Origin of the sequence: Streptomyces sp. CBMA291 (genome assembly GCF_014596525.1) — a bacterium.
Taxonomy (GTDB): Bacteria; Actinomycetota; Actinomycetes; order Streptomycetales; family Streptomycetaceae; genus Streptomyces.
In genome coordinates this window covers 1-57671 of sequence record NZ_MSJP01000097.1, presented here as the reverse complement: position 1 = coordinate 57671, position 57671 = coordinate 1, and the positions used below count along the sequence as shown (strand labels likewise).

The following is a 57671-nucleotide window of genomic DNA, read 5'->3' as shown; positions in this document are numbered from 1 at the left end:
GCGCGCGACATCATCCTGGAGCTGAAGACCGTCGCGGACGTGGCGCTCGTCGGCTACCCCAGCGCCGGAAAGTCCTCGCTGATCTCGGTGCTCTCCGCCGCCAAGCCGAAGATCGCGGACTACCCGTTCACCACGCTCGTCCCGAACCTGGGCGTCGTCACCGCCGGTTCCACGGTCTACACGATCGCCGACGTGCCGGGGCTCATCCCGGGCGCCAGCCAGGGCCGCGGCCTGGGCCTCGAATTCCTCCGCCATGTGGAGCGCTGCTCGGTCCTCGTGCACGTCCTGGACACGGCGACGCTGGAGTCGGACCGCGACCCGGTCACCGACCTCGACATCATCGAGGAGGAGCTGCGGCAGTACGGCGGTCTTGAGGACCGGCCGAGGATCGTCGTCCTCAACAAGGTCGACATCCCCGACGGCCAGGACCTCGCGGACATGATCCGCCCGGACCTCGAAGCACGCGGCTACCAGGTCTTCGAGGCCTCCGCCGTGGCGCGGCTCGGCCTCAAGGAGCTGTCCTTCGCCCTCGCCGGGATCGTCGCCGAGGCGCGCGCGGCCAAGCCGGTGGAGGAGGCGACCCGGGTCGTCATCCGCCCGAAGGCCGTCGACGACGCGGGCTTCACGGTCACGTACGACGAGGCCGAGGACGTCTACCGGGTGCGCGGCGAGAAGCCGGAGCGCTGGGTCCGCCAGACCGACTTCAGCAACGACGAGGCCGTGGGCTACCTGGCCGACCGCCTCAACCGCCTCGGCGTCGAGGACCGGCTGATGAAGGCGGGCGCCCGCGCGGGCGACGGCGTGGCGATCGGCGCCGACGACAACGCGGTCGTCTTCGACTGGGAGCCCACGATGATGGCGGGCGCCGAAATGCTCGGCCGCCGAGGCGAGGACCACCGCCTCGAAGCCCCCCGCCCCGCCGCCCAGCGTCGTCGCGACCGGGACGCGGAGCGGGACGAGGCGCAGCGGGAGTACGACGAGTTCGACCCGTTCTAGGGGGGACGCGGGGCCGCCGGGCGGAGCCGGGGCGCAGCCTCCCGAAGCCGGTGAGGCACCCCCGGGGCCGAGCCGTGCGAGGGGGGGCGGTCGAGGGGTTCTGCCCACCGCCTGGAGGCCCCCCGCCCCGCCGCCCAGCGTCGTCGCGACCGGGATGCGGAGCGGGACGAGGCGCAGCGGGAGTACGACGAGTTCGACCCGTTCCAGAGGGGACGCGGGGCCGCCGGGCGGAGCGGGAGGGCGACGGTTCGTCCCGTGCCCGAGCGGCCCGCAGGCCCGTCGGACGGCGCCGATGCGCGTTCGGCAGGTCCGTATCGTGCACGGTGGCGGCCGGGTGCCCGAGTGGGTGTCCGGCCGTCGGTGTGTGTGCGGTACGGGTCCCGACCGGCCCGGATTCCGGTTGAGGGGCCCGCGTAGGATTCTCGGATGAGCGAGAGTTCCCGGCCGCAGGCGGTCGCGCGGGTCAGTGTCGTCGTCATCGCGTACAACGACGCGGCGCACGTCGCCGACGCCGTCCGTTCCGCTCTCGCGCAGGGCGAGGCCGTCGGCGAGGTCGTCGTCGTCGACGACGCGTCCGGGGACGCGACCCCCGAGGTGCTGGCCGGTTTCGCCGCCGAGCCGCGGGTCCGCCCGCTGGTCAGGACCGAGAACAGCGGCGGCTGCGGCACCCCCCGCAACGACGGCGTCGCCGCCGCCGTCCACCCGTACGTCCTCTTCCTGGACAGCGACGACCTGCTGATGCCCGGGGCCGTCGACGGGCTGCTGGCCGTCGCCGAGGCCGAGCGCGCGGATGTCGTCGCCGGGGTCTGCGTCCGGCGTGAGCTGCCGGAGGGGCGCGAGACCGTCTGGGCCCCCACGCTGTACGACGTGACGCGGGGCGCCACGCTTCCCGGCACCGTCATCGACGGCATCGCGGCGCACCCCGAGTTCGTCCTCGACACCCTCTCCGTCAACAAGCTCTACCGCCGCGACTTCCTCGACCGGCACGCGATCCGCTTCCCCGACGGCGCCTTCCACTACGAGGACTTCGTCTTCAGCGCCCGGGTGCAGGCCGCCGTCCCCCGGCTCGCCGTCACCGACGTGCCCGTCTACGTCTGGCATGTACGCCGTCAGGCCGCGACCCTGTCGATCTCGCTGCGCCGCGCCTCCCTGGCGAACTGGGAGCACCGGATCGCCGCCCACGCCGCCGTCGTCGACGTCTTCCGCGCGGCGGGCCACCCCGCGCTCGCCCGTGCGGCGCAGGCGAAGTTCCTCGACTACGACCTCCCCATGTATCTGCGCGAGCTGCCCCAGCGCACCGCCGACTACCGGGCGGGCTGGTGGACGGCGACCCGCACCCACCTCCTCGGTTTCGAGGACGCCGCCGTCGCCGCCGCCCAGGCACCGTCCCGCTGGCTGCACTCCGCCTTCGCGGCCCTGGCCGCCGTACCGGAAGGCCCCGAGCTGACCCGGTTCGTCGAGCTGGCCGCGCCCCTGCCCCGACTCGTGCCGCCGTACCCGCGCGCCGGGGACGGCACGCCGGTGCTGGCCGCCGCCCCCGCCGACGTACCCCTGGCGGGTCTCGCGGAGCTGGCCCCCGGTGAACTGCCGGTGGCCGTGGACGGCGAGGTGGCCGTGGGCGCGTCGACCCGGCTGACCGTCACCGTGCACGACCTGTACGGGCGTGTCGCGGCCCTCGCGCCGCTCTCCGTCGGCGTGTCGTTCACCGAGCGGGTCTCCGCCGCCGAGCTGTCGGCCGAGGCGCCGCTGCTCCGCGCGGACGAGGGCTGGACGGCGACCGTGTCGGTGCCGACGTCGAAGCTGCTGCGCGCGGGGCGGCTCGCCTCCTGGTCGCTGCGGGCCGAGGTGCGCTACGCGGACGGGTCGACGGGAACGGTCGAGGTCAGGGCTCCGGGCGGGTTCACGGGCCGGCGCGGCATGGTTCTCGGGCGGCTGGGCCGGGTGCTCCTGGTGCAGGTGGTCGCCTCGGCGCGGCGCGGTCTCGTGCTCCGTTTCGCGGGGGGTGCGACCGGCGCGCGGCAGGTGGTGTCGGGGCGCTTCCGGAGGCTTCTTGCGTTCCGGTGAACATCACCGAAGGTACGCGAGAGCAGGTATGGAACAATTCATCCGGCCGGGTAGTCTTCCGGTCGTCGGGTGGCGCTCCTCATGCAGGTGGCGGCACCCACACCTGTGAAAGCCGTAAAGCGCCATTGACCCTGGCGCAGCCGGTGTACCGCCGGCCGGGACGCGTGCCAGACGTTGCCGCCCCGCACCTGTGAGAGGACTTGGATGCCGACTAGCGACGTCCCTGATGTGAGCGTCGTCATCATCGTCTACAACGATGAGGAACGGCTCCCGCGAGCGGTCCGGTCGGTGCTCGACCAGACCCTGAACAACCTCGAAGTGATCATCGCCGACGACTGCTCGACCGATGACACCGAGCGCGTCGCGCGTTCCCTTGAGGCCTCCGACCCCCGTGTCCGCTATGTGCGCCTCGAACAGAACAGCGGCGGGTGCAGCGCGCCCCGCAACCGGGGCATCGCGGTGGCCCGCGCCCCGTACGTCATGTTCCTGGACAGCGACGACGAGCTGCCCCGGCACGCCTGCAAGAGCCTGCTCCTGGTCGCCGAGGAGACCGGCGTCGACTTCGTCACCGGAGAGGTGACGCGCCTCTTCGAGGAGTCGAACACCACCGGTCTCTGGTACCCGCACCTCTTCACCGAGAAGCGGGTCGTCGAGGGCATCGCCGAGAGTCCCGAGTACTTCTTCGACCACCTGTCGACGAACAAGCTCTACCGGACCGCCTTCATCCGCGACAACGGTCTGGCCTTCCCCGAGGGCATCCACTACGAGGACCAGCTGTTCTCCGCGCAGGCGTTCTCGCTCGCGGAGTCCTTCGCCGTCGTCCCGTGGTCGGTCTACGTCTGGCGTCTGGCGCCGGAGAGCGTCTCCATCTCCTCCAGCCGCCACAAGATCCAGAACGTGGCGGACCGCATCGGCGTCGCCCGGCTCATCGACACCTGGTTCGAGGAGAACGGGCGCGCGGAGCTGCGCGCGGAGAAGGACTACAAGTTCCTCCGCCACGACTTCCGCCTCTACCTGGGCGACCTGCCCTTCCGTGACCTGGAGTGGACCGCCGAGTTCGCCGAGGTCGTCAACCCGTACCTCGAAGAGATCGCCGACGAGACCTACGAGCGCCTCTCCCGCGAGGAGCGCGTCTGCATCCACCTGCTGCGCACCGGGCGCCTCGAAGAGCTGCTCGTCGCCGCCCGCCAGCTCGGCCGGCCGCAGCTCGCGCCGCGCTTCGCGACGGAGGAGGGGGACGTCACCTACTGGGGCGCCGTCGCCCCCGCCGACGACCGGAGCCGCGCCGAGCTGGACATCAGCGAGTGGCACCTGCGCGATCAGGTCCTGGCCACCGGACGGCTGCGGCACGAGCTGACCTCCGTGACGATGCGCGGCCCGGTCGTGCACCTGGAGATCCGTACGTACGACCCGGCGGGTCTGATCACCGAGGGCACCGAAGCCTCCGTGAAGCTCGCCGCGCACAAGGTCCCGCTGTCGGTGCCGCTGACGCTGCGCCCGGACGGCGAGGGGCAGTACGTCTCCAAGGCCGAGCTTGACCTGCGCAAGGTGCCGGTCGGCAAGGTCGGCGTGGCGACCCGTCGCCACCCGGTCGTCTCCCTGGAGCGGGACGGCTCCCGCCGTACGGACATACTGCTCGCCCGGCACGACCAGCCGGACTTCCGCGCCACCGTCACCTACCACACCTTCGGCATCCACCACCTGCGCGTCCGGGCGGAGCAGAAGGGCGCGGGCCGCCTTGAGGTCACCTGGGAGCGGTCCGGCGTCCTGAAGTCGCTCGAACCGTTCGGCCCCTACGCCCGCAAGGCCAAGGGCAAGGTCGGCAAGGTCCGCAAGATCCTCGTGGGCAACGAGGGCAAGGCCACCGCGTACGACGCCGTGTCCAAGCTCCCGCGCAAGCGCAGCCTCGCCGTCTTCGAGGCGATGGAGGGCCGCGGCTACGCGGACAGCCCGCGCTACATCTACGAGGAGCTGAAGCGCCGCAACCTCCCGATCGACGTGATCTGGTCGTACTCGGGCAACCGCGCGTCCTTCCCCGACGACGTCACCCTCGTCAAGCGCGGCAGCTTCGCCTACGGGCGGGCGCTGGCGCGGGCGACCTACTGGGTCGACTCGCACAACCTGCCGTATCTGTACCCGAAGCCCAAGGGCACCCGGTACCTCCAGACCTGGCACGGCCAGACCTTCAAGGCGATGGGCTTCGACGTGCCGTCGCTGCGCGGCGCGTCGGACATCGAGAAGGCGCGGTTCCGCGCGGCCGTGGGCCGCTGGGACGCGCTGGTCTGCCCGAGCGCCGAGTTCGAGCGGACCTTCGTCCCCGCCTTCGAGGTGTCGGCCGATCTGATCCGCTCCGGCTACCCGCGCAACGACGTGCTCGTCCGCTGGGCCGAGCCCGAGCAGCAGGCCCGTGCGGCCGAGGTCCGCGAGGCGCTGCACATCCCGGAGGGCAAGAAGGTCCTGCTCTACGCCCCGACCTTCCGGGACGCGGCCCGCCGCACCGGGCAGTCGGTCCGCGTGGACCTGGCGGAGCTGGCCACGCAGCTCTCCGACGAGTGGGTCGTCGTCGTGCGGACGCACCCGTACGACCGGTTCTCCATCGCCCCCGAGCTGGGTCACTTCCTGCGCGACGGCTCCGCCTTCGCCGACATCAACGATGTGATGCTGGCCTCGGACGCGGTCCTCACGGACTACTCGTCGCTGATGTTCGACTACGCCAACACGGGCCGTCCGATCCTGCTCTACACGGACGACTACGAGTCGTACAAGGGCGGCGACCGCGGCACGTACTACGACCTGGAGGACATCGCTCCGGGGCCGATGCTGACGACCACCGAGGACCTCGCCGCAGCCGTGCGGGACCTGGAGGGCGTCAAGGAGCGGCACGCCCAGCGGTACGCGCGCTTCCAGGAAATGTTCTGCTCGTACGAGACCGGCCACGCGAGCAAGCTGGTGGTCGACGCTTTTTTCGAAGGCGGCACCCATGACTGAGGCCTCCCCCGTCCGCAACGTGTTCTTCGTCGGCATCGACGTCGACTCGATGGGCGGATCCCAGCGGGTGCTGCACACCCTCGCCCAGGGCATGGGGGAGCGCGGTCACCGTGTCGAGCTGATCGGCATCCGGCCCAGCCTCGAACCGTTCCCGTACAACGAGACGCGCTCCTACCGGCACTCGACGCTCTACCCGGCGCCCACCGCGCCCAAGCCGCCCGTGCGTACGGTCGGCGACCGGCTCAGCCTGGCGCGGCGCGCCGACACCCGGCGCGCGCGGACCGAGCGCGACCAGGCGCGGGCCGAGTTCGAGCGCAAGCTCGCCGAGGTCGAGGACGGCTACATCGTCTTCGGCTCGCCGTGGGCGGTGGACTGGGTCATGCCGCTGAAGTGGCGGCACCTCAAGGGCATAGGGCAGTACCACGAGTCCTTCGCGCAGGCGAAGCGCAGCGCCAACCTGGGGCTGATCCGGCGGCACTACCCGAGGCTGGAACAGACCCTGGTGCTCTCCGAGGGCGACGCGGTCGAGTTCGTGAACCAGCGCGTGCCGAACGTGCGGGTCATGCCGAACCCGCTGCCGTTCTACCCGGACGAGCGGGCTCCGCTCGACACCCGGAAGATCGGCGCGGTCGGCCGGCTCGACCCGATCAAGCGGTACGACCGGCTGATCGAGGCCTTCGCGCAGGCGCACAAGGGCCGGGACGGCTGGGAGCTGCACCTCTTCGGCGAGGGCCCGCTGGAGAGCCAGCTGCGGATGGCGGCCGAGGACCTCGGCGTCGCCGAGCAGGTCGTCTTCCGGGGCACCGCGCGGGACATGGCCGCCGCCTACCGCGAGCTGTCGATCGTCGCGATCAGCAGTGAGCGCGAGGGCCGCCCGATGGCGCTCGCCGAGGCCGCCGCCTGCGGTGTGCCGTGCGTCAGCTTCGACGTCTCCGGCGGTGTCCGCGAGCTGGTCGACGACGGCGTCACCGGCACCCTGGTGCCCCCGGCCGACGTGCCGGGGCTCGCCACCGCGCTCGGCGAGCTGATGGACGACGCGGACATGCGCCGCCGGTACGGCGCCGCAGGCCGTGAGCACGTGGCCCACCTCGCGCTGCCGCACGTCCTCGACCAGTGGGAAGCGGCGTTCACCGAGATCGAGCGCTAGGTCGTCCGAGGCGTACGAGGAGCCCCGCCGGGACCGTCTCCCGGCGGGGCTTCCGCGTGCCCGGGGGCTGCACCGGGGCTCCACGGGGGCCCTATGGGGGCCGGGGGAGTGGTCGGACGGCGTGGCTACACTGTCGGAATGACCTGGCTCATCACCGGCGGCGCCGGTTACATCGGTTCCCACGTCGTCAAAGCAATGACCGAGGGCGGCGAGCGCGTCGTCGTGGTCGACGACCTCAGCACGGGCAACCCGGCGCGCGTCCCCGAGGGCGTCACCCTGGAGGAGGGCTCGGTCCTCGACCGCGCGTTCCTCGACCGCGTCCTGCGCGAGCACCAGGTCGAGGGCATCGTGCACCTGGCCGCCAAGAAGCAGGTCGGCGAGTCGGTCGAGAAGCCGCTGTACTACTACCGTGAGAACGTCACGGGGCTCCAGACCATCCTCGAAGCGGCGGCCGGCGCCGGGGTGAAGAGCTTCCTCTTCTCCTCCTCCGCCTCCGTCTACGGCATGCCCGACGTGGACCTCGTCACCGAGGACACCGAGTGCCTGCCGCTGAGCCCGTACGGCGAGACCAAGCTCGTCGGCGAGTGGATGGCGCGCGCCGTCGGCCAGGCCCACGGTCTGTCGACCGCCTGTCTGCGCTACTTCAACGTGGCGGGCGCTGCGGCCCCCGAGCTGGCCGACACCGGGGTCTTCAACCTGGTGCCGATGGTCTTCGAGCGGCTCGACGCGGGCGAGTCCCCGCGTATCTTCGGCGACGACTACCCGACGCCGGACGGCACCTGCATCCGTGACTACATCCACGTCGCCGACATCGCGGACGCGCACCTGGCGGCGGCCCGCGCGCTCGCGGCGGCGGGCGAGGCCGGCGAGACGGCCACGCTGACCCTCAACATCGGGCGCGGCGAGGGCGTGTCGGTGCGCGAGATGGTCGACCTGATCAACGAGGTCACCGGACACAGCGCCGAGCCCGTGGTGACCCCGCGCCGGCCGGGCGACCCGGCCCGGGTGGTCGCCTCGGCGGAGCGTATCGAGTCGGAGCTGGGCTGGAAGGCCAAGCACGACGTCCGCTCCATGATCAGCTCCGCCTGGGAGGGCTGGAGCGCCAACCGCGTGACGGTCTGACGCACGGACCACCGACGGCGGGGCGCCCGGGACCGAAGGGTCCGGGGCACCCCGCCGTCGCGCGTCCGGCGCGTCCGGCGCGGCGGGGCGCGTACGGGTGTCGGGCGCGGTGTCCGTGCGGTGTGCGCGCGGGGGCGTCCGGTGTAGTCGTCCGCGCGGGGGCGTCCGCCTCCGCGCGCCGTCGCGTGCCCGCGCGTCCGGCTGGCTGCCCGGTCCTCTCCGTCTTGCCGGGCCTCTCGGGCCCTCCTGGTTCTCTCGGGCCTCCTGGTTCTCTCGGGCCTCCTGGTTCTCTCGGGCCTCCTGGTTCTCCCGGGCCTCCTGGTTCTCCCGGGCCTCCCGGGACCCTCGGGCCTCCCTGGACTCTCGGTTCTCCCGGGCCTCCCCGGACTCTCTGTCCTCCTGGTTCTCCCGGGCCTCACGGGCGGTGGATCCGGTCCACCCGGTAGTACCTGGCCGCGCACTGCGCCGCCCAGTCGCGCTCGTACGAGGGGGCGAAGAGCGGTTCGCTGAGCCCGCCGATCAGGTACGGGCGGTACGCGACCTCCCGGGCGCCCGCCGCCACCTCCGTCCGGATGCGGGCGTCCTGCCGGTCCCAGGCCACACCCCGCACCACCGTCACCGTGGTCAACGCGTACACCGGCCGCACCAGGGCCGCCGCCCCGCCGACGGCGACCGCACCCGCCGCCACGAGCGCAGCCGCCCGCGCGGCGGGACGGCCCGGCGCCAGGAGCCGGAGCCCGAGGACGTACCCGCCCCACGCCCCGTACGCGCAGAGGGTCAGCAGCAGCGGCAGCAGGAAGCTGGTCCAGGCGCGCCCGTAGGTCCAGCCCGCGTCCCCGTATCCGCTGCGCAGCCCGACGATGACGGCGAGCGAGGCGAGGGCGATCAGCGGCAGGGGGAGCAGCACCGCCACCAGGAACAGACGGCGGGGCGGGCGGTTCCAGGCGGGGTGACGGGGGTCGGTCCCGGGCCGCCGGGTATCGGTCCCGGGACCGCGGGGGGCGACCTCGGACCTGCGGGGATCGGCCCCGGACCTGCTGGGGCCGGTCCCGGGCCGGTGGGGACTGGTTCCGGAGCGTTGGGGACCGGTTTCGGGCCGGTGGGGACCGGTTCCGGCGTGGCGGGGCGCGGTGACGGCGAGGGCCAGGCCGATGAGCGCGCCGACGCCCACCGCCCCCAGATACGCACCCTGCCCGGCGATCGTCCCCCAGAGCCGCCACCAGTCGCCGAAGGTCTCCGCCAGTTCCGTCGCCGAGAGGGGGTTCCCCGGGTGCCGGGAGCGGCGCCATCGGGCGCCGGGGGAGGTGTAGAGGATGACGAGGCCGATGGCGAGGCCGAGGCAGGCGGCCGCGCACCAGGTGCTCGTGTACCGGTCCCTGGCCCAGCCGAACCGGGGCAGGCAGAGGACGCCGACGGCGCTCGCGAGGACCCCGGCGACCAGGCTGAACGGTTCGCTCAGCATCCCGGAGGCCACCCCGACCAGGAGCGCGGACCCGGCGGCGGCGGTCCTGGCCCACCGCAGCTCGCTGCGGGCGGCGGCGACGGCGCCGAGCACGGTCCAGAGGCCGATCACACCGGGCAGGGTGTGGGAGATGGTGGCCGGGGTCCAGAGCAGCACCTGATAGGTGCGGGTACCGGCGAAGAAGAGCAGCGCCGGGAGGAGCGCGGCGGCGGCCACGAGCAGGACGGCGGGCGGACGGCTCGGGCGCAGGACCGCCCGCCCGAGCAGGAACAGGCCCGTGCCCAGCGCGAGGACCAGGAAGGCGGGCAGCAGCTTCGGCCCCCGCATGCCGTCGGAGTAGAGCAGACCGGTCAGGAAGGCGTTGGTGACCCGTCCGTTCTGGGTCCGGTAGAAGTCCCCGGTGATGCCGAGGACGCCCAGGTCACGGACCTTCCACAGCGCACACCAGTCGTCCGACGTGGGGCGGACGTGGAGGCCGAGGAAGGCGCCGACGGAGAGCAGCGCCCCGGCTCCGGCGGCGACGAGGAGCCCGACCGGGGGGAGCGCGCGCCGCAGCCCGTCGGTGTCGTCGTCCGGGGCCGTTCCGCCGCCGCCTGCTCCGCCGTCGTCCGCCGTCGTCCTGTCACCACGGTCCGAGAGGGTCGTCCTGCTCACCGGTCATCGCTCCACGAGGGCTCTACGGGTGACAAATAGGTATAAATGCCACGTATATCAATATCTTCCTTGCATGCTTTCCTGCATGGACGACATGCCGACCGGGGGTGGCCACCCCACCGACGCCGGGCGGTCACCACCGCTCCGTACCCTGGCCGCGCTGCTCGAAGGAGAGTCCGGTGACGGTCCCTCAGGACGTACTCTCGCCCAATCCTCTGGAGTGACCGTTCCATGACCAGGCTCTCCGTCGTCGTCCCCTGCTTCAACGAGGAGGACGTCGTCGAACGCTTCGACGCGCGGATGCGGCAGGTGCTCGACACCCTCCCCGTCGGCTACGAGATCTGCTACGTCGACGACGGCAGTTCCGACGGAACGCTGGCCAGACTCCGGGCGATCGCCGCCCGGTACCCGCACCGCACCCAGTACGCCTCCTTCAGTCGCAACTTCGGCAAGGAAGCCGCCATGCTCGCCGGACTGCGCAAGTCCACCGGCGACGCCGTGGTCATCATGGACGCCGACCTCCAGCACCCGCCCGAACTCCTCGGACGCATGCTCGACCTGCACCACCAGGGGCACGACCAGGTCATGGCCCGGCGTACCCGCGAGGGCGACAAGAAGATCCGCTCCGTCCTCAGCCGGGTGTACTACCGGGCCGTCAACCGCTGGGTCGACGTCGAACTCGCCGACGGCGTCGGCGACTTCCGGCTGCTCTCCCGGCCCGCCGTGGACGCGCTGCTCTCCCTCCCCGAGTACAACCGCTTCTCCAAGGGCCTGTTCTCCTGGATCGGCTTCTCCACCGTCACCTTCGACTACCGCAACGCCGCACGCGAGGGCGGCGAGACCAAGTGGCGGTTCAGCTCCCTGGTCAACTACGGCATGGACGGGCTGATCTCCTTCAACAACCGCCCCCTGCGCATCGCCCTCTGGCTCGGCATGATGCTCACCGGACTCGCCGCCGTGTACGCCGTCTGGGTGACAGCCGCCGCCCTCACCCAGGGCGTCACCGCCCCCGGATACGTCACCCTGGTCGCGATCATCGTGGGCCTCGGGGGCGTCCAGATGGTCATGCTCGGACTCATCGGGGAGTACATCGGGCGCATCTACTACGAGACCAAACGCCGCCCGCACTTCCTCGTCAAGGAGACGCACCGCTCCTTCGGACGCGGCGCCGCCGAACGCGCCACCGGTCCCGGACGGGCCCGGCTCGCGACGGCGGAGGGCGAGCGCTGATGCCCACAGGACCCGGCCCCACCCCGACAGGACCCGGCCCCACCCCGACCGGAAGCGACCGCACACCCACCGGAACCGGCCATACCCGGACCGGAAGCGAAGGCGTACCCACGGGAACCGGCCATACCTCCACCGGGGCCGACACCGCGCCGGCCGTCCCGCGCCGTCGCCTCCGGCTCGCCGAGATATTCCGCTTCGCCCTGGTCGGCGGGGTCAACACCCTCACCTTCTTCGGCTGTTACCTGCTGCTCCATCCCCTGATGCCGTACTTCGCCGCGTATACCCTCGCCTTCCTCCTCAGCATGGTCGGCTCCTTCTTCCTCAACACCTACTTCACCTACCGCACCCGCCCCACCTGGAAGAAGTTCGCCCTCTTCCCGCTCACCAACGTCACCAACTACCTGGTGCAGAGCGTCGGTCTGTACGCCCTCGTCAGCTGGGCCGGAATGGACGACCGGATCGCGCCACTCGTCGCCGCCGTCGTCGCCATCCCGTTCACCTACGTGATCTCCCAGCGCATCCTGGTGCCCCGTGCCGCCGCCGGGAACACCGCCGACTCGGGTCCAGGAAGCGAAACGGACGAGCGGCAGCCCTCCCGGCTCGCGTAGATTGCCTGGCAGCCGCGGCCCGAGCCGGCCGCGCGCAGGACAGCCGAGTGAGGACGACGCAGGTGGCGACGGACGTGACGACACAGGTGAGCACCGAGGAGACGACCGGGGCGGGGCTCGCGCGACCGTATGTGACGGAGGCCCGCAGGATCGTCGTCAAGGTCGGCTCCTCCTCGCTCACCACCGCCTCCGGAGGGCTCGACGCCGACCGCGTCGACGCCCTCGTCGACGTCCTCGCCAAGGTCCGCAGCGGCGGTGAGAGGGAGATCGTCCTCGTCTCCTCCGGCGCCATCGCCGCCGGTCTCGCCCCCCTCGGCCTCACCCGCAGACCCAAGGACCTCGCCCGCCAGCAGGCCGCGGCCAGCGTCGGCCAGGGCCTTCTCGTCGCCCGCTACACCGCCTCCTTCGCCCGCTACGGCGTCCGCGTCGGCCAGGTCCTCCTCACCACCGACGACACCAGCCGCCGCGCCCACTACCGCAACGCCTACCGCACCCTCGACCAGCTCCTGGCCATGGGCGCGCTCCCCGTCGTCAACGAGAACGACACCGTCGCCACCGACGAGATCCGCTTCGGCGACAACGACCGGCTCGCCGCGCTCGTCGCCCACCTCGTCCGCGCCGACCTCCTCGTCCTCCTCTCCGACGTCGACGGCCTCTACGACGGCGACCCCGCCAAGCCCGGCACCACCCGGATCGCCCGGGTCACGGGCCCCGAGGACATCGCCCACGTCGAGATCGGCACGGCCGGAAAGGCGGGCGTGGGCACCGGAGGCATGGTCACCAAGGTCGAGGCCGCCCGGATCGCCGCCGCCGCGGGCATCCCCGTCGTCCTCACCTCCGCCAGCCGCGCCGCCGACGCCCTCGCCGGACGCGACACCGGCACCTACTTCCACCGCACCGGCCGCCGCTCCGCCGACCGCCTCCTCTGGCTCGCCCACGCCTCCACCCCCCAGGGCTCCCTCACCCTCGACGACGGAGCCGTCCACGCCGTCGTCGAAGGCAAGAAGTCCCTGCTCGCGGCAGGTGTCTCGGGCGTCGAGGGCGACTTCGTGGCCGGTGACCCGGTCGAGCTGCGCGACCTCGACGGCCGGGCCGTCGCCCGCGGCCTGGTCAACTTCGACGCCAAGGAACTGCCCCGGATGCTCGGCCGCTCCACCCACGCCCTCGCGGCGGAACTCGGCCCGGAGTACGAACGCGAGGTCGTCCACCGCGACGATCTGGTCGTCATCCACTGACTCGTACGCCCCACCCGAAACGGCTGAAAGTGCGGCCATCCGGAAGGGACGTTCATCAAAACCGCCCCATGTGCGCCCTCGGACTGGTCAACTTTGTCCCGGGGGTACCGAGCAAGGCGGGGACAGCACCACACGCATCACACAGGAGGCCGCCGGTGAGACGAGCGCGCCCAGCGGGGGCATCGCCCCGCGGGACTGCGGAACGCGCCCTGACCAGTGTCGAGGCCGGAGCCGACTTCGACGGGTCACGGGACAGTTCACGGGACAGTTCCGGGGACGTGAGGACCGAATCCGGCATGGAGACACGCCGGACACCCGGTCCACGCGGGGCCTGGGAGGCCCGTGAGGCACGGGAGACGGACGCCGCGGAGGAGCGGCCCGTGTCCAAGCTCTGGCACATCACCCTCAGCGTGTCCGGGGTGGAGTCACCGCTGAAGGAGGTGCGCCGCGGCCTCGAACAACTGGCCAACGACCACCCCTTCCTGCTGACCAGCCGCTACGCCAACGACCACGCCGAGATCCGGTACTGGGAGGAGGCCCGCGATCTGCACGACGCGGCGGCCGTCGCCCTGCGCCTGTGGGGTGAGCACCGACAGACCGCGAAGCTGCCGCCGTGGGAGATCGTCGGCCTTGAGGTCATCGACCGCGAGACCTACCACCAGCGCATCGCGGAGGGCTACGGCCCACCGCCCGCCGCCCCGGTCGGCGTCCACCCGTACTGACCGGCGCCCGGACCCCGGGACGGCCGCCGTCCCCGCGGGCCGACGGCACGTCTCGCAGTGCGGGATACGTGAGGGATGTCCGCAGGGCTGCCAGTACCCTGCGGACATGACCTCGCTCACGCCCCTCGACAACCTGTCCCCGGTCACCCGGGCCGCCTACCGGGCCCGGGGAGCCGCCGCCGAAATCGCGCCACTCCCGCGCGCGGCCAAGGACGACGCCCTGCTGGCGATCGCGGACGCCCTGGAAGTGCGCACCGCCGAGATCGTCGAGGCCAACGCCGAGGACATCGCCAAGGCCCGCGAGGCGGGGACCAGCGAGGCGATCATCGACCGGCTGACCCTCACCCCCGAGCGGGTCCGGGCCATCGCCGCCGACGTACGCCATGTCGCCGCGCTCCCCGACCCGGTCGGCGAGGTCGTCCGGGGCTCCACCCTCCCCAACGGCATCGACCTGCGCCAGATCCGCGTCCCGCTCGGCGTCGTCGGCATCATCTACGAGGCCCGCCCCAACGTCACCGTCGACGCCGCGGCCCTCTGCCTCAAGTCCGGCAACGCCGTCCTGCTGCGCGGCTCCTCCTCCGCCTACGCCTCCAACAGCGCCCTGGTCCGGGTCCTGCGCGACGCCATCGGCGGCGCCGGACTGCCCGCCGACGCCATCCAGCTCGTCCCCGGCGAGTCCCGCGAATCCGTCCGCGAACTGATGCGCGCCCGGGGCCTCGTGGACGTCCTCATCCCGCGCGGCGGCGCCTCCCTCATCCGGACGGTCGTCGAGGAGTCCACCGTCCCCGTCATCGAGACCGGCACCGGCAACTGCCATGTCTACGTGGACGCCCAGACCGACCTGGACATGGCCGTCGACATCCTTGTCAACTCCAAGGCCCACCGGGTCAGCGTCTGCAACGCGGCGGAGACCCTCCTCGTCCACCGGGACGTCGCCGAGGCCTTCCTGCCCCGCGCCCTCGACGCCCTCGCCGAGGCCGGCGTCACCGTCCACGCCGACGAGCGGGTCCTCGCCCTCGCCGAGGGCTCCAAGGCCACCGTCGTCCCGGCCACCGCCGAGGACTGGGAGACCGAGTACCTCTCCTACGACATCGCCGCCGCCGTCGTCGACTCCCTCGACAAGGCCGTCGAGCACATCCGCATGTGGTCCTCCGGCCACACCGAGGCCATCGTCACCACCTCGCAGGCGGCGGCCCGCCGCTTCACCCAGCTGGTCGACTCGACCACGGTCGCCGTGAACGCCTCCACCCGCTTCACGGACGGCGGACAGTTCGGCTTCGGCGCCGAGATCGGCATCTCCACCCAGAAGCTGCACGCCCGGGGCCCGATGGGCCTTCCCGAGCTGACCTCGACCAAGTACATCGTCACCGGCGACGGTCACATCCGGTAATCACCTCCTTTCGGTACGGGCGGGGAGAGTTCGCACTCTCCCTGCCCAAAACCACCTTTCGGGTCTACTCTGAATCCGTGCCGGACGACGTGGGGGGAAAGCCGTTCCAGGACGGCGGGGACCCCGATGACGCTGCCGACCGCGGAGGCGCCGACGAGGTCTGCGCCGACGTGGTCTTCGACGAGGACTTCGTACGGGCCGCCGCCTTCCACGAGCCGACCGCCGTGGAACGGCTGCTCGCCGCCGCCCAGGCCCGAGCCGAGGCCGAGTCCGCCCGAGCCCGCGCCGGCGCCGGCGGAGTCGACGACGACCCCTACGGGGACTACCCCGAGCCCCCCGGCCTCACCTACGAGCCCGACGACATCGGCGACGACGCCAGCCCCTACGGCCGCCACGGCGGCGCCCTGCGCCCCTACCGGGGCAGCGCCCGCTGGCACCGGCCCGTCGCCTGGCTGCTCGCCCTCGTCATGGGCGTCGGCATGGTCGCCCTCGCCTTCAGTGCTGTCTACCGGGGCGCGGCGGCCAACCGTCAGGACCAGGTCCCGCCGCCCGCCACCACCGGAGTCGACGCGCCGCAACCGGACTCCGCGCCGGGCACCGTCCAGGTCCCGGTAGCCGTCCCGGCACCCGCCGGACGCTCCACGTCCCCCGGATAGCCGCTCGGTACCCACCGGACCCGAGCCGCCGAAACCGGCACGCCCGACGGCCTTGACGGCGGAATTCTTCCGAACTTGTCGTGTACCTGGGCGTTTATGAAAGCCCCCGCCGACCTACCCTGAAGGTATGGCAGGCCGTGGCGACCCGCCCGAGGGGACACCCGAGGGGATCCCCGGCGGTGGCGAGGACGAGTTTCGGTCCGTCGTCTTCGACGAGGCGTTCGTCCGCGCTGCCCACCTCCAGGAACTCTCGGCCAGCGAGCGCATGGGCGAACACACCCGGGCCGTCCGCAGCCGCCCCTCCGCGTGGGAGAGCCGCAGCAGCTCCCGCCAGGCCATCCTGCTCGTCCTGCTGATCCTCCTCGCCTTCGGCACCGCCATCTACCTGGGCGTCCGCAACCCCTACCAACCGCCCGCCGACCAGCGCGCCGAGCCCCTGCGGACCACCGTGGTCCCCCTCTCACCCCAGGGCCCGGTCACCGGCGGCACCCCCGAGGCCCTCTTCGACCACAGCCCGGTGGCCGAATACCGCGTCGGCGCCGCCGGGATCAGCCTGCCCGCCGTCGGACGCACCTCCCACTTCGCCGAGAGCCAGGTCGTCACAGCCCTCGGCATCGCCAAGGACTATCTGGTGGCCTCCGCCCTGGAGCCCGACGTCCTCTCCGGCGTGACCGTACGGCCGCCGCGCCTGCTGCTCGACCCGGACCAGCTGGACCAGTTCGACCGGAGCGTCGAGGCACCCGCAGACGACGGTCGGCACGCCCCCGCGGCCTGGCTGGTCCGCTTCGACCCCCGACGGGTCGCCGTCGCGGACCCGGCCACCCGGGTCAAGGGCACCCTGCGCTACGAGGAGACCGGCACCGACACCCTGGACGTCACCGCCGACCACACGTACACCTACGCCCTCCGCCCGGCCGGCCAGGGCCCGGGATACGGCCTCCGCCCGGAGGGCCGGGCCCCGGGACCGGCCGACGCGTCCCTCTTCACCGTCCACCGGGTCGTGCACTTCCGCTTCGACCGCGACGACCTGCGCATGCACCGGGCCGAGCTGCTGACCAGCACGGTCGAGGCGGGCCCCCAGGCGTGTGGCCCGGACACCTCAGGCGACCTGCGACCGCTCCTTGCGGGCGAGCGGGCCCCCGGCGGCGATCGCCCGGCGCTCACCGACCCGTACGCCACGGCCCGGCCCGCCGCCCCGTTCCTCTGCGGAGCCCTGTCCCCGAAGGCCGAGCCCACGCCGTAGTAGCCCTGGCCTTCGCAGCCACCCTGGCTCCGTAGCCGCCGTAGTCGTGGCCGCCGTAGTCGTCGTGGCCACCCCTGCCGCCGTGGCCGCCGTAGTCGTCGTTGCCGCTGCGGCGGTGCTGGCCCGCCCGGCCGTCCTAGCCCCGGGAGTCCCCGCTCTCCCCGGTCTCCCCGCTCTGGCCGCCCCTGCCGTCCTGGTCGCCCTTCTCGCTCTTTCCGCCTTCGGAGGCCTTGTCGCCCGGAGTGCCCTCGTGGCCCGGGGTCTCCGTGTCGCCGGGGGCGGTCTTCCCGCTCGGGGAGTCCTTCGTGCCCTGGCCGCCGCCGAAGGCGTTGCGGAGCCGGCCGCCCAGATCGCCCGCCAGGTCACCGGCGCCGCCTGCTATGTCCCCGACCAGCTTCAGGAGGGGATCCTTGCTGGTCCGCACCGTGTCGGCGTAGTGCCCGGCCGACTCGCGGAAGGCGTCCGTGACGGAGGTGTCCTTGTCCTCCGTGCGCTTCGGGTAGTGCCCGTCCATGATCCGCTGGAAGTCGCGGCCCTCCGCCCACTTCTTCAGCTCCGCCGCCCGGACGGTGGTGAAGGGGTGCGAACGGGGCAGCACATTGAGGATCTTCAGGACCGAGTCCCGCAGGTCACCGGCCTTCTCGTACTCCTCGGCCTGCGCGAGGAACGCGTCCACGTTCATCTCGTGGAGGTGGTTGCCGCCCGCGATCTTCATCAGCCCGCGCATCGACGCCCGTACGTCCTGACCGACGAGGAGTCCGGCCCGGTCCGCGGAGAGTTCGGACTTGCGGAACCACTCGCGCAGCGCCGTCACGATCGCCGTGATCGCCACGTTCCCCAGCGGGATCCAGGCGACCTTGAGCGCGAGCCCGGTGAGGAAGAGCAGCACCGTGCGGTACACGGAGTGCCCGGAGAGGGCGTGACCGACCTCGTGCCCGACGACCGCCCGCATCTCCTCCTCGTCGAGCAGCTCCACCAGACCGGTGGTGACCACGATGATCGGCTCGTCGAGACCGATGCACATCGCGTTGGGCTTCGGATCCTGCGTCACGTACATCGCCGGGACCTTCTCCAGGTCCAGGATGTAACAGGCGTCCCGCAGCATGTCGTTGAGGTGCCCGAACTGGGCGTCGCTCACCCGGACGGAGTCCGAGAGGAAGAGCAGTCGCAGGCTGCGCTCGGGCAGGAGCCCGCTGAGCGCCTTGAAGACCGTGTCGAAGCCGCTCAGCTTGCGCAGCGCCACCAGCGCCGAGCGGTCGGCCGGATGCTCGTAGGTCCGCGAGGAGATGCCGGGGAACCGCTTCCGCTGCCTGCTCGGCACGTTCCCCAGGTCGTTCTCGGTCATGGATGCCCCCTGTTCGTACGAGTCGGTGCTCGTCCCCCTGACGGAACCCACCCTAGGCGCTGGCGCTACCGTGTGCCCGGGGCCCTGTGGATAACTTCGGGCACCACGGACGAACGAGGAGTACGACCGCCATGCCGGACACCGCCGACGCCGCAGCCCTCCTGCTCGCGGACGCCGCACAGCAGGGGCCGGGCGACACGCTCCGCATCGTGCTGCTCGTCTCCATCGTGGGCGGCGCGCTGCTCGCCTGGTTCCTCCTCCGGGGCTACCGGAGCGGCTCGGACGAGACCGACGGGCCCTCCGGCGGCGCCGAAGGCAACACGGAGCGCGACGCCAACGCCTGAGTCGGCGTGAGCCTCCACGGACCGCCCGCATACGATGTGCGCGAAGTCTCCGCTCCCATCCCCGATCGATAGGTCTGTCGAAGATGAGCCTCCACAGCACCGCCGCCAACCTGGTCTCTCTCGCCGAGGGCGCCGAGCACGGCGGCAACCACGAAAGCCTCAGCCCCTACCTCACCGGCTTCGGCGCGTTCGGCGCCCTTCTGCTGCTGCTGTGGATCACCACTCGTTTCAACCGCGACCGCTGAACCGGAGACCCTGATCCGGCGCCCGCCGCCGTGCCAGTAGGCTCTGCACGCATGGGAGAGCAGGAAGTGCCTACTGGCGCGCGCGGGAAGCGTCGACTCGGCGTGATGGGCGGGACCTTCGACCCGATCCACCACGGCCACCTGGTGGCGGCCAGCGAGGTCGCCGCCTTGTTCGATCTGGACGAGGTGGTGTTCGTACCGACGGGGCAGCCATGGCAGAAGAGTGACAAGACCGTGTCGGCGGCGGAGGACCGCTACCTGATGACGGTCATCGCCACCGCCTCCAACCCGCAGTTCTCGGTCAGCCGGATCGACATCGACCGCGGCGGCGCCACCTACACCATCGACACCCTCCGGGACCTGCGCTCCCTCAACAGCGACTCCGACCTCTTCTTCATCACCGGGGCCGACGCGCTGTCGCAGATCCTCACCTGGCGCGACGCCGAGGAGTTGTTCTCGCTCGCCCACTTCATCGGCGTCACCCGGCCGGGCCACGACCTCACCGACGACGGACTGCCCAAGGGCGGCGTCTCCCTGGTCGAGGTGCCCGCGCTCGCCATCTCCTCCACCGACTGCCGGGCACGGGTCGCCGAGGGCGATCCCGTCTGGTACCTGGTCCCGGACGGCGTGGTGCGCTACATCGACAAGCGCCAGTTGTACCGCGGCGAGTGAACTTCCGGGAGGGGCACCCGTGAACGACCAGCAACACCCGTACGACCCGTACTACCCACAGCCGCAGATCATCGGCTACGACGAGTACGGCCAGCCGGTGTACCAGCAGCCACAGGCACCCCAGCAGGCCCCCGGGCAGCACTACGACCCGTACGGAGCACAGCAGCAGGCCCAGCCGCAACAGCAGCCGTCGTACGGCTACGACCCCTACGCCCAGCAGCAGCCCTCCTACGACCCGTACGGACAGCAGGGCTACGCCTACCCCGGCTACGACGACGGACAGCAGTGGGCCGCGCCGACGGAGCCCGCCCCGGCCCCCGCGCAGAACCCCGTCCCGGCCCCCGCCCAGGACCCCGTCCCCGCGCCCGCGCCGATGCGGACACCGCAGGCCCCGCCCGTCGAGGCCCAGGCCGGATTCCCCGGGCAGCGGCCGCCCGCGTCCGAGCGGCCCGCCCCGGCCCGTCCCGGCGACGCCGACGGAGCCTCGGACGGCCGGGACTACCGCACCGAGCAGTTCTCGTTCATCGAGGAGCCCGACGAGGACTCCGAGGACGTCATCGACTGGCTCAAGTTCACCGAGAGCCGCTCGGAGCGCCGCGAGGAGGCCCGGCGCCGGGGCCGCCACCGGATCGTCGCCCTGGTCGTCGTCCTCGTGCTCGCCGTCGCGGGCGGGATCGGCTACCTCTGGTCCGCCGGTCTCCTCCCCGGCTCGTCCGACGACGACGCCAAGGGCGCGACCGCCGCCACCGGCCCGCAGAAGCGCGACATGATCGTCGTCCACCTCCACGACATCAAGAACAACCGGACCTCCACCGCCCTGCTCGTCGACAACACCACCACCCGCCAGGGCACCACCGTCCTGCTCCCCAACTCCGTCGTCGTCGCCGACGACGAGGGCGCGGCGACCACCCTCGGCAAATCGGTCGAGGACGACGGCGCCGGCGGGACCAGGGAGGCCATCGACAACCTCCTCGGCACCGGCATCACCGGCACCTGGCGCCTGGACACCCCGTACCTGGAGAACCTCGTCGAGACCGTCGGCGGCATCGAGACGGACACCGACGCGCAGGTCCCCGACACCGGGAAGGCCGCCGAGCCGCTCGTCCGGAAGGGCGAGAAGCAGACACTCGACGGCCGCGCCGCCGTCGCCTACGCCACCTACCGGGGCCCCGGCGAGGCCGAGGACAAGCAGCTCCAGCGCTTCGGCCAGGTCGTCTACGCCACCCTGCGGAAGTTCTCCTCCGACCCCGAGGCCGCCACGGTCACCATCCAGACCCTCCAGCAGATCCTCGACCCCTCGCTCCCCGAGAAGGACCTGGGCGCGTCCCTGGCCAAGCTCGCCGAGCACGCCAAGCTCGGCGACTACAAGACGACCGTCCTCCCGGTGGCCCAGGACGGCACGCTGACCGAGGGCGCGGGCGAGTCCCTGGTGAAGGACGTCCTGGGCGGCAAGGTCACCGCGCCCAGGACCGACGACGTGCCCCGGGTCTCGGTCCGAGACGGCTCCGGGAAGAAGGCGACCGAGGCGGCCCGGGTCGTCCTGATCAACGGCGGCTTCTCCTTCGTGGGCGGCACGGAGACGACGACCCAGGAGAAGTCGCAGGTCGTGTACGCCGACGAGGCCCAGAAGGCGACGGCGGCCGAGGTCGCCAAGACGCTGGGCCTGCCGGCCGAATCCGTCACCAAGGGCAAGCCCTCAGGAGCGGCGGCGGTCACCGTCGTCCTGGGCAAGGACTACAAGGTCCCGGGAGCCCGCTAGTCGGTGCCTTCCGGACCGGACAGGACCCCGGCTTCCCGGGTCCCGGCACGGTCCGGAAGGCCAGGCCCCGGCCCGCTCCCGGCTCCGGCGGGCGCGGGCCGGGGCCTGCCCGGGGACCGCTCGGGAAAACGTTGGCGGGGTCGTCGGCGGTCCGTGAGACCCTGGAGGAGTACTTGACCGCCGACGAAAGCCTGCTTGTGACCGCCACGGATCGTTCCATCGAGCTTGTCAACGCTGCCGCCCAGGCGGCCGCCGACCGACTCGCGCACGACATCATCGCGTACGACGTCAGCGACGTGCTGTCGATCACCGACGCCTTCCTGCTCGCCTCCGCGCCCAACGACCGCCAGGTCAAGTCGATCGTCGACGAGATCGAGGAGCGCCTGAACAAGGACCTCGGCGCCAAGCCGGTCCGCCGCGAGGGCGACCGGGACGCCCGCTGGATCCTGCTGGACTACGTCGACATCGTCGTCCACGTCCAGCACAGCGAGGAGCGCGTCTTCTACGCGCTTGAGCGCCTGTGGAAGGACTGCCCCGAGCTGCCCCTCCCCGAGGACGCGCGGAAGACCCACGGCAAGGGCGCCGAGCACGCCGCCCTGACCGGTGTCGACCTCTCCGACCACGCCGCCGGGCTGCCCGACGCGGTGGACGGTGAGCTGAGCTGAGCACCACCGGGGGCGGCAGGGGCCGCCGCATCGTCCTCTGGCGGCACGGCCAGACCTCGTGGAACCTGGAGCGCCGATTCCAGGGCTCGACCGACATCGAGCTGACGGAGACCGGCGTCGCCCAGGCGCGCCGGGCCGCCCGGCTGCTCGCCGCGCTGAAGCCGGACGCCATCGTGGCCTCCGACCTGAAGCGGGCCGCCGCCACCGCCGCCGAGCTGGCGGCGCTCACCGGCCACACCGTCGCCCACGACGCCGCACTGCGCGAGACGTACGCGGGGGTGTGGCAGGGGCTGACCCACGAGGAGATCGTGGCGCGGTACGGCGAGCAGTACGCCGCCTGGAAGCGCGGCGAGCCCGTGCGCAGGGGCGGCGGCGAACTGGAGACCGAGGTGGCCGACCGGGCCGCCCCGGTGGTCCTTGAGCACGCCGACAAGCTCCCCGAGGGCGGCACGCTCGTCGTGGTCAGCCACGGCGGCGCCATCCGCACCACCATCGGCCGCCTGCTGGGTCTTGAGGCCCGTCACTGGGAGAGCCTGGGCGGTCTCTCGAACTGCTGTTGGTCCGTCCTCGGCGAGGGCGTCCGCGGCTGGCGCCTGTCCGAGCACAACGCCGGCACGCTGCCCGAGCCGGTCCTCGGCGACGACGCCTGAGCCCCTCGGGGGGCCTGCCGGACCCGGATTTCACTTTCCGGCAGGTCACAGGCTAGAGTTCTTCTTGTTCGCAGCGCAGAGCGCGAAGAACACGAGGGGCTATAGCTCAGTTGGTAGAGCGCCTGCATGGCATGCAGGAGGTCAGGAGTTCAATTCTCCTTAGCTCCACAGTCACCGAATCCCGTCCCCATCTGGGGGCGGGATTCGTCGTTTCCTCACCCGTTCGGAGGTGGCGAAGCGCCGTCCGCCGCCCTCCCCGCTCGGGATCCGTACCCGCCGCACCCCGCCCTCCCGTCGCGGCCGACGGCCGCCACGCCGAGCACACCGGACCCCTTGCTGGCTCATGGCAGAATCGGACGGCCGGAGGGGGAAGAGATTCCGGACGGGAGGGTGACCCAAGTGCTCGGTGACAACGGCGGGGTGTCCTATGGGTGCGCGGCCCGCGGTCACGGCTGGAGCTGACTGATGGGTGCACACAGGCGGAAGTGCGACTGGTGCGGCAGCGGTACGCCCATCGTGCGCGACATGGACCCCGTCAACCCCGGCTTCCAGTACTGGTGCGAGGAGTGCGCGCGGGCGCTGATCATAAAAGGCGACCCCATCGAGACGTACCGCGAACTCGAAGGGGAGCCGATCTACGGCCGGCTCCTCGACGAGCACTGCACCCTCAAGCGCTTCTACTCCTTCGCCACGGCCTGACGGGTCCGGCCGGTCTGGTGGGGCCGAACGGCCTCTCGGAGCCGACCGGGCTGCCGAAGCGGGCCGGTCTCCCGAAGCCTGCCGGTCGGGCGGGCCTGGCGTCGCAGTGTCAGCGCGTACCCCGCGAGCAGTGCCGTCGCCGTCAGCGGATAGACGGCGGAGAGCAGCATCTGTCCGGCGTTCTGGTCCAGTTCGGGCCGGCCCGGGTCGTGCGGGACCCACCACAGCGCGAACGAGGCGAAGACCAGGGCCACCGTCCCTGTCACCGGCCACGCGCGCGTGGAGCGGTCCGCGAGCAGGATCAGCAGGGGCACGCACCAGACCCAGTGGTGGGACCAGGAGATCGGGCTGATCATCAGTGCGGTGAACGCGCAGACGACGACCGCCACCGCCTTGTCGCCGCGCACCGCGGCACGCACCGCGAGGACCATCGCCACGCCGCCGAGGAGCGCCGCGGCCACCGTCCACCACATGCCCGGGTCGTCGGTGTGCATCAGCCGGGCCAGCACCCCGCGGATCGACTGGTTGGCGGTCTCCTCGGCGAAGCCGACCCGCCCGGTCTCGAACAGGGTCTCCGTCCAGAACCGCTTGGAGTCCGCGGGCAGCACGAGGGCCACGGCGAGCGTCGTCACGAGGAACACCCCGGTCGCCGTCACGGCCGTGCGCAGCCACTGGTTCCAGCCCCGGTCCCGCCGCCACAGCAGAAGCCCGGCGACGAGCAGCAGGACCACGAAGAGCCCCGGCGTGAGCTTCACCGCCGTCGCGAGCCCCGTGCCGAGCCCGGCCCAGCGGCTGCCCTCGCGGCGGGTGAGGTCCCAGAGCACCGCCACGGCTATGAGCAGGTTGATCTGGCCGTACCGCAGCGTCGTCCACACCGGCTCGCACCAGACCAGGACGGCGGCGACCCACAGCGTCGTACGCCACAGGTCCGCCCGGGACAGCGAGGGGCGGACCAGTTGGAGCGACAGCTGCACCAGGGCGACCACCAGGAGCAGGTTCCCCGCGGTGCTGAGCGTCCGCATCAGCGGCACGCCCACCAGGGTCAGCGGGACGAACAGCAGAGCCGCGAAAGGCGGGTAGGTCATGCCGAGGTTCGCGGACGTGGCGCGCATCGCGTACAGGTCGCCACCGGCCCGTACCGTCTCGCCCTCGGCCCGGTAGACCATCACGTCGAGCATGTTCACGTGGGCGAGGCGTTGCGCGACCCAGAAGGCCGCGAACGAGAGCAGACAGACCGCCGCGGCGGTGGCCAGGGGCCACGGCCGGGCGCGGGTTCGGAAGAGCACGGAGACGGACACAGTCGGCGACACTACCCGGCAGGTCAGGAGGGTCAGGAGAACCGATTTGGAGATCTGCCGGGGAGCCGGTTAATGTTCTGTCTGTCGCCGCGAGGGAAACCAAAACGGAGACGGAAAAGCAAGACAAGGGGCTATAGCTCAGTTGGTAGAGCGCCTGCATGGCATGCAGGAGGTCAGGAGTTCAATTCTCCTTAGCTCCACAAATAAGAAGCGGGTCATCCGGATCGGATGGCCCGCTTCTTCGTTTACCGCCCTCTGGACGCCCGTGCGGCCCGTGCGGGCCCTGCGGTACCCTGGCGCCATGCGTGCCGTACGCCTTCTGCTTATCGAGCCGCGCTGAACAGTCCCGACGGATGACAGAGATCCCGTCGGAGTCGGCGCGGCGACCCCTCCTGTGCGAGGGGATTTTTCATTTCACGGCAGTCCGTGGCAGTGGGCAGAGACGATCGATGGAGCTTCAAGGACCATGACCGAGATCAATACGGCCGCCGAGACGGCGGCCCCGCATCGCTACACGGCTGCCATGGCCGCCGACATCGAGGCACGCTGGCAGGACTTCTGGGACGCCGAGGGCACCTACGAGGCCCCCAACCCCACCGGAGACCTGGCGGGCGACCCCGAGGTCGCCGCCCGGCCCAAGAAGTTCATCATGGACATGTTCCCGTACCCCTCGGGCGCGGGACTGCACGTCGGCCACCCGCTCGGCTACATCGCCACGGACGTCTTCGCCCGCCACGCGCGCATGACCGGCCACAACGTGCTGCACACCCTGGGCTTCGACGCCTTCGGCCTGCCCGCCGAGCAGTACGCCGTGCAGACGGGCACGCACCCGCGCGTGTCCACCGAGGCCAACATGGAGAACATGAAGGTCCAGCTGCGCCGGCTGGGCCTGGGCCACGACAAGCGCCGGTCGTTCGCCACGATCGACCCGGAGTACTACAAGTGGACCCAGTGGATCTTCCTCCAGATCTTCAACGCCTGGTATGACGACCAGGCGGGCAAGGCCCGTCCGATCGCCGAGCTGATCGAGCAGTTCGAGAACGGCACCCGTGAGGTCCCCGGCTCCACGCGCGCGTGGAGCGAGCTGACCGCCGCCGAGCGCTCCGACGTCCTGGGCGAGTACCGCCTGGCCTACGCCTCCGACGCGCCGGTCAACTGGTGCCCCGGTCTTGGCACGGTCCTGGCCAACGAGGAGGTCACCGCCGACGGCCGCTCCGAGCGCGGAAACTTCCCCGTCTTCAAGGCCAAGCTGCGCCAGTGGAACATGCGGATCACCGCCTACGCGGACCGCCTCCTGGACGACCTGGACGCGCTGGACTGGCCCGAGGCCATCAAGCTCCAGCAGCGCAATTGGATCGGCCGCTCCGAAGGCGCCCGCGTCGACTTCAAGGTCGGCGACGACGACGCCATCACCGTCTTCACCACCCGCCAGGACACCCTGTTCGGCGCCACCTACATGGTCCTGGCGCCCGAACACGACCTGGTCGAGCGGATCGTCCCGGCCACCTGGCCCGAGGGCACCCACGACGTGTGGACCGGCGGCCACGCCACCCCGTCCGAGGCCGTCGACGCCTACCGCAAGCAGGCCGCGGCCAAGTCCGACGTCGAGCGGCAGGCCGACGCGAAGGAGAAGACCGGCGTCTTCACCGGCGCGTACGCGACCAACCCGGTCAGCGGCGAGCGCGTCCCGGTCTTCATCGCCGACTACGTCCTGATGGGCTACGGAACCGGCGCCATCATGGCCGTCCCCGCCCACGACAGCCGCGACTTCGCCTTCGCGCGCGCCTTCGAGCTGCCGATGCGCTGTGTCGTCGAGCCCTCCGACGACCGCGGCACCGACCCCGCCGCCTGGGACGAGGCCTTCGCCTCGTACGAGGCGAAGCTGACGAACTCCGCCAACGCCGAGATCTCCCTGGACGGCCTGGGCGTCGTCGAGGCCAAGGAGAAGATCACCGCCTGGCTGGCCGACCGGGGCATCGGCGAGGGCACCGTCAACTTCCGGCTGCGCGACTGGCTGTTCAGCCGCCAGCGGTACTGGGGCGAGCCCTTCCCGATCGTCTATGACGAGGACGGCGTCGCCCACGCGCTGCCCGAGTCGATGCTGCCGCTGGAGCTGCCGGAGGTCGAGGACTACTCGCCGCGCACCTTCGACCCGGACGACGCGGACACCCAGCCGGAGACCCCGCTGTCCCGCAACGAGGACTGGGTCCACGTCACCCTGGACCTGGGCGACGGCCCGCGCCGCTACCGCCGCGAGACCAACACCATGCCCAACTGGGCCGGTTCCTGCTGGTACGAGCTGCGCTACCTGGACCCGCACAACTCCGAGAAGCTGGTCGACCCGGCCGTCGAGCAGTACTGGATGGGCCCCCGCGAGGGCATGCCGACCGGTGGCGTCGACCTGTACGTCGGCGGCGCCGAGCACGCCGTACTGCACCTGCTGTACGCGCGGTTCTGGTCCAAGATGCTGTTCGACCTGGGCCACATCTCCTCGGCCGAGCCCTTCCACAAGCTCTACAACCAGGGCATGATCCAGGCCTTCGTCTACCGGGACTCGCGCGGCATCGCGGTACCGGCGGCCGAGGTCGAGGAGCGGGACGGCGCCTTCTGGTACGAGGGCGAGAAGGTCAGCCGTGTCCTGGGCAAGATGGGCAAGTCCCTGAAGAACGCCGTCACGCCGGACGAGATCTGCTCCGAGTACGGCGCCGACACCCTGCGCCTGTACGAGATGGCGATGGGCCCGCTCGACGTGTCCCGCCCCTGGGACACGCGCGCGGTGATCGGCCAGTACCGGCTGCTCCAGCGCCTGTGGCGCAACATCGTCGACGAGGCGACCGGCGAGGTCACCGTCGTCGACGCCGCGCCCGACGAGGACACGCTGCGCGCCCTGCACAAGGCCATCGACGGCGTGGCCCAGGACATGGTCGCGATGCGGTTCAACACCGCCATCGCCAAGGTCACCGAGCTGAACAACCACCTGACGAAGTCGGGCGGCGCCCTGTCCCGGACGGTCGCCGAACAGCTGGTGCTGCTGGTCGCCCCGCTCGCCCCGCACATCGCGGAGGAGCTGTGGCGCAGGCTGGGCCACAGCGACTCGGTCGTCCACCAGGACTTCCCGGTCGCCGACCCGGCGTACGTCGTCGACGAGGCCGTGACCTGCGTCGTGCAGATCAAGGGCAAGGTCAAGGCCCGCCTGGAGGTCTCCCCGTCGATCACCGACGCCGACCTGGAGGCGCTGGCGCTCGCCGACCCGCACGTGGTCGCGGCGCTGGGCGGCGCCGAGATCCGCAAGGTGATCGTGCGCGCCCCGAAGCTGGTCAACATCGTCGCGGGCTGACGGAATCAGGGGTTTCCCCTACGGGCAGGTTGGGGGTTCCAAAGGAACCGCCGGCCTGCCCGTTCCGTTTACGGTGGAGGAAGCACAGCAGCGGAGACTCGACGGACGCCGGAGGGGCACCTATGGAAGCCACGATTGTCACGATCCTGGCGCTGCTCTTCTTGTCGTTCGTCGCGCTCGGCGTCTTCGTCACTGTCAAGGCGGTCAAGGCCGCCAAGCGAGGCGTCGACCGCACGATCGACCAGGCGCGGCGCACGGTCGAGGACACCACGCTGCGGGCCAAGAGCCTCGGCCAGACCGGAGCCGCGGGCGAGCTGGCCAGACTCCGGCTCTCCCTGCGCACCTCGATGCGGGCCACCCAGGAAGCACTCCAGGCCGGTGTCGGCGAGGACGCCTCGCTGAAGGAGTCCCTCGACCTGTTCCACCGGCTCAGCGCCCACGGCCTCGAACTGGACGACGACCTCAAGCGCCTCGAACGGGAGCCCGACCGGTCCTGGGTGTCCGGACAGCTCCCGGAACTCGCCGCGAGGACCGCGCGGATCACCGGCTCCGCCGACGCCCTGCGCCGGGCCGCCCGGGACCGGGCCCTGAAGTTCGCCGAGGACGACCTGTCCGCGCTGAGCGCCCAGATCGACGTCGAGGCCGGGGCCCTGCGCCACTGGACCGGCCCCGAGCACGCACCGGGGGCCGCGGGCGCCACCGGCGGCGCCACCCACGGGACGACCGGCACGGGAAGCCCCACCGGACAGCACGGGCGGACGGGCCCCCGTGCTCAGGACGAGCGGTCCGCGATCACGGCGCCCGACCCCCGGAGGACCACCTACTCCTGGGAGAAGTCGGCCCGCCCCGAGACCACCACCTGACACCACCCCGGACGGGAGCGGGTCACCCGACGGGCACGAGGGGGCGTCGGCGACGGGGGCCGGGCTGCCGCGCCGAGGCGACGGCGGGTAACCTCCCGCTCATGTCCCGGCATGTCGCGATCGTCACCGATTCCACGGCCTACCTCCCACCCCGGATCAGGGAACGGCACGCCATCACCACGGTGCCGCTGACCGTCGTCATCGGCGACCGCGCCCTGGAGGAGGGCACCGAGATCTCGGCCCAGGCGCTCGCCGAGGCCTTGCAGAAGAGACGGCCCGTCACGACCTCGCGGCCGAGCCCCGAGGTCTTCGCCGAGGCCTACCGCGACGCCGCCGAGGCCGGGGCGAAAGGCGTCGTCTCGATCCATCTGTCGGCCGAGGTGTCCGGCACCTACGACGCCGCCGTGCTCGCGGCCAAGGACGCTCCGCTGCCCGTACGGGTCGTTGACACCCGCATGATGGGCATGGCCCTCGGCTTCTGCGCCCTGGAGGCGGCGGAGGTCGCGGAGGCGGGCGGCTCCCTCGACGAAGCGGTCGCCGCCGCCGAGAAGCGCGCCGAGGGAACCCGCGCCTACTTCTACGTCGACACCCTCGACTATCTGCGCAGGGGCGGGCGGATCGGGGCCGCGCAGGCGCTGCTCGGCTCCGCGCTCGCGGTCAAGCCCCTTCTCGAACTCGACGGCGGACGGATCGAACTGCGGGAGAAGGTACGGACGGCCTCGAAGGCCATCGCGCGCCTGGAGGAGATCGCCGTGGAGCGGGCCGGAACAGGCCTCGTCGACATCGCCGTCCACCATCTCTCCGCGCCGGAACGGGCTGCGGCTCTCGCCGAGCGGCTGAGGGAGCGGGTGCCGGGCCTGGCGGAAGTGCAGGTCAGCGAGGTGGGCGCGGTCATCGGCGCGCATACGGGCCCCGGGCTGCTCGCGGTCGTCGTCTCACCGCGCTGAGGCCGTGTTTCACCCGGGAGGGTGAGGGAGTTATCCACAGCGGGGCGCCTGTCCACGGATCGGGTTCGAGCTCCGCACGGAGGGGTCGCGGTTCCTACCGTCGGACGCATGACTCTTCACACACCGACGGTGGCGGACAGGTCGACCGCGCCGATGACACCGGCCACATCGACGGCACCGCCGACATCGACCGCCTCGACGACGCCGACCATGGCGCCGGCACCGGCTGCCTCGGCGGCGCCGGTGCTTCCCGACTGTGCCGGTCAGGGGCCCGGGGCGGCGGTTTCCGGGCGCGATACGGCGTCCGTGGCGGCTTCCCGGCACGGTACGGCGTCCGGGCGGGCGAGGCGACGGGCCCGGATCAAGCGGGTGGCCACGGTTCCCGGGGCCGGGGCCGGGGCTGGGGCCGGGGTCGGGCTCGGGGCGCGGAGTCGCGGGGAGGCCCTGTTCCCTGACGTGGCGCCGCCGAGGACGCCGGTCGCCGTCCCTTGGGAGCCGGAGGAACCCGGTGCGGGGCAGCGAGGCTCCCCGCCGGGTGTGCGGGAGCGGCTGGGGACGGCGCTGCGCGAGCGGACCCCGGTGTGGGTGCAGACCCGGTGCGGGCTCGAACCGAGGACGCTGGCCGCGCTGACGGTGGTCCTGGTCGTGGCCGCGGGAGTGGCGGGCGGCTACTTCTGGACGGGGCGGCCCGAGCCGGTGCGCGCCCCGGAGCTTCTGCGGGCCGCTCCCGTGGCCTCGGCGCCCCCGTCAGGGGCCGGGACGGAGGCGGTACACACGAGGGCGCTCTCCGCGTCGAGCGGGCCGAAGGTGATCGTCGACATCGGCGGCAAGGTGCGCAGGCCCGGGGTGCTGACCCTGCCGGCGGGCTCGCGCGTGGCGGACGCCCTGCGCGCGGCGGGCGGGGCGAAGCCGGAGGCGGACCTGACGGGGCTCAACCAGGCCCGTGTGCTCTCCGACGGCGAGCAGGTCCTCGTGGGGCTGCCGGGAGCACCGGGTGGTGGACCGGGGCCCGCGCCGGGCCTTGGCCAGGGGAGCGGCGGGGGTGGGCCGGGGGCGCCGCTGAGTCTGAACACGGCCACGGTGGAGCAGCTCGACGGCCTCCCGGGGGTCGGACCCGTCCTCGCCCGGCACATCGTCGACCACCGCACCGAGCACGGCGGTTTCCGCTCGGTGGGGGAGCTGCGGGAGGTCGACGGCATCGGCGAGCGCAGGTTCGCGGACCTCGAACCGCTGGTGCGGCCGTGAGGCGGGACGAGACGACGCCTACGGCGACGGCCGAGGAAGGGACGGACCGTGCCCAGGGCTGGGACGAGGGGCCGACGGACCTGCGACTCGTCCCGCTCGCGGTGGCTGCCTGGGCGGCGGCGGCCTGGGCACTGGGAGCCACCGGGTGGTGGACGTTCATCGGGGTCGCGGTCTGTCTGACAGCGGCCGGAGCCCTGCTGGTGCCGGTCGCTGCCCGACGACGGGACGGCATGTCGGCGGCAGGCTCCGGTGACGGAGGGGCCGAGAGCGGAAGGGTCGGGGGCGGAAGGAGCAGGGGCGGGGACGGTTCGGCGCGGGAGGGCGCACGGGGTAGCGGGTCTGAGGGGGAGGACGTGCGGGAACGGGGTCGTGGACTGGAGCGGCAGGGGAGACGGGAGCGGGGGAGCGGGCCCGAGAGGGAGGGCTTACGGGAGAGCGGGTCTGAGGGGGAGGGCGTACGGGAGTGGGGCCCTGGACCGGAGCGGCGGGAGAGGCAGGTGCGAGGGAAGGGGCCGGGGCGGAGGCAGGCGCGAGGCGAAGGGCCGGAGCGAAGGGGGTCGGAGCGGGAGAGGTCGGAGCGGAAGAGGTCCGAGCGGAGGGTGTCGCCGGGGTGGCGGCTGCGGGCGACGGCGTGTGCGGGGGTGTTGCTGTGCGCCGCCGCCGGGGCGGCCTCGGCGGGGTTGCACGCGGCGGATCTGCGGAGAGGGCCCGTTCCCGCGCTGGCGGACCAGGCGGCGCGGGTGGGGCTGGAGGTGAGGGTGACCTCCGACCCGAGGCTCACCCGGCCCCGGGTGCGGGGGAGCGGGACGGTTCCCGTCTCCGTGGTTCTGGACGGGGTGGCGACCCGCGCACAGGGACCGGACGGCGTGGCCGTCGGGACCCGGGCCCCGGTCCTGGTGATCGTGCCGCCGGGGGAGGGCCAGGCCGAGTGGCTGCGGCTCCTTCCCTCCACCCGGCTGAGGGTCACGGGCCGGCTGGGTCCTGCGCGACCGGGCGATCCGTACGCGGCGGTGCTCAAGGCCGACCGGACAGGACCGCCCCGGGTCATCGGGCCGCCGAGCGCGCCGCAGCGGGTGGCGGGAGAGCTGCGGGCCGGGCTGCGGAAGGCCACGGAGGGACTGGAGCCGGATGCGCGGGCCCTGCTGCCGGGCCTGGTGGTGGGGGACACCTCACGGATCGGGCCCGAGTTGCGGGACGCCTTCGAGGCGACCGACCTCACCCATCTCCTGGCGGTCTCGGGAAGCAACCTCTCCATCGTGCTGCTTCTGCTCGTCGGGCGGCCGGGCCGGGCGCACCAGGCGGAGCGGGGCGGGCTCGCGCCCCGGCTGGGGCTCTCGTTGCGGGCCACGGCGCTGGCCGGCGGGGCGCTGACCCTCGCGTTCGTGGTCGTGTGCAGGCCCGACCCGAGCGTGCTGCGGGCGGCGGCCTGCGGACTCGTCGTCCTCCTCGCCATCGGGACGGGCAGGCGGAGGTCGCTGATCCCGGCGCTGGCCGCCGCCGCGCTGCTCCTGGTGCTCTACGACCCCTGGCTGGCGCGGAGTTACGGCTTCCTGCTCTCGGTCCTGGCGACCGGGGCACTGCTCGTCGTCGCGCCGCGGTGGGGCGAGGCGTTGCGGCGGCGCCGGGTGCCCGGCGGGCTCGCGGAGGCGCTCGCGGCGTCGCTGGCCGCGCAGGCGGTCTGCGCGCCCGTCGTGGTGGTCTTCGCCGCCCGGGTGAGTCTGGTCGCGATCCCCGCGAACCTGCTCGCGGAGTTGGCGGTGGCTCCCGCGACGGTCCTGGGCTTCGCCGCGCTCGCCGTGGCGCCGCTGTGGACGTGGGCCGCGGGGTGTCTGGCGTGGCTGGCGGGATGGCCGGCCGGCTGGATCGCCCGGGTGGCCCGTACCGGAGCCGGGCTGCCGGGGGCGGAACTGGCCTGGCCCGGCGGCTGGTGGGGCGGCCTCGCCCTGGCGGCGCTCACCGTCCTGCTGGTGCTCGGCGCGCGCAGACTGCCGTACCGGGCGCCGGTCGGGGCGCTGCTCGCGGTGGTGCTGCTGCTCGTGGTGACCCGCCCGGTGCCGCTGACCCGGTGGGTCACGGGGTGGCCGCCGCCGGGCTGGTCGTACGCGATGTGCTCGGTGGGGCAGGGTGACGCGATGGTGCTCGCGGCGGGTGGGGGCGCGGGCGTGGTGGTGGACGCGGGCCCGGACTCGGCGGCGGTGGATCGGTGCCTGCGCGAACTCGGGGTGGAGCGGGTGCCGTTGCTGCTGCTCACCCACTTTCACGCGGACCATGTGGCCGGGTTGGCGGGGGTGTTGAAGGGGCGGGAGGTGGGGGTGATCCAGACGACGGGGCTCGAAGAGCCGCCCGCCCAAGCGGCGTTCGTCCGGCGGACGGCGGCGTTCGCCGGGGTGCCGGTGGTCCGGGCGGAGCCCGGGGAGCGGCGGAGGGCGGGGAGTCTGGAGTGGCGGGTGCTCTGGCCGACGGCGGAGGGCGGGGATCCCTCGGGAGGGCCGAACGACGCCAGCGTCACGCTGCTGGTCAGGGCGGCCGGCGGGTTGACGCTGCTACTCCTGGGCGATCTGGAGCCCTCGGCGCAGCGGGAGTTGCTGCGGGCCCATCCGGAACTCGGGCCGGTCGATGTGCTCAAGGTCGCCCATCACGGCTCCGCGTACCAGGATCCGGGGCTGCTGCGGGCCGTCCGGCCGAGGCTCGCGCTCGTGTCCGCGGGGCCGGACAACCCGTACGGCCATCCTTCGCCTCGGACGCTGGAGACGTTGCGGGGCGGCGGGGCGCGCGTGTTGCGGACCGACCGGGACGGATCCGTGGCGGTGGTGGGTTCCGGGGCCGGGCTCGTGGCCGTACCGAGAGGGAGAGCCTTGTAAAGAAGTCTTTCTAAAGATATCTTTTCATCATGCCGGAGAACAGCACCCCGCGACCCGAGGGTGAGCAGCCCCGCAGTGTCCGACTCACCGACCCGCGCGCCCTGCGGGCCTATGCCCACCCCCTGCGGATGACCTTGGTGGGGTTGCTGCGGGCGGGCGGGCCGTTCACCGCCACCCGGGCGGCCGAGCTGACCGGGGAATCCGTCGCCTCCTGCTCGTACCACCTGCGGATACTCGCCAAGTACGGGCTCGTGGAGCAGGCGCCGGGAGGCAAGGGGCGGGAGAAGCCGTGGCGGGCCACGGCGCGGTACACCGAGTGGCCCGAGTACAGCGAGGACGCGGCGGTCACCGAGGCGGCCGACGCGCTGAGCGCGGCGATCGCCGAGCGCTACTTCGAGCGGGTCACCCGGGCCATGGAGAACCGGCACCGGCTGCCGAAGGAGTGGCGGGAGGCGGAGCGGTTCGGCGACGCGCTGCTCCACCTCACCCCCGAGGAACTCACCGGGCTCGGCGCCCGGATCGACGAGCTGCTGCGGCCCTACGAGGCGCGTACGGCCGATCCGTCCCTCCGCCCGGAGGACGCGCGGCCCGTCACCCTCATTCGCATCGCCTACCTGGACCAGGACACGCCCGAGGGCGGAGAGGAGTGAGAGGACATGGCCCTGAGGGACCGGGTGCCGCCGCTGCTGCGTGAGCGAACCTTCCGTCGCTACTGGACCGGACAGACCATCTCCCTCGCGGGGGATCAGATATCGCTCATGGCGATCCCGCTCGCCGCCGTCCTCGTCCTGGGCGCCGACGCGGCGGCGATGGGCTGGCTCAAGACCGCCGAACTCCTGCCCGCCCTCCTGTTCAACCTGCCCTTCGGAGCCTGGGTCGACCGGCGGACCGGCCGCCGCAGGGTCATGATCGCGACCGATCTCGGGCGGGCGGCGCTGGTGCTGTCCCTGCCGGTCGCCTACGCGCTGGACGCGCTGACGCTGGCCCAGCTGTACGCGGTGGCCTTCGGGGTCGGGGCGCTCACCGTGCTCTTCGAGGTCTGCAACGCGACGCTCTTCGTGGCGCTCGTCCCCACGGAGCGCTATGTGCAGGCGAACTCGCTGGTCAGCGGCAGTCGTTCGACGGCCTGGCTGGCCGGGCCCGGGGTCGGGGGACTCCTCGTGCAGTTCCTCACCGCCCCCTTCGCCCTGGTCGCGGACGCCCTCACCTATCTGGTGTCGGCCGGCTACCTGGCGCGGATCGGAGCGGTCGAGCCGCCGCCCGCCCCGGTGGGCAAGGGGCATTTCACCGAGGGGCTGCGGTGGGTGTTCGCGGAGCCGTCGATGCGCGGTCTCTTCGCCGCCTCCGGCACGGTCCAGTTCTTCAACTTCATGTTCCACACGCTCTTCGTGCTCTACGCGACCACCGCGCTCGGCCTCGGAGCGGGACTGCTCGGACTGGTGCTGGCCACCGGCGCGGTGGGCGGACTCCTCGGCGCCGCGTACAGCGGGGCGGCCGTGCGGAGACTCGGCATCGGCGGCGCGCTCGTCGCGGGCTATCTCGGGTTCGCCCTGCCGTTGCTCCTGGTGCCGCTGGCCGGAGGGCCGCTGCCGCTGGTGGCGGGCGTGCTGTTCCTGGCGGAGTTCCTCTCCTGCGTCGGGGTGATGGTCCTGGACGTCGCGGCGGGCTCACTCCAGATGGCACTGATACCCGACGCCGTGAGAGCCCGGGTCATGGGTGCCTTCCGGACGCTCAACCACGGCTTCCGCCCGCTCGGCGCGCTCGTCGGGGGGCTGCTCGGGACCGTGATCGGCCTCCGCCCGACGCTGTGGATCGCCACCGTCGGCGCCGTCTTCGCCGTCCTGTGGCTGCTGCCCTCCCGACTGCCGTCGATGCGGGACCTGCCGACACGGGAAGGGGAGCCGACCTCCGCCGGGTAGGGGGGATCCCCGCCGGACAGGCGGACCCGGGTACGAGAGACCGCCGCCGGGCGAGGGAGGACGGGTCCCCGAGTGGCCCCCGGCAGCGGACGGCTAAGCGCGGTCCGCCGAGCGGACGGCTAAGCGCGGTCCGCCGAGCGGACGGCTAAGCGCGGTCCGCCGAGCGGACGGCTAAGCGCGGTCCGCCGAGCGGACGGCTAAGCGCGGTCCGCCGAGCGGACGGCCAAGCGCGGTCCGCCGAGCGGACCGCTATGGGGCCTCCAGCCAGCCCTCGTGCTCGGCGGCCAGCTCGTCCAGGGCCGCCGTGTCGAGGCGGCCGTCCGGGTCCTCGACCACCACCAGCCACTGGGCGTCCTCGGCGTCGTCCTCACCGGCCAGCGAGTCCCGGACGAGCTGGGGTTCCTCGGCCAGGCCGAAACGGTCGGGGAGTTCCTCGGCCACCTCCTCGGCGGCGTCGCGGTCGGGGAGTACCAGTACGTGTCGTTCGCTCACCCGGCCATTGTCGGGCATGGCTGTCGGTGGCCCGTGGGATGCTGGAACGCGATGGCCACCAGAAAGACTTCCCCCGACGACCTCCTCGGCCCCGTGACGCTCGCCGTGGGCCAGGAGGACCTGCTCCTCGACCGCGCCGTGCAGGCGGTGGTGGCGGCCGCCCGTGCCGCCGACGCCGACACGGACGTCCGCGACCTCGCCTCCGACCAGCTTCAGCCCGGGACGCTGGCCGAGCTGACCAGTCCCTCGCTCTTCGCCGAGCGGAAGGTCCTGGTCGTGCGGAACGCGCAGGACCTCTCGGCCGACACGGTCAAGGACGTCAAGGCGTACCTCGCCGATCCGATCGAGGACATCTCGCTCGTCCTGCTCCACGCGGGCGGAGCCAAGGGCAAGGGCCTGCTCGACGCCGCCAGGAAGGCGGGCGCCCGTGAGGTGGCCTGCCCGAAGACCACGAAACCGGCGGAGCGGCTGACGTTCGTCCGGCAGGAGTTCCGGACGCTCGGCCGGTCGGCCACGCCGGAAGCCTGTCAGGCGCTCGTCGACGCGATCGGCAGCGACCTGCGGGAGCTGGCCTCCGCCGCCGCGCAGCTCACGTCCGACGTGGACGGGACGATCGACGAGGCCGTCGTCGGGCGGTACTACACGGGCCGCGCCGAGGCCTCCTCCTTCAACGTCGCCGACCGCGCCGTCGAGGGCCGGGCGGCCGAGGCCCTGGAGGCCCTGCGCTGGTCGCTCTCGACCGGGGTCGCGCCCGTGCTGATCACCAGCGCGCTCGCGCAGGGCGTCCGGGCGATCGGGAAGCTGTCCTCGGCCCGGGGCGGCCGCCCCGCCGACCTCGCCCGCGAGCTGGGCATGCCGCCCTGGAAGATCGACCGGGTCCGGCAGCAGATGCGCGGCTGGACCCCGGACGGGGTGTCCGTCGCCCTGCGCGCGGTCGCCGAGGCGGACGCGGGCGTGAAGGGCGGCGGCGACGACCCCGAGTACGCCCTGGAGAAGGCGGTCGTCGCGGTCGCCCGAGCCGCGAGAATGCGCCGGGACACCTGACCGGACCGGCCCTCGTACGGCGGGGCCCCGCAGACGACGGGGTCTCGTATACGACGGGGCCCCGAATGCGGCGAGGCCTCGCTATACGGCGAGGCGCCCCGCATACGACCAAGGCCCCGTGCGCGACAAGGCTCCATGTACGACAAGGCTCCATGCACGACAAGGGCCCCGTCGCCTCCTGGGGAAGGAGGCGGCGGGGCCCTCGCCGTTCAAGCAACTGGTCTCGCACCCGCGTGGCGAACGCGTCCGCGTGCGAGTCCTGGGTGGCCGGGCGGGAGCGGGAGAGAGGGCCCGCTGAGTCCCGTACGGCCGATCACATCAGAGCTTCAGCCCTGGAGGGAGGCAACCTTGGTGGCCAGCGCCGACTTCTTGTTGGCGGCGGCGTTCTTGTGGATGACACCCTTCGAGACAGCCTTGTCGAGCTGACGCGAGGCGGCGCGAGTGGCAACGGTGGCCTTCTCGAGGTCGCCGGCGGCGACAGCCTCACGGGCCTTGCGGATCGCGGTCTTGAGCGAGGACTTGACGGCCTTGTTGCGCAGGCGCGCCTTCTCGTTCGTCTTGTTCCGCTTGATCTGGGACTTGATGTTCGCCACGAAAAGAGCCTTTACAGGTTCGATGTTCCTTCTGGATGCGCCTCGCAGCTGAGAGGGCATACGAGACACAGCTGTCCACGATATCAGTGACCCTCGCGGCCGCCCAAACCGGGCGCCGGGCGACAGGCATGGGACCATGGAGCCTACGTATCGATCCGACATCGCCCCGAGACGAGACCCTGCGTGCCCGCGACTCCTACCAACGTGCCCGAGCCGAGCCGTACCGACCCGGCTCTGATCCGCAACTTCTGCATCATCGCGCACATCGACCACGGCAAGTCCACGCTTGCCGACCGGATGCTCCAGCTGACCGGTGTGGTCGACCAGCGGCAGATGCGTGCCCAGTACCTCGACCGCATGGACATCGAGCGGGAGCGCGGCATCACGATCAAGTCCCAGGCGGTCCGGCTCCCGTGGGCGCCGACCGAGGGGCCGGTCCAGGGCAGTACGCACATCCTGAACATGATCGACACTCCCGGGCACGTCGACTTCACGTACGAGGTCTCGCGTTCGCTCGCGGCCTGTGAGGGCACGATCCTCCTGGTCGACGCGGCGCAGGGCATCGAGGCCCAGACGCTGGCCAACCTCTACCTGGCGATGGAGAACGACCTCACCATCGTCCCGGTCCTGAACAAGATCGATCTGCCGGCCGCCCAGCCGGAGAAGTTCGCCGACGAGCTGGCGAACCTCATCGGCTGCCAGCCGGAGGACGTCCTCAAGGTCTCCGCGAAGACCGGCATGGGCGTGGAGGCGCTGCTCGACCGCGTGGTCCGGGACATCCCGGCCCCGGTGGGCGTTGCCGACGCCCCCGCCCGCGCGATGATCTTCGACTCGGTCTACGACTCGTACCGGGGCGTCGTCACCTATGTGCGAGTGGTCGACGGGCAGCTCAACAAGCGCGAGCGCATCCGGATGATGTCGACCGGCGCCACCCACGAACTGCTTGAGATCGGCGTCTCCTCGCCCGAGATGACCGCCTCCGACGGCCTCGGCGTGGGCGAGGTGGGCTACCTGATCACCGGCGTGAAGGACGTCCGCCAGTCCAAGGTCGGTGACACGATCACCTCCCTGCACCAGGGCGCCACCGAGGCGCTGGGCGGCTACAAGGACCCCAAGCCGATGGTCTTCTCGGGGCTCTACCCGCTGGACGGCTCGGAGTACCCGGACCTCCGCGAGGCCCTGGACAAGCTCCAGCTCAACGACGCCGCGCTGGTCTACGAGCCGGAGACCTCCGCCGCGCTCGGCTTCGGTTTCCGCGTCGGCTTCCTCGGTCTGCTCCACCTGGACGTGATCCGCGAGCGTCTTGAGCGCGAATTCGGCCTCGACCTGATCGCCACCGCCCCCAACGTGGTCTACCGCGTGGTCATGGAGGACGGCAGCGAGCACACGGTCACGAACCCGAGTGAGTTCCCCGAGGGCAAGATCGACGACGTGTTCGAGCCCGTCGTGCGCGCCACGGTCCTCGCGCCCAGCGAGTTCATCGGCGCGATCATGGAGCTGTGCCAGACCCGCCGGGGCACGCTCATCGGCATGGACTACCTCTCCGAGGACCGGGTCGAGATCCGCTACACCCTGCCCCTCGCGGAGATCGTCTTCGACTTCTTCGACCAGCTGAAGTCCAAGACGCGCGGATACGCCTCGCTCGACTACGAGCCCACCGGCGAGCAGGCGTCCAGCCTGGTCAAGGTCGATATCCTGCTCCACGGCGACAAGGTCGACGCCTTCTCGGCCGTCACCCACAAGGACGCGGCGTACGCCTACGGCGTGCGGCTGGTCGCCAAGCTGCGCGAGCTGATCCCCCGGCAGGCGTTCGAGGTGCCGATCCAGGCGGCCATCGGCTCCCGGGTCATCGCCCGCGAGACCATCCGCGCCATCCGCAAGGACGTCCTCGCCAAGTGCTACGGCGGTGACATCTCCCGTAAGCGGAAGCTGCTGGAGAAGCAGAAGGAAGGCAAGAAGCGCATGAAGATGGTCGGCTCGGTGGAGGTGCCGCAGGAGGCCTTCATCGCCGTCCTTTCGAGCGACGAGTCCTCCGGCAAGAAGAAGTAGCGGGCGGCCGCCAGACGGCTGCCCCATACAACGATCGGGCCCACGTGCGATTGCGCGCGTGGGCCCGTTCGTTATGAATCGGCACCTCGCAAGCCCTTACATACCGGTCCCCGGACGCTTAGTCTGATCGCGGCTCGAAGGTTACTCGCCAGTTAGTTACGAACCGCCAGAAGGCACCGCCGCCGCCCGGAGGACGTCGTGAGCGACACACAGACCCAGATCCAGAACCGTCCGCCCTCGGTGGCGACGCTCTTCCTTGAGCGCGTCGAGCGGACCCCGGACGCGGAGGCGTACCGCTACCCGGTGCGCGCCGCCTCGGGAAGCGGACCGGACGACTGGAAGTCGCTCACCTGGAGCCAGGCCGCCGAGCGGGTCTACGCCATCGCCGCCGGTCTCGTCGACCTCGGCGTCCGGCCCGAGGAGCGGGTCGCCCTGGCCTCCTCCACCCGCGTCGAATGGATCCTCGCCGACCTCGGCGTGATGTGCGCGGGCGCCGCCACCACCACGGTCTACCCGCAGACCAACGCCGACGAGTCGGCGTTCATCCTCTCCGACTCCGAGTCCCGGGTCCTCATCGCCGAGGACGCGGCCCAGCTCGCCAAGGCCGTGGCGCGCCGCGCGGACCTGCCGCACCTGCACCACGTGGTCGTCGTCGACGCCACCGGAGTGGAGACCGACGACGACTGGGTCCTGACCCTCGCCGACCTGGAGGCGCGCGGTGCGGCCTATCTGGAGAAGCACCCGGAGGCCGTGAAGGAGCGGATCGGGGAGATCACCGCCGACCAGCTCGCCACCCTCATCTACACCTCCGGCACCACGGGCCGCCCTAAGGGCGTCCGTCTCCCGCACGACAACTGGTCGTACATGGCCAAGGCCATCGCCGCCACCGGCCTCCTCACCGGGGACGACGTGCAGTACCTCTGGCTGCCGCTCGCGCATGTCTTCGGCAAGGTCCTCACCTCAGGACACGTCGAGATCGGGCACGTCACGGCCGTCGACGGCCGCGTCGACAAGATCATCGAGAATCTGCCGGTGGTCCGGCCGACCTACATGGCCGCCGTGCCCCGCATCTTCGAGAAGGTCTACAACGGCGTCGCCGCCAAGGCCCGTGCCGGGGGCGGTGCCAAGTACAAGATCTTCCAGTGGGCCGCCGGGGTCTCCCGCGAGTACGCCAAGGCCACCCAGGACAGCTTCCGCCGCACCGGCAGCGCCACCGCGCCCTTCGGCCTCACCGCCAAGCACAAGGTCGCCGACGCCCTCGTCTACGCCAAGATCCGCGAGGCCTTCGGCGGCAACCTGCGCGCCTGCATCTCCGGCTCCGCCGCCCTCGCCCCCGAGATCGGCTACTTCTTCGCCGGAGCGGGCATCCACATCCTGGAGGGGTACGGCCTCACCGAGTCCTCCGCCGCCTCCTTCGTGAACCCGGGCGAGGCCTACCGCACCGGCACCGTCGGCAAGCCGCTCCCCGGCACCGAGGTCCGCATCGCCGACGACGGCGAGATCCTGCTGCGCGGCCCCGGCATCATGCAGGGCTACCACGGGCTGCCCGAGAAGACGGCCGAGGTCCTGGAGTCGGACGGCTGGTTCCACACCGGGGACATCGGCGAGCTGTCCGCCGACGGCTATCTGCGGATCACCGACCGCAAGAAGGACCTGATCAAGACGTCCGGCGGCAAGTACATCGCGCCCGCCGAGGTCGAAGGCCAGTTCAAGGCCGTCTGCCCGTACGTCTCGAACATCCTGGTGCACGGCGCCGACCGCAACTACTGCACCGCGCTGATCGCCCTCGACGAACCCGCCCTCCTGGCCTGGGCCGCCGAGCAGGGCCTCGCGGGCCGCTCGTACGCCGAGATCGTCGCCGCCCCGGGGACCGTGGAGATGGTCCAGGGATACGTCGACCAGCTGAACGAGGGCCTCCAGCGCTGGCAGACGATCAAGAAGTTCCGGCTGCTGCCGCGCGACCTCGACATCGAGAACGGCGAGCTGACGCCCTCGCTGAAGCTGAAGCGGCCGGTGGTGGAGCGCGCGTACAAGGGCCTCATCGACGAGATGTACGCAGGCGCCCGAGAGGCCTGACCTGGGAGGATGCCCGGGGCGCCGGTCCGGCGCCAGGTTTTCCACAGGCATCCGTCCACAGGCGGGCGCCCACGTCGGGCGGTACGGGACAATGGGGCCATGCCTTCCGTACTGCCCGATGGTGAGACCGTTCCCGACGACGGGGCGCTGCCCGCCCACGCCCTGGCCGGGTCCGGGGATCGGCCGCTCGGGTTCTATCTGCACGTGCCGTACTGCGCGACCCGTTGCGGCTACTGCGACTTCAACACCTACACGGCGAGCGAGCTGCGCGGCACCGGGGGAGTGCTCGCCTCCCGGGACAACTACGCCGAGCAGGTCGTCGAGGAGATACGACTGGCCCGGAAGGTGCTCGGCGACGACCCGCGCCCGGTGCGGACCGTCTTCGTCGGCGGCGGCACGCCCACCCTGCTCGCCGCCGGGGACCTCGTCCGGATGCTCGGGGCGGTCAAGGACGAATTCGGGCTCGCCGACGACGCCGAGGTGACGACCGAGGCCAACCCGGAGTCGGTCGGCCCCGCCTACCTCGCGGAGCTGCGCGAGGGCGGCTTCAACCGGATCTCCTTCGGGATGCAGAGCGCCCGGCAGCACGTCCTGAGGATCCTCGACCGCACCCACACCCCCGGACGGCCCGAGGCCTGTGTCGCCGAGGCGCGCGCCGCCGGATTCGACCACGTCAACCTGGACCTGATCTACGGCACGCCCGGCGAGTCCGACGACGACTGGCGGGCCTCCCTGGACGCGGCCATCGGCGCCGGACCCGACCACGTCAGCGCATACGCCCTGATCGTCGAGGAGGGCACCCAGCTCGCCCGGCGCATCCGGCGCGGCGAAGTGCCCATGACCGACGACGACGTGCACGCCGACCGGTACCTGATCACCGAGGACGTCCTCTCCGGAGCCGGATTCGAGTGGTACGAGGTGTCCAACTGGGCCACCTCGGAGGCCGGGCGCTGCCTCCACAACGAGCTGTACTGGCGCGGCGCCGACTGGTGGGGCGCGGGTCCCGGCGCCCACAGCCACGTGGGCGGCGTCCGCTGGTGGAACGTGAAGCATCCGGGGACGTACGCCGCCGCCCTCGCCGCAGGGAAGACGCCGGGGGCCGGCCGCGAGCTGCTCTCCGACGAGGACCGGAGGGTGGAGCGGATCCTGCTGGAACTGCGCCTCAGAGAGGGCGTCGAGCTGTCCCTCCTGAAGCCCGCCGGGCTCGCCGCCTCCCGGAAGGCCCTGGAGGACGGCCTGCTCGCACCCGACTCCTACGCGGACGGCCGCGCGGTCCTCACCCTGCGCGGCCGTCTGCTCGCCGACGCGGTGGTGCGGGACCTGGTGGACTAGGCCGTCGGATCTTGCCTGGCCCGCGCCGCCCGGCACCGCACCTCGCCGCGTCTCCCGGGCCCCGCCGGGCCCGGGGCGCGGCCGGTGGCTCAGGGCGTCGGCAGGGCCCGGAAGCAGACGTCGCCCATCGCCGGGTTCTGGGAGGAAAGGATCTCGTCCATCACCGCGCCGGTGAGCGGACCGACGATGCCGTCCGCGTAGCCGTCACCGAGCTTCCAGCGCTGGAGGGCCACCACGCCCCGGGTGGTCTGCGGGCCCCAGATGCCGTCCTCCGCGAGCTTGACCGGGTAGGCGTTGGCCCAGTTCACCGCCCGCTGCGCGCACTCCACGCCCAGGCCCTGGCTGCCGTACGAGAGGTAGGGGGCGCCTCTGACGGCGCCCGCGGGGCCCGCGAGGCACAGCAGGGCGACGGAGGCGGCCGACACGGAGAGCGCCGCTCTCTTGAACACGGGACGGGAGAACACGGTTTCCTCCAGGAATCAGGAAGGGGCTCGGGTGATCGTTTCGTCACACTGGCACGTACTTCCCCGCCCCGGCATGGCTCCGGCGTCCCGTGACGCAGTCCCGGCACGTCCCAGGACGTCCCAGGACGTCCCGGGATAACTCGTCCGGTCAAGTCCGGTCAGGTCCGGTCGGTCCGGGTCCGCCGCCCTACGGCGCCGTCACGAAGTCGATCAGTTCCTCCACCCGGCCGAGCAGTTCCGGTTCCAGGTCCTTGTAGGAGGTGACCCGGGAGAGGATGTGCTGCCAGGCGGCGCCCGTGTTCTCCGGCCAGCCGAGGGCGCGGCACACGCCGGTCTTCCAGTCCTGGCCGCGCGGGACGGCGGGCCAGGCGCGGATGCCGACGGAGGAGGGCTTCACCGCCTCCCAGACGTCGATGTACGGATGGCCGACGACCAGGACGTCCGGCGAGGTCACCCGGGCCGCGATCCGCGACTCCTTCGAGCCGGGCACCAGATGGTCGACGAGGACGCCCAGCCGGGCGTCCGGCGCCGGGGCGAACCCGGCGACGATCGACGGCAGGTCGTCGACGCCCTCCAGGTACTCCACGACCACGCCTTCGATCCGCAGGTCGTCGCCCCAGACCCGCTCGACCAGCTCGGCGTCGTGCCGGCCCTCCACGTAGATCCGGCCCGCCCGCGCCACGCGCGCGCGTGCCTCCGGCACGGCGACCGAGCCGGAGGCCGTACGGGTGGGCCGGGACGGGCCCGGCGCGGTGGGGCGGACCAGGGTCACCACCCGGCCCTCCAGGAGGAAGCCGCGCGGGTCGAGCGGGAACACCCGGTGCTTGCCGAAGCGGTCCTCCAGGGTGACCGTGCCCGCCTCGCAGCGGATCACCGCCCCGCAGAAGCCGGTGGTGACCTCCTCGACGACGAGGTCCCGGTCCGCCGGGACCTCGGGGACGGGGGCCGACTTCTTCCAAGCGGGCGTCAGGTCCGGGTTGTAGCTGCGCATTCGGGCGACGTTAGGCGACGGAGAAGCGCCGTGCCAGTTCCTCGCGCTGGCGTCGTACGAACGTGGCGTCCACCACCGCCCCGTGCCCCGGCACGTACAGCGCGTCCTCCCCGCCGAGGGCGAGCAGCCGGTCGAGCGCGTCCGGCCAGCGCGCCGGGATCGCGTCCGGGCCCGCCTGCGGCTCGCCCGACTCCTCGACCAGATCGCCGCAGAAGACCACCTCCCGCTCGCCGGGCACCAGAAGCACCAGGTCGTGACCGGTGTGGCCGGGGCCGACGTTCGCCAGGAGGACCTGCCGGCCGCCCAGGTCGAGCGTCCGTTCGCCGCTGACCAGGTGCCGGGGGGCGACCAGGACGTCCGCCGCCTCCGCCGCCGCCGAGGCGTCGAGCCCGTGCCGCACCGCGTCCGCGCGCAGTGCCTCCCGGTCCCGGGGGCGGGAGAGCAGCCCGTCCGTGCCGACCGCCCCGAAGACCTCGGCGCCCGCGAACGCCGCCGTGCCGAAGACATGGTCGAAGTGCGGGTGACCCAGTGCGATGTGCGTCACTCCGCGCCCGCCGGTGAGGCCCGTGACCTGGGTGCGCAGAGTGACGCCCTCGGCGAGCGAGGAGCCGGTGTCGTACAGGAGCACCGCCCGTTCCCCCAGTACCAGACCGACCGTGGCGTCCCAGCCGGGGAGCCGTCGCCGGCCCACTCCGTCCGCGAGACGCTCCCATCCGTACGCTTCCCAATCCACGTCCATGCCGCGACGCTAGCCGGTGGGCGCGCCGCCTCCTTGCCAGGAGCGACGCCCCCCGCCGTACACTGGCCGGGGATCGCTGGCACTCGGACAGGGTGAGTGCCAAAAGCGGAGCAACCGTAACGACGGCGACAGCAGGAGGTGCGCACGATGCTCAGCGAACGCAGACTCGAGGTGTTGCGCGCCATCGTCCAGGACTACGTCGGGACGGAGGAGCCCGTCGGCTCCAAGGCGCTCACCGAGCGGCACAAGCTCGGCGTGTCACCGGCCACCGTGCGCAACGACATGGCGGTCCTGGAGGACGAGGGGTACATCGCCCAGCCGCACACCAGTGCGGGCCGCATCCCCACCGACAAGGGGTACCGCCTCTTCGTCGACCGGCTGGCCGGCGTCAAGCCGCTCTCGACGCCCGAGCGCCGTGCCATCCACAACTTCCTCGACGGCGCGGTCGACCTGGACGACGTCGTCGGCCGTACGGTCCGGCTGCTCGCCCAGCTGACCCGTCAGGTCGCCGTCGTCCAGTACCCCTCGCTGACCCGTTCGACCGTCCGGCACGTGGAGCTGCTCTCGCTGGCCCCCGCGCGCCTGATGCTGGTGCTCATCACCGACACCGGACGGGTCGAGCAGCGGGTCGTGGACTGCCCCGCGCCCTTCGGCGAGACCTCGCTCGCCGATCTGCGGGCCCGGCTCAACAGCCGGGTCGTCGGCCGCCGGTTCGCCGACGTGCCGCAGCTGGTGCAGGACCTCCCCGAGTCCTTCGAGGAGGCCGAGGACCGGGCGACGGTCTCGACCGTGCTCGCGACGCTCCTCGAAAGCCTGGTCGAGGAGCACGAGGAGCGGCTGATGATCGGCGGCACCGCCAATCTCACCCGCTTCGGACACGACTTTCCCCTGATGATCAGGCCGGTGCTCGAAGCACTTGAGGAGCAGGTCGTGCTCCTCAAGCTGCTCGGCGAGGCCAAGGAATCGGGCATGACCGTACGCATCGGGCACGAGAACGCCCACGAGGGGCTCAGCTCCACGTCCGTCGTCTCGGTCGGCTACGGTTCGGGCGGCGAGGCAGTCGCCAAACTCGGCGTGGTCGGACCGACCCGCATGGACTACCCCGGAACGATGGGAGCGGTACGCGCAGTGGCACGTTACGTCGGACAGATCCTGGCGGAGTCGTAAGTGGCCACGGACTACTACGCCGTACTCGGCGTGCGCCGCGACGCGTCCCAGGACGAGATCAAGAAGGCCTTCCGGAGGCTCGCCCGCGAGCTGCACCCGGATGTCAATCCCGATCCGAAGACGCAGGAACGCTTCAAGGAGATCAACGCCGCCTACGAGGTCCTCTCGGACCCGCAGAAGAAGCAGGTCTACGACCTCGGCGGCGACCCGCTCTCGGCCTCCGGCGGAGGCGGCGCGGGCGGCTTCGGAGCCGGTGGCTTCGGCAACTTCTCCGACATCATGGACGCCTTCTTCGGCACGGCTTCGCAGCGCGGACCGCGCTCGCGGACCCGCCGCGGCCAGGACGCCATGATCCGGCTGGAGATCGACCTCAACGAGGCGGCCTTCGGCACCACCAAGGACATCCAGGTCGACACGGCGGTCGTCTGCACGACCTGCTCCGGCGAAGGCGCCGCGCCCGGCACCTCCGCGCAGACCTGTGACATGTGCCGCGGCCGCGGCGAGGTCTCCCAGGTCACCCGGTCCTTCCTGGGCCAGGTCATGACCTCCCGGCCCTGCCCGCAGTGCCAGGGCTTCGGCACCGTCGTCCCGACCCCGTGCCCCGAGTGCGCGGGCGACGGCCGGGTCCGCTCCCGCCGCACCCTCACCGTCAAGATCCCGGCCGGTGTCGACAACGGCACCCGGATCCAGCTGGCGGGCGAGGGCGAGGTGGGCCCCGGCGGCGGCCCCGCAGGCGACCTCTACGTCGAGATCCACGAGACGCCGCACGAGACCTTCCAGCGCAGGGGCGACGACCTGCACTGCACGGTCACCATCCCGATGACGGCGGGCGCGCTCGGCACCAAGGTGCCGTTGCAGACCCTCGACGGAATCGAGGAGGTCGACATCCGGCCCGGCACCCAGTCCGGCCAGTCGATCCCGCTGCACGGGCGCGGCATCACCCATCTGCGGGGCAACGGGCGCGGCGACCTCATCGTGCACGTCGAGGTGCAGACCCCCGGCAAGCTCGACGCGGAGCAGGAACGGCTCCTGCGCGAGCTGGCCAAGCTGCGCGGCGAGGAGCGGCCGACCGGCCAGTTCCAGCCGGGCCAGCAGGGCCTGTTCTCCCGCCTGAAGGACGCGTTCAACGGCCGGTAGACACTCCGGCCGTACGGGCTTGTCGTACGGCAAGGGCTGTTACGGCTGTTACGGCTGTTTCGTACGGTGAGGGGCGGCACCCGGGGGACCGGGGGCCGCCCCTCACCGCGTGTCCGGGCCCTGTCTGTGCCCCGTCCGGGCGGCGTGCGGGCGGGTCCAGGGGCGCGCGGGCGTGCCCCGGCGCGACCCGGTGACACGCGTACTCCCCCATACCCGGCCCGATCCCACCACTCGGCGCGATCCCGGCCTCGCGGCCCCGCCGGAACCCCTCGTTTGGATTCGGCAGGGGAGCAGGGGCATGACACGATGCCCATATGTCCACCACGTCACTGAACGATCTCTCTCGGTACCCGATCGTGCAGGCACCCATGGCCGGTGGCGCCTCCTGTCCCGAACTCGCGGGGGCCGTCTGCGAGGCCGGCGCCCTCGGATTCCTGGCCGGCGGGCTCAAGACGGCCGGAAGCCTCTACCAGGAGATCAAGCGGGTGCGCCGGATGACCGCCCGCCCCTTCGGCGTCAACCTCTTCATGCCGGCGTCCGCCCGGCCCGCCGACCCCGCCGCCGTCGAGGTCTACCGACACCAGCTCGCCGGCGAGATCACCTGGTACGAGACCCCGCTCGGCGACGCCGACGACATCCGTGACGACGCCTACGACGCCAAACTGGCCATCCTCCTGGAGGACCCGGTCCCCGTCGTCTCCTTCACCTTCGGCTGCCCCACCCCCGAGGCCCTCGCCTCCCTCGCCCGCGCCGGGACCTACACGATCGTCACCGTCACCTCCGCCGAGGAGGCGCTCACCGCCCGGCAGGCCGGCGCCGACGCCGTCTGCGTCCAGGGCATCGAGGCCGGCGGACACCAGGGCACCTTCCGTGACGACCCGGCCGACGACGACACCCGGGGCACCGGACTGCTCACCCTGCTCACCCAGGTCCGCGACAGCGTCCCCCTGCCGATCGTCGCCGCGGGCGGCATCATGCGGGGCGCGCAGATCGCCGCCGTCCTCGCCGCCGGGGCCGACGCCGCCCAGCTCGGCACCGCCTTCCTGCCCTGCCCCGAGTCCGGCGCGCTCCCGCTCCACAAGGCCGCCCTGACCGACCCGCTGTTCACCAGGACCGCACTCACCCGGGCCTTCAGCGGGCGCCAGGCACGCGGTCTGGTCAACCGCTTCCTGCGCGAGCACGGGCCGTACGCCCCCGCCGCCTACCCCGAGGTCCAGCACCTCACCGCCCCGCTCCGCAAGGCCGCCGCGAACGCGGGCGACGCCCAGGGACTGGCCCTCTGGGCCGGTCAGGGCCACCGTCTCGCCCGCGACCTGCCCGCCGGGCAGCTGGTCGGGGTCTTCGCCGCCGAACTCGACACCGCACTCGCCCAGCAGGCCCCCAGGAGCACCACATGACCGCACCCGTCTTCGTCGTCGAGGCCGTTCCCGGTCCCGGGAGCTTCCTCCTCGACGGCCCCGAGGGGCGGCACGCCGTCTCCGTGAAGCGGCTCCGGGAGGGCGAGGAACTCGTCCTCGCCGACGGGCGGGGCCGCTGGGCCGCCTGTGTGGTCCTCGCCGCCGAGGACCGCGACCGGCTCACCGTGCGCGTCGAGGAGGTCCACGAGGACCCCGAGGAGCAGCCGCGCGTCACCGTCGTCCAGGCGCTCCCCAAGGGCGACCGGGGCGAACTCGCCGTCGAGACCATGACGGAGACCGGCACGGACGCGATCGTGCCGTGGGCCGCCTCCCGCTGCATCACCCAGTGGAAGGGCGACCGGGGCCTCAAGGCGCTCGCCAAGTGGCGCTCCACGGCGCGCGAGGCCGGGAAGCAGTCGCGGCGTACGCGGTTCCCCGAGGTCGCCGACGCGATGACGACCAAGCAGGTCGCCGCGCTCCTCGCGGAGGCCGACTTCGCGGCCGTCCTGCACGAGGACCGGGACCACCCCAGCGGCGCGCTCGCCACCGCGGAACTCCCCGAGAAGGGCTCGATCGTGCTGGTCGTCGGCCCGGAGGGCGGTGTCTCCCCGGAGGAACTCGCCGTCTTCGAGGCGGCCGGGGCGAAGCCGTACCGCCTGGGCCGCAGCGTCCTGCGCACCTCCACGGCGGGCACGGCGGCCACGGCCCTGATCCTGGGCCGCACGGGCCGCTGGAGCTAGGGAGCATCCGGGGCGGGCCCGACCACCCGGGGGCGGGCCCAACCAGCCGGGGGCGGGTCTGACCACTTGGGGTCCCCGACCACCATGGGCGGGCCTGACCGTCCGGGGTGCCTGACCATACGGACGGGTCCGACCACCCGTGGTGCCTGACCACACGGACGGGCCCGACCACCCGGGGCGAGCCCGACCTGGGGTGCCTGACCACCCGAGGTCCCCGACCACCACGGGCAAGCCCGACCACCACGGACGGGCCCGACCGGTCACCAGCCCGTCCCTCCGGCCGAGGCCGGGACCGGGGCGGGGGCGGGGCCCGACCGGTCACCGGGCCCGCCCCAGCTGCCGGGAACGACCTCCCGGTGGACAACGGGCCACCCTCCTTTTCTAGGCTGACCCGTATGGCCGACGACTCACCCCTGATCCGCAGTCTGCGCGCCGCCGTCGCCGCCGCGCCCGAGGACGTACCCCTGCGCCTCCACTTCGCCGAACTGCTCCTCGCCGAGGGACGGAACGACGAGGCCGTCGCGGAGGCAGCCGCCGCGCTCCAGCACGCGCCGGGGGACGCCGACGCCCGCGCCCTGATGGTCCGCGCCATGGGCCTGCCCCCGGCAACCGCGCCCACCCCGCCCCCGAACCCCGGCACCACCCCCGTACCGCCCACGGCCCCCGGCGCCGACGCAGGCCCCATCGCCCCCGGCGTCGACACGGGCCCCACGGCCCCGGCCGCCGATACGGCCCCCACGGCCCCCGCCGCCGACGCACCCCCCGCCTTCGACTGGGACGCCGCCGAGCAGCAGGTGCGGGATGTCGTCGGGCCCCGGTTCGTCGAGGAGCCGCAGGCCGAGGGCGGGGACGGGGCCGGCGGTGCCTGGGACGTCGACGCGCCCGGCACCGTCCGGCTCGCCGACGTCGGCGGCATGGACGAGGTCAAGGAACGCCTGGAGGCCGCCTTCCTCGCCCCCATGCGCAACCCCGAACTGCGCAGGCTGTACGGCAAGTCGCTCCGCGGCGGCCTGCTGCTCTACGGCCCGCCCGGCTGCGGCAAGACGTTCATCGCGCGGGCCGTCGCGGGCGAACTGGGCGCCAACTTCCTCACCGTCTCGCTCTCCGACGTCCTCGACATGTGGATCGGCGCCTCCGAGAAGAACGTCCACGACATCTTCGAGACCGCCCGCCGCCAGGCCCCCTGCGTGGTCTTCCTCGACGAGCTGGACGCCCTCGGAGCCAAGCGTTCCCGCACCCACCACAGCGGGCTGCGCAACGTCGTCAACCAGCTCCTCACCGAACTCGACGGCATCGCGAGCGGCGCGGGCAACGAAGGCGTCTTCGTGCTCGCCGCCACCAACGTGCCCTGGGACGTGGACATCGCGCTGCGCCGCCCCGGCCGCCTCGACCGCACCCTGCTCGTGCTCCCGCCGGACGCCACCGCCCGCGAGGCGATCCTCCGCTACCACCTGCGCGAGCGCCCCATCGAGGCCGTCGACCTCGGCAAGCTCGTCAAGGCCACCGAGGACTTCTCCGGCGCCGACCTCGCCCACGTCTGCGAATCGGCGGCCGAGGCGGCACTCCTCGACTCCGCCCGCAGCGGCTCCGTACGCCTCATCGGCACCAAGGACCTGCTGGGCGCGGCCAAGCAGATCAAGCCGTCCACGGAGCCCTGGTTCGCCTCCGCCAGGAACGTCGCCATGTTCGCCAACGAGGGCGGTCTGTACGACGACCTCCTCGCCCATCTGAAGCGGAAGCGCAAGCTGTGACCACCCCGTCCGCGCTGCTGCGGGCCGAGGCCCTCTACGACACCGGCCGCTTCTCCCAGGCCGGGGAACTCGTCGCCCGGCACCTCGCCACGGACCCGGAGGACGCCGAGGCCCTCGTCCTGCTCGCCCGCTGCCTCCACCGGGAGGGCGACGACCGGGCAGCCCTGGACGCCGTCGAGCGGGCGCTGCGGGCCCGGCCCGAGCTGCTCATGGCCTGGCTGATGCGCGTCCAGGTCCTGATGGGCCTCAAGCGCTACCCGGAGGCCGAGGCCGCCGCCCGGCACGCCGTCGGGCTCGGCCCCCAGCACTGGGGCACCCACTACGCCCTCGGCACGGTCCTCTCCCAGTCCGTACGGGCGGAGCGGACCGCCGAGGCGTACGAGGCGGCGCGGACCGCCGTGAGCCTCGCCCCCGAGGAGGACGCGGCCCACTTCCTGGTGGGGCTCGCCGCCCAGCGCCGGGGCGACCACGCCACCGCCCGGCGCGCGTACGAGACGACCCTGCGGCTCAACCCGCAGAGCAGCGAGGCCCACAACAACCTGTCGCTGCTGCGGCTGCGACGGCACCGCTTCCGCTCCGGCGAGTGGACCCGGGCCGCCGAGGGCTTCGTCGCCTCCGCCGCCCTCGACCTGCACGACCGCAAGGCCCGCTACAACCTGGAGGCCATGGCCTGGAACACGGTGGCGGGGGCCCGCTGGGTGGCCCTGCTCGGCTTCGTCGTCTCCACGGTCGCGGCCGGCGGCGTCCGCGGTGGCCTCACCGGAGCCGAGGCCGTCGTACCGCTGGTGACCGGCGCGCTCGTCCTCCTCGGCGCCTGGGGCGGCTGGGCGCTGTGGATGAACCGCCGGGTGCCGCCCCGGCTGCGCCGCCCGCTGTTCCTGGTGGCGCGCTCCTGCCGCCCGGTGATCGCGATGGCGGTCGCGGTCGGGCTGCTCGGGCTCTACTCGGTGGCGACCCTCGCCCTGTGGTCCTTCGGCACGGGCCTGACCCTCGGCCTCGGCACCCCGCTGTTCTGGGCCGTGCTCATCACGTACTGGGTCAGCCGCTCGGCCCTGAACCGGCGCGCTCCCAAGGACTGACGGGCGGCGCGACCGGGTGGACGGCGGCCGATAGCATGCGGGGGTAGCGACCGACGAGGCGAGGAGAAGCGGGGCCATGGCCGGAGAGCCGCAGGGCGACTGCCTGTTCTGCAAGATCGTGGCGGGCGAGGTGCCCGCGACGATCGTCCGCGAGACGGAGACCACCGTCGCGTTCCGCGACATCAACCCGCAGGCGCCCGTGCACGTCCTGGTGATCCCGCGCCTCCACCACCCGGATGCCGCGTCGCTCGCCGCCGCCGCGCCGGAGGTCGCCGCCGACGTGCTGCGCGAGGCGGGCGAGGTCGCCGCCCAGGAGAAGGTGGACGAGACCGGCTACCGGATCGTCCTCAACACCGGCTCCGGCGCGGGCCAGACCGTCTTCCACGCCCACGCGCACGTCCTCGGCGGCCGAGGCCTGAACTGGCCCCCCGGATAGTCCGTGTCCGTACGCGAACTCGTCGTGCTCGGGACCGCCAGCCAGGTCCCGACCCGGCACCGCAACCACAACGGCTATCTGCTGCGCTGGGACGGCGGCGGCATCCTCTTCGACCCGGGCGAGGGCACCCAGCGCCAGATGCTGCGGGCCGGGGTCGCGGTGCACGACCTGGACCGGATCTGCGTCACGCACTTCCACGGCGACCACTCCCTCGGGCTCGCCGGGGTGATCCAGCGGATCAACCTCGACCGGGTGCCGCACCCGGTCACCGCGCACTACCCGGCGAGCGGCCGGCACTTCTTCGAGCGGCTGCGGTACGCCACGGCGTACCACGAGACCGTGGAGCTGGTGGAGGCGCCGGTCGAGGCCGAAGGACCGCTGGCCGTCACCGACGCGTACACCCTGGACGCCCACCGGCTCTCGCACCCCGTCGAGTCCTACGGCTACCGCCTCACCGAGCCCGACGGGCGCAGGCTGCTGCCCGAGCGGCTCGCCGCGCACGGCATCAAGGGCCCCGACGTGGGCCGTATCCAGCGTGAGGGGTCCCTCGGCGGGGTCTCCTTCGAGGAGGTCAGCGAGGTCCGGCGGGGCCAGCGCTTCGCCTTCGTCATGGACACCCGGCTCTGCGACGGCGTCCACGCCCTCGCCGAAGGCGCCGATCTGCTGGTCATCGAGTCGACCTTCCTCGACGAGGACGTCCGGCTCGCCACCGACCACGGCCATCTGACGGCCGGACAGGCCGCAGCCGTCGCCCGCGAGGCGGGGGTGCGGCACCTCGTGCTGACCCACTTCTCGCAGCGCTACTCCGACCCCGGGGAGTTCGAGCGCCAGGCGCGGGCGGCGGGCTTCGACGGCGAACTGAGCATTGCCCAGGACCTCATGAGGGTCCCCGTACCGAAACGACTGTGAACATGCCCGTACCCAAGGCCGAACTGCACCTCCACATCGAAGGCACCCTCGAACCCGAACTCGCCTTCGCCCTCGCCGCGCGCAACGGCGTCACCCTGCCGTACGCGGACACCGACGCCCTGCGCGAGGCGTACCGCTTCAGCGACCTCCAGTCCTTCCTGGACCTCTACTACGGTCTGATGGCGGTCCTGCGGACGGCCGAGGACTTCACCGCGCTCGCCGACGCCTATCTGGAGCGGGCCGCCGCGCAGGGCGTGCGGCACGCCGAGATCTTCTTCGACCCGCAGGCGCACACCGCGCGCGGTGTCCCCTTCGGCACCGTGGTGGAGGGCCTCGGCGCCTCCCTGGACCGCTCCGAGGAGCGGTTCGGCGTCTCGACCCGGCTCATCATGTGCTTCCTGCGCGACGAGTCCGCCGCGTCGGCGCTCGCCACCCTGGAGGAGGCGAAGCCGTACCTGGACCGGATCACCGGCGTCGGCCTGGACTCGGCGGAGGTCGGCCACCCGCCGGCCAAGTTCCGCGAGGTCTACGAGGCGGCCGGGGCGCTCGGTCTGCGCAAGGTCGCCCACGCGGGCGAGGAGGGCCCGGCGGCGTACGTCCGCGAGGCGCTCGACGTCCTCGGCGTGGAGCGGATCGACCACGGTCTGCGCTGCATGGAGGACCCGGAGCTGGTCGGCAGGCTCGCCGACGAGCGGGTGCCGCTCACCCTCTGCCCCCTGTCGAACGTGCGGCTGCGGGTCATCGACACCCTCGCCGACCACCCGCTGCGGGCCATGATGGACGCGGGGCTGCTGGTCACGGTGAACTCCGACGACCCGGCGTACTTCGGCGGCTACGCGGGCGACAACTTCGACGGCGTCCGCGACGCCCTCGGCCTCGCCCCGGAGCAACTGCGCGACCTGGCCCGCAACTCCTTCCTCGCCTCCTTCCTGGAGGACGACGAGGAACGGCGCGCACGGTACCTCGCGGAGGTCGAGGCGTACGACTTCGGCGCCTAGGTCGTCTCTTTCGGGTCTTGCCGGGTGGCGCGGGCCAGGCAAGATCCGGAAGAGACGGCCTGGGTACTGTCCGGCAGCCGTCCGGCCCCGGGGCGCGTCCTGCCCCGGGGCCGCTCCCGTACGCGCATGCGACGCACATGTTTCCGTAACCCGGGTTTCCGGGGCGTCGTGCGGGGCGATACTCGGGCGACGGCAGTCGTCCCCGGGGGGAGTGGCACGGTGTCAGAGACGTCGCGTCCCAGGAGGGGTGCCCCGGTCGAACGGGCTTCCGGCGACGGCGCCGACGGCGTCGTCGGGCCGGCCGCCTCCCACCAGCCCCCGCGCTGGGCCTGGTGGGTGGCCGGAGTGGTGGTGCCCCTGGTCGGGGCCCTGGCCACGGCGCTGACCCAGACCCAGCGCGCGGGCACCCCCGGGCCGCCGACCGCGCAGGCCCCGCCGCCCGTCTCGGCCACAGCGGGCACCACCGCGCCGCCCCCGGCCTCCGCCGCCCCGGCCCCCACGACCGTGGACGCGGCACCGTCGGCCCGTACGCCCGCGCCCACGACCGCACCGACACGGGAGCCGACCCCCACCACCGAGGCCCCGGCCCCGCCCTCCGGCGAGCCGCCCGCGCGGGACACCACCCGGCTCGGGGGCGCCGTCCCGCCCCCGACGGGCACGCCGGTACGGATCGTGAACGGCAACAGCGGACTCTGCCTCGCGGTGCCCGGCGCCTCGACCGGGGTCGTCGACCTCGACCAGTTCGGCTGCGGCGACCACCCCGACCACCACTGGCGGCTCACGGCGGCAGGCACGGACGACACGGGCCGGACCCGCTACCGGATCGTCAACGGCAACAGCGGCCACTGCGCGGCCGTCCCCGGCGCGAGCAAGGCCACGGCCGTCCACGTCAACCAGTTCCCCTGCGGCGACTACCCCGACCACTACTGGCGGATCGCCTACGAGAAGCGCGACCCGGACGGGAACCCGCTCTACCGGATCGTCAACGCGAACAGCGGACTCTGCCTCGCCGTCCCCGGCGCGGCCACCTACGAGACCGCCCCGGTCAACCAGTACCCCTGCGGCCCGTACGCGGACCACTTCTGGCGGTTCGAACAGGACTGACCGCGACCGGGCCGGGCGGGCAAGGGCCTCCCCTCAGCCCCGGTCCGAAGGCCGGGCCAGACGGAAGGCCGACTTCGCGATACGGCGCGGAGCCCGCACCGGAACCGGGGCGACCTCCTGCTCCGGGGCGCCCATCTGAGGGACCGTCGGCGGAGTCGCCGCCGCCGTGCCCGCCAGGACGGCCGCCGGGGCGCCGCCCCTGCGCCGCACCGAGCCCGGCACCAGCGGACGGCCCGAGACGTGCCGGGCCACCGCCGTCATCGGCACCGCGACCACGAGCAGCAGCACGCACAGGACCCGGCCCATCCCGGAGTACCCGGCGCTCTCCGAGAGGAGGCTGCCGGTCACCGGGCCGCAGGCCACGCCCAGGGAGGACGCCGAACCGACCAGGACGGCCCAGCGGCCGCGCGGGTCGAGCGAGGCGGCGAGCCCCAGAAGGTAGGAGAGGACCGCCGGGTAGACCGCGTTCCACAGGATCTCTCCGGTCGCGAACGGGACCAGGCTCCCGGCCGCCGAGCTGAGCAGCACACAGCCCGCGATCAGGACCGTGCCCACACCGATCGGCACCGCCCGGCCGAGCCGCGAGCCGAGCGCGCCCGCCGCCGTGACCCCGGCGAGCCCGGCACCGAGCGCCGCCGCGAAGACCGCGCCGACGGTCACCTCGGTGAGCCCCGCCTGGGTCGTCCCGATGCGCCCGCTCACCCCCCACAGCGCGTTCTGCGCGAGGGACCAGCACAGGATGCCCGAGGCCAGCGCGATCCCGGCCGCCCGGCGGGGGAGCGGGCCCGTCGGCGCCTCCCCGTGCGG

General features: G+C 72.5%; 48 protein-coding genes, 2 tRNA genes and 1 pseudogene (1 of these 51 running past the window's edge). 42 read left to right on the top strand and 9 right to left on the bottom strand.

Annotation, left to right across the window (positions count from 1 at the left end):
- The 5 genes from obgE to galE all read left to right on the top strand — a co-directional run.
- Positions 1 to 996: the 3' portion of a GTPase ObgE gene (gene obgE, locus BU197_RS23465; RefSeq protein ID WP_188270291.1), read on the top strand. 444 nt of this gene lie to the left of the window's left edge; 996 of the gene's 1440 nt are visible here — the last part of the coding sequence; the start codon falls outside the window, past its left edge; the stop codon is at positions 994 to 996.
- A gap of 426 nt (positions 997 to 1422) precedes the next feature.
- The gene (locus BU197_RS23460; protein WP_188270290.1) at positions 1423 to 3060 is read left to right on the top strand and encodes a glycosyltransferase family 2 protein; all 1638 of its coding nucleotides are present in this window, start codon (positions 1423 to 1425) and stop codon (positions 3058 to 3060) included.
- Positions 3061 to 3264: 204 nt separating this feature from the next.
- Positions 3265 to 6048, top strand: coding sequence for a CDP-glycerol glycerophosphotransferase family protein (locus tag BU197_RS23455; RefSeq protein ID WP_188270289.1), 2784 nt, complete (start codon positions 3265 to 3267; stop codon positions 6046 to 6048).
- Positions 6041 to 7195 carry a glycosyltransferase gene (locus BU197_RS23450; protein WP_188270288.1) on the top strand — a complete coding sequence of 385 codons (1155 nt, stop codon included), beginning with the start codon at positions 6041 to 6043 and terminating at the stop codon, positions 7193 to 7195. Before BU197_RS23455 ends, BU197_RS23450 begins: the two co-directional genes overlap by 8 nt.
- 138 nt (positions 7196 to 7333) lie before the next feature.
- On the top strand, positions 7334 to 8317 hold the full coding sequence (gene galE, locus BU197_RS23445) for a UDP-glucose 4-epimerase GalE (protein WP_188270287.1): 984 nt from the start codon (positions 7334 to 7336) through the stop codon (positions 8315 to 8317).
- A 415-nt stretch (positions 8318 to 8732) separates the two neighbouring features.
- On the opposite strand, the gene BU197_RS23440 is transcribed toward galE, so the two are convergent.
- Positions 8733 to 10433, bottom strand: a complete 1701-nt coding sequence (locus BU197_RS23440; RefSeq protein ID WP_188270286.1) for a hypothetical protein — start codon at positions 10431 to 10433, stop codon at positions 8733 to 8735.
- A 231-nt stretch (positions 10434 to 10664) separates the two neighbouring features.
- Here BU197_RS23440 and BU197_RS23435 point away from each other — a divergent pair, with 231 nt between their 5' ends.
- From BU197_RS23435 to BU197_RS23405, 7 genes are all read left to right on the top strand, one after another.
- Positions 10665 to 11663 carry a glycosyltransferase family 2 protein gene (locus tag BU197_RS23435; protein WP_188270285.1) on the top strand — a complete coding sequence of 333 codons (999 nt, stop codon included), beginning with the start codon at positions 10665 to 10667 and terminating at the stop codon, positions 11661 to 11663.
- Between the two features lie 185 nt (positions 11664 to 11848).
- On the top strand, positions 11849 to 12271 hold the full coding sequence (locus tag BU197_RS23430; protein ID WP_188270297.1) for a GtrA family protein: 423 nt from the start codon (positions 11849 to 11851) through the stop codon (positions 12269 to 12271).
- A 131-nt stretch (positions 12272 to 12402) separates the two neighbouring features.
- Positions 12403 to 13506: a glutamate 5-kinase gene (gene proB, locus BU197_RS23425; RefSeq protein WP_188270296.1), complete on the top strand. Its 1104-nt coding sequence runs from the start codon at positions 12403 to 12405 to the stop codon at positions 13504 to 13506.
- A gap of 155 nt (positions 13507 to 13661) precedes the next feature.
- A complete protein-coding gene (locus BU197_RS23420) occupies positions 13662 to 14228 on the top strand; it encodes a hypothetical protein (protein ID WP_188270284.1) in 567 nt (188 codons plus the stop codon).
- Between the two features lie 106 nt (positions 14229 to 14334).
- Positions 14335 to 15618 (top strand): glutamate-5-semialdehyde dehydrogenase, encoded by a 1284-nt coding sequence (locus BU197_RS23415; RefSeq protein ID WP_188270283.1) that lies wholly within the window; start codon positions 14335 to 14337, stop codon positions 15616 to 15618.
- A gap of 77 nt (positions 15619 to 15695) precedes the next feature.
- The gene (locus tag BU197_RS23410; RefSeq protein WP_317452221.1) at positions 15696 to 16274 is read left to right on the top strand and encodes a hypothetical protein; all 579 of its coding nucleotides are present in this window, start codon (positions 15696 to 15698) and stop codon (positions 16272 to 16274) included.
- Positions 16275 to 16401: 127 nt separating this feature from the next.
- Positions 16402 to 17517 (top strand): hypothetical protein, encoded by a 1116-nt coding sequence (locus BU197_RS23405; RefSeq protein ID WP_188270282.1) that lies wholly within the window; start codon positions 16402 to 16404, stop codon positions 17515 to 17517.
- Positions 17518 to 17653: 136 nt separating this feature from the next.
- Here BU197_RS23405 and BU197_RS23400 read toward each other — a convergent pair whose 3' ends face one another.
- Positions 17654 to 18862, bottom strand: a complete 1209-nt coding sequence (locus tag BU197_RS23400; protein ID WP_223183424.1) for a M48 family metallopeptidase — start codon at positions 18860 to 18862, stop codon at positions 17654 to 17656.
- Between the two features lie 131 nt (positions 18863 to 18993).
- Here BU197_RS23400 and BU197_RS23395 point away from each other — a divergent pair, with 131 nt between their 5' ends.
- The 8 genes from BU197_RS23395 (at position 18994) to BU197_RS23360 (ending at position 23896) form a co-directional block, all read left to right on the top strand.
- Positions 18994 to 19206 (top strand): hypothetical protein, encoded by a 213-nt coding sequence (locus BU197_RS23395; RefSeq protein WP_188270281.1) that lies wholly within the window; start codon positions 18994 to 18996, stop codon positions 19204 to 19206.
- 83 nt (positions 19207 to 19289) lie between these two features.
- Complete coding sequence (locus BU197_RS23390; RefSeq protein WP_188270280.1) at positions 19290 to 19451, top strand: hypothetical protein; 162 nt, start codon at positions 19290 to 19292, stop codon at positions 19449 to 19451.
- A gap of 51 nt (positions 19452 to 19502) precedes the next feature.
- Entirely contained in the window at positions 19503 to 20123 is a 621-nt protein-coding gene (gene nadD, locus BU197_RS23385) for a nicotinate-nucleotide adenylyltransferase (protein ID WP_188270279.1), read from the top strand.
- Between the two features lie 19 nt (positions 20124 to 20142).
- Complete coding sequence (locus BU197_RS23380; protein ID WP_188270278.1) at positions 20143 to 21882, top strand: LCP family protein; 1740 nt, start codon at positions 20143 to 20145, stop codon at positions 21880 to 21882.
- Between the two features lie 197 nt (positions 21883 to 22079).
- Complete coding sequence (gene rsfS, locus BU197_RS23375) at positions 22080 to 22547, top strand: ribosome silencing factor (RefSeq protein ID WP_188270294.1); 468 nt, start codon at positions 22080 to 22082, stop codon at positions 22545 to 22547.
- Entirely contained in the window at positions 22544 to 23197 is a 654-nt protein-coding gene (locus tag BU197_RS23370; RefSeq protein ID WP_188270295.1) for a histidine phosphatase family protein, read from the top strand. The genes rsfS and BU197_RS23370 overlap by 4 nt, the downstream gene beginning before the upstream one ends.
- A gap of 95 nt (positions 23198 to 23292) precedes the next feature.
- Positions 23293 to 23365 (top strand) — tRNA-Ala (locus tag BU197_RS23365).
- A 297-nt stretch (positions 23366 to 23662) separates the two neighbouring features.
- Positions 23663 to 23896 (top strand): hypothetical protein, encoded by a 234-nt coding sequence (locus tag BU197_RS23360; protein ID WP_015033559.1) that lies wholly within the window; start codon positions 23663 to 23665, stop codon positions 23894 to 23896.
- On the opposite strand, the gene BU197_RS23355 is transcribed toward BU197_RS23360, so the two are convergent.
- Positions 23875 to 25194 (bottom strand): glycosyltransferase 87 family protein, encoded by a 1320-nt coding sequence (locus tag BU197_RS23355; protein ID WP_317452222.1) that lies wholly within the window; start codon positions 25192 to 25194, stop codon positions 23875 to 23877. The two genes, BU197_RS23360 and BU197_RS23355, sit on opposite strands and share 22 nt — an antisense overlap.
- 127 nt (positions 25195 to 25321) lie before the next feature.
- Here BU197_RS23355 and BU197_RS23350 point away from each other — a divergent pair.
- The 8 genes from BU197_RS23350 (at position 25322) to BU197_RS23315 (ending at position 36366) form a co-directional block, all read left to right on the top strand.
- Positions 25322 to 25394 (top strand) — tRNA-Ala (locus BU197_RS23350).
- A gap of 266 nt (positions 25395 to 25660) precedes the next feature.
- On the top strand, positions 25661 to 28531 hold the full coding sequence (gene leuS / locus BU197_RS23345) for a leucine--tRNA ligase (protein WP_188270277.1): 2871 nt from the start codon (positions 25661 to 25663) through the stop codon (positions 28529 to 28531).
- Positions 28532 to 28653: 122 nt separating this feature from the next.
- Positions 28654 to 29394: a hypothetical protein gene (locus BU197_RS23340; RefSeq protein WP_188270276.1), complete on the top strand. Its 741-nt coding sequence runs from the start codon at positions 28654 to 28656 to the stop codon at positions 29392 to 29394.
- 101 nt (positions 29395 to 29495) lie between these two features.
- Entirely contained in the window at positions 29496 to 30341 is an 846-nt protein-coding gene (locus BU197_RS23335) for a DegV family protein (protein WP_188270275.1), read from the top strand.
- Between the two features lie 537 nt (positions 30342 to 30878).
- Entirely contained in the window at positions 30879 to 31586 is a 708-nt protein-coding gene (locus tag BU197_RS23330; RefSeq protein ID WP_411158525.1) for a helix-hairpin-helix domain-containing protein, read from the top strand.
- Positions 31587 to 32083: 497 nt separating this feature from the next.
- Positions 32084 to 34447, top strand: coding sequence for a ComEC/Rec2 family competence protein (locus BU197_RS23325; RefSeq protein WP_411158524.1), 2364 nt, complete (start codon positions 32084 to 32086; stop codon positions 34445 to 34447).
- Positions 34448 to 34476: 29 nt separating this feature from the next.
- Positions 34477 to 35097: a winged helix-turn-helix domain-containing protein gene (locus BU197_RS23320; protein WP_188270274.1), complete on the top strand. Its 621-nt coding sequence runs from the start codon at positions 34477 to 34479 to the stop codon at positions 35095 to 35097.
- Positions 35098 to 35103: 6 nt separating this feature from the next.
- Entirely contained in the window at positions 35104 to 36366 is a 1263-nt protein-coding gene (locus BU197_RS23315; RefSeq protein ID WP_188270273.1) for an MFS transporter, read from the top strand.
- 249 nt (positions 36367 to 36615) lie between these two features.
- Here the strand turns inward: BU197_RS23315 and BU197_RS23310 are convergent, their stop codons facing one another.
- Positions 36616 to 36876: a hypothetical protein gene (locus BU197_RS23310; RefSeq protein WP_223183772.1), complete on the bottom strand. Its 261-nt coding sequence runs from the start codon at positions 36874 to 36876 to the stop codon at positions 36616 to 36618.
- Between the two features lie 33 nt (positions 36877 to 36909).
- Between BU197_RS23310 and holA the strand changes: the two genes are divergently transcribed.
- On the top strand, positions 36910 to 37902 hold the full coding sequence (gene holA / locus BU197_RS23305; RefSeq protein ID WP_188270271.1) for a DNA polymerase III subunit delta: 993 nt from the start codon (positions 36910 to 36912) through the stop codon (positions 37900 to 37902).
- Between the two features lie 326 nt (positions 37903 to 38228).
- On the opposite strand, the gene rpsT is transcribed toward holA, so the two are convergent.
- Positions 38229 to 38495, bottom strand: a complete 267-nt coding sequence (gene rpsT, locus BU197_RS23300; protein WP_188270270.1) for a 30S ribosomal protein S20 — start codon at positions 38493 to 38495, stop codon at positions 38229 to 38231.
- Between the two features lie 183 nt (positions 38496 to 38678).
- Between rpsT and lepA the strand changes: the two genes are divergently transcribed.
- From lepA to hemW, 3 genes are all read left to right on the top strand, one after another.
- Positions 38679 to 40544, top strand: a complete 1866-nt coding sequence (lepA, locus tag BU197_RS23295) for a translation elongation factor 4 (RefSeq protein ID WP_188270269.1) — start codon at positions 38679 to 38681, stop codon at positions 40542 to 40544.
- Positions 40545 to 40742: 198 nt separating this feature from the next.
- On the top strand, positions 40743 to 42620 hold the full coding sequence (locus BU197_RS23290) for an AMP-dependent synthetase/ligase (RefSeq protein WP_188270268.1): 1878 nt from the start codon (positions 40743 to 40745) through the stop codon (positions 42618 to 42620).
- Between the two features lie 99 nt (positions 42621 to 42719).
- On the top strand, positions 42720 to 43952 hold the full coding sequence (gene hemW / locus BU197_RS23285) for a radical SAM family heme chaperone HemW (RefSeq protein ID WP_188270267.1): 1233 nt from the start codon (positions 42720 to 42722) through the stop codon (positions 43950 to 43952).
- A gap of 89 nt (positions 43953 to 44041) precedes the next feature.
- On the opposite strand, the gene BU197_RS23280 is transcribed toward hemW, so the two are convergent.
- From BU197_RS23280 to BU197_RS23270, 3 genes are all read right to left on the bottom strand, one after another.
- Positions 44042 to 44416: a peptidoglycan-binding domain-containing protein gene (locus tag BU197_RS23280; RefSeq protein WP_188270266.1), complete on the bottom strand. Its 375-nt coding sequence runs from the start codon at positions 44414 to 44416 to the stop codon at positions 44042 to 44044.
- 187 nt (positions 44417 to 44603) lie between these two features.
- Positions 44604 to 45407, bottom strand: coding sequence for a DUF3097 domain-containing protein (locus BU197_RS23275; RefSeq protein WP_188270265.1), 804 nt, complete (start codon positions 45405 to 45407; stop codon positions 44604 to 44606).
- 10 nt (positions 45408 to 45417) lie between these two features.
- The gene (locus BU197_RS23270; protein WP_188270264.1) at positions 45418 to 46146 is read right to left on the bottom strand and encodes an MBL fold metallo-hydrolase; all 729 of its coding nucleotides are present in this window, start codon (positions 46144 to 46146) and stop codon (positions 45418 to 45420) included.
- Between the two features lie 147 nt (positions 46147 to 46293).
- Between BU197_RS23270 and hrcA the strand changes: the two genes are divergently transcribed.
- The 10 genes from hrcA (at position 46294) to BU197_RS23220 (ending at position 56864) form a co-directional block, all read left to right on the top strand.
- Positions 46294 to 47313: a heat-inducible transcriptional repressor HrcA gene (gene hrcA, locus BU197_RS23265; protein ID WP_188270263.1), complete on the top strand. Its 1020-nt coding sequence runs from the start codon at positions 46294 to 46296 to the stop codon at positions 47311 to 47313.
- Entirely contained in the window at positions 47314 to 48450 is a 1137-nt protein-coding gene (dnaJ, locus tag BU197_RS23260) for a molecular chaperone DnaJ (protein ID WP_188270262.1), read from the top strand.
- Positions 48451 to 48764: 314 nt separating this feature from the next.
- Complete coding sequence (locus tag BU197_RS23255) at positions 48765 to 49847, top strand: nitronate monooxygenase (protein WP_188270261.1); 1083 nt, start codon at positions 48765 to 48767, stop codon at positions 49845 to 49847.
- A complete protein-coding gene (locus BU197_RS23250; protein ID WP_188270260.1) occupies positions 49844 to 50587 on the top strand; it encodes a 16S rRNA (uracil(1498)-N(3))-methyltransferase in 744 nt (247 codons plus the stop codon). The genes BU197_RS23255 and BU197_RS23250 overlap by 4 nt, the downstream gene beginning before the upstream one ends.
- Before the next feature lie 395 nt (positions 50588 to 50982).
- Entirely contained in the window at positions 50983 to 52338 is a 1356-nt protein-coding gene (locus tag BU197_RS23245; protein ID WP_188270259.1) for a tetratricopeptide repeat protein, read from the top strand.
- Positions 52335 to 53417: a tetratricopeptide repeat protein gene (locus BU197_RS23240; protein ID WP_188270258.1), complete on the top strand. Its 1083-nt coding sequence runs from the start codon at positions 52335 to 52337 to the stop codon at positions 53415 to 53417. The genes BU197_RS23245 and BU197_RS23240 overlap by 4 nt, the downstream gene beginning before the upstream one ends.
- Positions 53418 to 53493: 76 nt before the next feature.
- The gene (locus BU197_RS23235) at positions 53494 to 53853 is read left to right on the top strand and encodes a histidine triad nucleotide-binding protein (RefSeq protein ID WP_188270257.1); all 360 of its coding nucleotides are present in this window, start codon (positions 53494 to 53496) and stop codon (positions 53851 to 53853) included.
- 3 nt (positions 53854 to 53856) lie between these two features.
- Entirely contained in the window at positions 53857 to 54762 is a 906-nt protein-coding gene (locus BU197_RS23230; RefSeq protein WP_188270256.1) for a ribonuclease Z, read from the top strand.
- Positions 54763 to 54764: 2 nt separating this feature from the next.
- Positions 54765 to 55760 carry an adenosine deaminase gene (locus tag BU197_RS23225; RefSeq protein WP_188270255.1) on the top strand — a complete coding sequence of 332 codons (996 nt, stop codon included), beginning with the start codon at positions 54765 to 54767 and terminating at the stop codon, positions 55758 to 55760.
- Positions 55761 to 55979: 219 nt separating this feature from the next.
- Positions 55980 to 56864, top strand: coding sequence for an RICIN domain-containing protein (locus BU197_RS23220; protein WP_188270254.1), 885 nt, complete (start codon positions 55980 to 55982; stop codon positions 56862 to 56864).
- A gap of 33 nt (positions 56865 to 56897) precedes the next feature.
- On the opposite strand, the pseudogene BU197_RS23215 reads toward BU197_RS23220, so the two are convergent.
- A pseudogene (locus BU197_RS23215) lies at positions 56898 to 57671 on the bottom strand (MFS transporter); the annotation flags it as partial.

Excerpts from the sequence above, each read along its gene's own strand:
- BU197_RS23245 (WP_188270259.1), top strand. The coding sequence starts at position 50,983 with ATGGCCGACGACTCACCCCTGATCCGCAGTCTGCGCGCCGCCGTCGCC.
- BU197_RS23360 (WP_015033559.1), top strand. The coding sequence starts at position 23,663 with ATGGGTGCACACAGGCGGAAGTGCGACTGGTGCGGCAGCGGTACGCCC.
- BU197_RS23450 (WP_188270288.1), top strand. The coding sequence starts at position 6,041 with ATGACTGAGGCCTCCCCCGTCCGCAACGTGTTCTTCGTCGGCATCGAC.
- BU197_RS23455 (WP_188270289.1), top strand. The coding sequence starts at position 3,265 with ATGCCGACTAGCGACGTCCCTGATGTGAGCGTCGTCATCATCGTCTAC.
- BU197_RS23320 (WP_188270274.1), top strand. The coding sequence starts at position 34,477 with ATGCCGGAGAACAGCACCCCGCGACCCGAGGGTGAGCAGCCCCGCAGT.
- BU197_RS23270 (WP_188270264.1), bottom strand. The coding sequence starts at position 46,146 with ATGGACGTGGATTGGGAAGCGTACGGATGGGAGCGTCTCGCGGACGGA.
- BU197_RS23310 (WP_223183772.1), bottom strand. The coding sequence starts at position 36,876 with ATGCCCGACAATGGCCGGGTGAGCGAACGACACGTACTGGTACTCCCC.
- BU197_RS23235 (WP_188270257.1), top strand. The coding sequence starts at position 53,494 with ATGGCCGGAGAGCCGCAGGGCGACTGCCTGTTCTGCAAGATCGTGGCG.
- leuS (WP_188270277.1), top strand. The coding sequence starts at position 25,661 with ATGACCGAGATCAATACGGCCGCCGAGACGGCGGCCCCGCATCGCTAC.
- holA (WP_188270271.1), top strand. The coding sequence starts at position 36,910 with ATGGCCACCAGAAAGACTTCCCCCGACGACCTCCTCGGCCCCGTGACG.
- hrcA (WP_188270263.1), top strand. The coding sequence starts at position 46,294 with ATGCTCAGCGAACGCAGACTCGAGGTGTTGCGCGCCATCGTCCAGGAC.
- BU197_RS23250 (WP_188270260.1), top strand. The coding sequence starts at position 49,844 with ATGACCGCACCCGTCTTCGTCGTCGAGGCCGTTCCCGGTCCCGGGAGC.
- BU197_RS23460 (WP_188270290.1), top strand. The coding sequence starts at position 1,423 with ATGAGCGAGAGTTCCCGGCCGCAGGCGGTCGCGCGGGTCAGTGTCGTC.
- hemW (WP_188270267.1), top strand. The coding sequence starts at position 42,720 with ATGCCTTCCGTACTGCCCGATGGTGAGACCGTTCCCGACGACGGGGCG.
- BU197_RS23340 (WP_188270276.1), top strand. The coding sequence starts at position 28,654 with ATGGAAGCCACGATTGTCACGATCCTGGCGCTGCTCTTCTTGTCGTTC.
- BU197_RS23275 (WP_188270265.1), bottom strand. The coding sequence starts at position 45,407 with ATGCGCAGCTACAACCCGGACCTGACGCCCGCTTGGAAGAAGTCGGCC.
- BU197_RS23395 (WP_188270281.1), top strand. The coding sequence starts at position 18,994 with ATGCCGGACACCGCCGACGCCGCAGCCCTCCTGCTCGCGGACGCCGCA.
- BU197_RS23415 (WP_188270283.1), top strand. The coding sequence starts at position 14,335 with ATGACCTCGCTCACGCCCCTCGACAACCTGTCCCCGGTCACCCGGGCC.
- BU197_RS23435 (WP_188270285.1), top strand. The coding sequence starts at position 10,665 with ATGACCAGGCTCTCCGTCGTCGTCCCCTGCTTCAACGAGGAGGACGTC.
- BU197_RS23405 (WP_188270282.1), top strand. The coding sequence starts at position 16,402 with ATGGCAGGCCGTGGCGACCCGCCCGAGGGGACACCCGAGGGGATCCCC.
- nadD (WP_188270279.1), top strand. The coding sequence starts at position 19,503 with ATGGGAGAGCAGGAAGTGCCTACTGGCGCGCGCGGGAAGCGTCGACTC.
- BU197_RS23225 (WP_188270255.1), top strand. The coding sequence starts at position 54,765 with ATGCCCGTACCCAAGGCCGAACTGCACCTCCACATCGAAGGCACCCTC.
- BU197_RS23335 (WP_188270275.1), top strand. The coding sequence starts at position 29,496 with ATGTCCCGGCATGTCGCGATCGTCACCGATTCCACGGCCTACCTCCCA.
- BU197_RS23315 (WP_188270273.1), top strand. The coding sequence starts at position 35,104 with ATGGCCCTGAGGGACCGGGTGCCGCCGCTGCTGCGTGAGCGAACCTTC.
- BU197_RS23390 (WP_188270280.1), top strand. The coding sequence starts at position 19,290 with ATGAGCCTCCACAGCACCGCCGCCAACCTGGTCTCTCTCGCCGAGGGC.
- BU197_RS23400 (WP_223183424.1), bottom strand. The coding sequence starts at position 18,862 with ATGACCGAGAACGACCTGGGGAACGTGCCGAGCAGGCAGCGGAAGCGG.
- galE (WP_188270287.1), top strand. The coding sequence starts at position 7,334 with ATGACCTGGCTCATCACCGGCGGCGCCGGTTACATCGGTTCCCACGTC.
- BU197_RS23255 (WP_188270261.1), top strand. The coding sequence starts at position 48,765 with ATGTCCACCACGTCACTGAACGATCTCTCTCGGTACCCGATCGTGCAG.